Source organism: Sphingobacterium sp. ML3W, assembly GCF_000747525.1.
GTDB lineage: Bacteria > Bacteroidota > Bacteroidia > Sphingobacteriales > Sphingobacteriaceae > Sphingobacterium.
Window position 1 is genome coordinate 4,091,700 of the sequence record NZ_CP009278.1, and the last position, 57,671, is coordinate 4,149,370.

General features: G+C 38.1%; 52 protein-coding genes, 1 tRNA gene and 4 pseudogenes (2 of these 57 cut by a window edge). 16 read left to right on the forward strand and 41 right to left on the reverse strand.

Annotated features, from left to right (window positions below):
- The 10 genes from KO02_RS17525 to KO02_RS17575 form a co-directional block, all read right to left on the reverse strand.
- Positions 1–63: the 5' end (the start) of a serine hydrolase domain-containing protein gene (locus tag KO02_RS17525; RefSeq protein ID WP_038700379.1), read on the reverse strand. 1,158 nt of this gene lie to the left of the window's left edge; the window shows 63 of its 1,221 coding nt (coding positions 1–63); its start codon is at positions 61–63; its stop codon lies beyond the left edge, outside the window.
- 422 nt (positions 64–485) lie between these two features.
- The gene (locus KO02_RS17535) at positions 486–1,292 is read right to left on the reverse strand and encodes a PRTRC system ThiF family protein (protein ID WP_038700383.1); all 807 of its coding nucleotides are present in this window, start codon (positions 1,290–1,292) and stop codon (positions 486–488) included.
- The gene (locus KO02_RS17540) at positions 1,292–2,014 is read right to left on the reverse strand and encodes a PRTRC system protein B (RefSeq protein WP_038700385.1); all 723 of its coding nucleotides are present in this window, start codon (positions 2,012–2,014) and stop codon (positions 1,292–1,294) included. Before KO02_RS17540 ends, KO02_RS17535 begins: the two co-directional genes overlap by 1 nt.
- Complete coding sequence (locus KO02_RS17545) at positions 2,011–3,192, reverse strand: hypothetical protein (RefSeq protein ID WP_235212284.1); 1,182 nt, start codon at positions 3,190–3,192, stop codon at positions 2,011–2,013. The genes KO02_RS17540 and KO02_RS17545 overlap by 4 nt, the downstream gene beginning before the upstream one ends.
- Positions 3,193–3,206: 14 nt before the next feature.
- On the reverse strand, positions 3,207–3,425 hold the full coding sequence (locus tag KO02_RS17550; RefSeq protein ID WP_038700387.1) for a PRTRC system protein C: 219 nt from the start codon (positions 3,423–3,425) through the stop codon (positions 3,207–3,209).
- 17 nt (positions 3,426–3,442) lie between these two features.
- A complete protein-coding gene (locus tag KO02_RS17555) occupies positions 3,443–4,054 on the reverse strand; it encodes a PRTRC system protein E (protein ID WP_038700389.1) in 612 nt (203 codons plus the stop codon).
- Between the two features lie 12 nt (positions 4,055–4,066).
- Entirely contained in the window at positions 4,067–4,261 is a 195-nt protein-coding gene (locus tag KO02_RS17560) for a hypothetical protein (RefSeq protein WP_038700391.1), read from the reverse strand.
- Positions 4,258–4,734, reverse strand: coding sequence for a hypothetical protein (locus tag KO02_RS17565; protein ID WP_038700393.1), 477 nt, complete (start codon positions 4,732–4,734; stop codon positions 4,258–4,260). Before KO02_RS17565 ends, KO02_RS17560 begins: the two co-directional genes overlap by 4 nt.
- 51 nt (positions 4,735–4,785) lie before the next feature.
- A complete protein-coding gene (locus KO02_RS17570) occupies positions 4,786–5,859 on the reverse strand; it encodes a DUF932 domain-containing protein (protein ID WP_038700395.1) in 1,074 nt (357 codons plus the stop codon).
- Between the two features lie 43 nt (positions 5,860–5,902).
- Positions 5,903–6,295 (reverse strand): single-stranded DNA-binding protein, encoded by a 393-nt coding sequence (locus KO02_RS17575; protein ID WP_038700397.1) that lies wholly within the window; start codon positions 6,293–6,295, stop codon positions 5,903–5,905.
- Positions 6,296–7,255: 960 nt separating this feature from the next.
- Here KO02_RS17575 and KO02_RS17580 point away from each other — a divergent pair.
- Positions 7,256–8,746, forward strand: coding sequence for a recombinase family protein (locus KO02_RS17580; protein WP_038700399.1), 1,491 nt, complete (start codon positions 7,256–7,258; stop codon positions 8,744–8,746).
- A gap of 265 nt (positions 8,747–9,011) precedes the next feature.
- A pseudogene (locus tag KO02_RS24155) lies at positions 9,012–9,950 on the forward strand (recombinase family protein); the annotation flags it as partial.
- A 577-nt stretch (positions 9,951–10,527) separates the two neighbouring features.
- On the opposite strand, the gene KO02_RS17585 reads toward KO02_RS24155, so the two are convergent.
- Positions 10,528–10,601: transfer RNA gene (locus KO02_RS17585), tRNA-Pro, on the reverse strand.
- Between the two features lie 341 nt (positions 10,602–10,942).
- Between KO02_RS17585 and rplS the strand changes: the two genes are divergently transcribed.
- From rplS to KO02_RS17620, 7 genes are all read left to right on the forward strand, one after another.
- Entirely contained in the window at positions 10,943–11,290 is a 348-nt protein-coding gene (gene rplS, locus KO02_RS17590; protein ID WP_038700401.1) for a 50S ribosomal protein L19, read from the forward strand.
- A 158-nt stretch (positions 11,291–11,448) separates the two neighbouring features.
- A complete protein-coding gene (locus tag KO02_RS17595) occupies positions 11,449–12,546 on the forward strand; it encodes a carbohydrate-binding family 9-like protein (RefSeq protein WP_144243355.1) in 1,098 nt (365 codons plus the stop codon).
- A gap of 431 nt (positions 12,547–12,977) precedes the next feature.
- Positions 12,978–14,105: an acyltransferase family protein gene (locus KO02_RS17600; protein ID WP_038700403.1), complete on the forward strand. Its 1,128-nt coding sequence runs from the start codon at positions 12,978–12,980 to the stop codon at positions 14,103–14,105.
- 160 nt (positions 14,106–14,265) lie between these two features.
- A complete protein-coding gene (locus KO02_RS17605) occupies positions 14,266–15,900 on the forward strand; it encodes a CTP synthase (RefSeq protein ID WP_038700405.1) in 1,635 nt (544 codons plus the stop codon).
- Between the two features lie 15 nt (positions 15,901–15,915).
- Positions 15,916–17,718, forward strand: coding sequence for a membrane protein insertase YidC (yidC, locus tag KO02_RS17610; RefSeq protein WP_038700408.1), 1,803 nt, complete (start codon positions 15,916–15,918; stop codon positions 17,716–17,718).
- A 127-nt stretch (positions 17,719–17,845) separates the two neighbouring features.
- Positions 17,846–18,637: an META domain-containing protein gene (locus KO02_RS17615; protein WP_038700410.1), complete on the forward strand. Its 792-nt coding sequence runs from the start codon at positions 17,846–17,848 to the stop codon at positions 18,635–18,637.
- A gap of 282 nt (positions 18,638–18,919) precedes the next feature.
- Complete coding sequence (locus KO02_RS17620; protein ID WP_038700412.1) at positions 18,920–19,807, forward strand: helix-turn-helix domain-containing protein; 888 nt, start codon at positions 18,920–18,922, stop codon at positions 19,805–19,807.
- Here the strand turns inward: KO02_RS17620 and KO02_RS17625 are convergent.
- The 23 genes and pseudogenes from KO02_RS17625 to KO02_RS17735 all read right to left on the reverse strand — a co-directional run.
- The gene (locus KO02_RS17625; protein WP_051960019.1) at positions 19,804–20,616 is read right to left on the reverse strand and encodes a DUF2490 domain-containing protein; all 813 of its coding nucleotides are present in this window, start codon (positions 20,614–20,616) and stop codon (positions 19,804–19,806) included. The genes KO02_RS17620 and KO02_RS17625 overlap by 4 nt on opposite strands.
- A 13-nt stretch (positions 20,617–20,629) precedes the next feature.
- Positions 20,630–21,526 carry an urea transporter gene (locus KO02_RS17630; protein WP_038700414.1) on the reverse strand — a complete coding sequence of 299 codons (897 nt, stop codon included), beginning with the start codon at positions 21,524–21,526 and terminating at the stop codon, positions 20,630–20,632.
- A gap of 51 nt (positions 21,527–21,577) precedes the next feature.
- Positions 21,578–22,369, reverse strand: coding sequence for an urease accessory protein UreD (locus KO02_RS17635; protein WP_038700416.1), 792 nt, complete (start codon positions 22,367–22,369; stop codon positions 21,578–21,580).
- Between the two features lies 1 nt (position 22,370).
- The gene (gene ureG / locus KO02_RS17640; RefSeq protein ID WP_038700418.1) at positions 22,371–23,009 is read right to left on the reverse strand and encodes an urease accessory protein UreG; all 639 of its coding nucleotides are present in this window, start codon (positions 23,007–23,009) and stop codon (positions 22,371–22,373) included.
- A 12-nt stretch (positions 23,010–23,021) separates the two neighbouring features.
- Positions 23,022–23,711: an urease accessory protein UreF gene (locus KO02_RS17645; RefSeq protein WP_038700420.1), complete on the reverse strand. Its 690-nt coding sequence runs from the start codon at positions 23,709–23,711 to the stop codon at positions 23,022–23,024.
- Between the two features lie 5 nt (positions 23,712–23,716).
- Positions 23,717–24,217, reverse strand: coding sequence for a hypothetical protein (locus KO02_RS17650; RefSeq protein ID WP_051960020.1), 501 nt, complete (start codon positions 24,215–24,217; stop codon positions 23,717–23,719).
- Between the two features lie 137 nt (positions 24,218–24,354).
- Positions 24,355–26,076: an urease subunit alpha gene (gene ureC / locus KO02_RS17655; protein ID WP_038700422.1), complete on the reverse strand. Its 1,722-nt coding sequence runs from the start codon at positions 26,074–26,076 to the stop codon at positions 24,355–24,357.
- A 65-nt stretch (positions 26,077–26,141) separates the two neighbouring features.
- Positions 26,142–26,447: pseudogene (locus KO02_RS24160) on the reverse strand (urease subunit beta); the annotation flags it as partial.
- 18 nt (positions 26,448–26,465) lie between these two features.
- Entirely contained in the window at positions 26,466–26,768 is a 303-nt protein-coding gene (gene ureA, locus KO02_RS24165; protein ID WP_038700426.1) for an urease subunit gamma, read from the reverse strand.
- Positions 26,769–26,943: 175 nt separating this feature from the next.
- Complete coding sequence (locus KO02_RS17670; protein WP_144243356.1) at positions 26,944–27,339, reverse strand: hypothetical protein; 396 nt, start codon at positions 27,337–27,339, stop codon at positions 26,944–26,946.
- A gap of 115 nt (positions 27,340–27,454) precedes the next feature.
- The gene (locus KO02_RS17675) at positions 27,455–29,893 is read right to left on the reverse strand and encodes a TonB-dependent receptor (RefSeq protein WP_038700430.1); all 2,439 of its coding nucleotides are present in this window, start codon (positions 29,891–29,893) and stop codon (positions 27,455–27,457) included.
- A 128-nt stretch (positions 29,894–30,021) separates the two neighbouring features.
- The gene (locus KO02_RS17680; RefSeq protein WP_051960022.1) at positions 30,022–30,588 is read right to left on the reverse strand and encodes a GNAT family N-acetyltransferase; all 567 of its coding nucleotides are present in this window, start codon (positions 30,586–30,588) and stop codon (positions 30,022–30,024) included.
- Complete coding sequence (locus KO02_RS17685; RefSeq protein ID WP_038700432.1) at positions 30,588–31,367, reverse strand: ABC transporter ATP-binding protein; 780 nt, start codon at positions 31,365–31,367, stop codon at positions 30,588–30,590. The genes KO02_RS17680 and KO02_RS17685 overlap by 1 nt, the downstream gene beginning before the upstream one ends.
- 99 nt (positions 31,368–31,466) lie before the next feature.
- Entirely contained in the window at positions 31,467–32,474 is a 1,008-nt protein-coding gene (locus tag KO02_RS17690; protein WP_144243357.1) for a FecCD family ABC transporter permease, read from the reverse strand.
- Between the two features lie 2 nt (positions 32,475–32,476).
- Positions 32,477–33,478, reverse strand: a complete 1,002-nt coding sequence (locus KO02_RS17695) for an ABC transporter substrate-binding protein (RefSeq protein ID WP_038700434.1) — start codon at positions 33,476–33,478, stop codon at positions 32,477–32,479.
- Positions 33,462–33,944 (reverse strand): hypothetical protein, encoded by a 483-nt coding sequence (locus KO02_RS17700; protein WP_038700436.1) that lies wholly within the window; start codon positions 33,942–33,944, stop codon positions 33,462–33,464. Before KO02_RS17700 ends, KO02_RS17695 begins: the two co-directional genes overlap by 17 nt.
- 5 nt (positions 33,945–33,949) lie before the next feature.
- Positions 33,950–34,678 (reverse strand): hydrogenase nickel incorporation protein HypB, encoded by a 729-nt coding sequence (gene hypB, locus KO02_RS17705; RefSeq protein WP_081918420.1) that lies wholly within the window; start codon positions 34,676–34,678, stop codon positions 33,950–33,952.
- 1 nt (position 34,679) lies between these two features.
- Positions 34,680–35,027 carry a hydrogenase maturation nickel metallochaperone HypA gene (locus tag KO02_RS17710; RefSeq protein WP_038700438.1) on the reverse strand — a complete coding sequence of 116 codons (348 nt, stop codon included), beginning with the start codon at positions 35,025–35,027 and terminating at the stop codon, positions 34,680–34,682.
- 99 nt (positions 35,028–35,126) lie between these two features.
- Entirely contained in the window at positions 35,127–35,516 is a 390-nt protein-coding gene (locus KO02_RS17715) for a hypothetical protein (protein ID WP_038700440.1), read from the reverse strand.
- A gap of 135 nt (positions 35,517–35,651) precedes the next feature.
- Positions 35,652–36,746 (reverse strand): hypothetical protein, encoded by a 1,095-nt coding sequence (locus tag KO02_RS17720; RefSeq protein ID WP_038700442.1) that lies wholly within the window; start codon positions 36,744–36,746, stop codon positions 35,652–35,654.
- A 352-nt stretch (positions 36,747–37,098) separates the two neighbouring features.
- Positions 37,099–37,386, reverse strand: a pseudogene (locus tag KO02_RS17725) (ammonia channel protein); the annotation flags it as partial.
- Between the two features lie 85 nt (positions 37,387–37,471).
- Positions 37,472–38,647, reverse strand: a complete 1,176-nt coding sequence (locus tag KO02_RS17730; RefSeq protein ID WP_038694773.1) for an IS4 family transposase — start codon at positions 38,645–38,647, stop codon at positions 37,472–37,474.
- An 88-nt stretch (positions 38,648–38,735) separates the two neighbouring features.
- A pseudogene (locus KO02_RS17735) lies at positions 38,736–39,761 on the reverse strand (ammonium transporter); the annotation flags it as partial.
- Positions 39,762–40,087: 326 nt separating this feature from the next.
- Between KO02_RS17735 and KO02_RS17740 the strand changes: the two are divergent.
- Positions 40,088–41,128 (forward strand): outer membrane beta-barrel protein, encoded by a 1,041-nt coding sequence (locus KO02_RS17740; protein ID WP_038700446.1) that lies wholly within the window; start codon positions 40,088–40,090, stop codon positions 41,126–41,128.
- 176 nt (positions 41,129–41,304) lie between these two features.
- Positions 41,305–41,778 (forward strand): Cys-tRNA(Pro) deacylase, encoded by a 474-nt coding sequence (ybaK, locus tag KO02_RS17745; protein WP_038700449.1) that lies wholly within the window; start codon positions 41,305–41,307, stop codon positions 41,776–41,778.
- A gap of 93 nt (positions 41,779–41,871) precedes the next feature.
- Here ybaK and KO02_RS17750 read toward each other — a convergent pair whose 3' ends face one another.
- Positions 41,872–42,876, reverse strand: coding sequence for a hypothetical protein (locus KO02_RS17750; RefSeq protein ID WP_038700451.1), 1,005 nt, complete (start codon positions 42,874–42,876; stop codon positions 41,872–41,874).
- A gap of 191 nt (positions 42,877–43,067) precedes the next feature.
- A complete protein-coding gene (locus KO02_RS17755; protein ID WP_038694773.1) occupies positions 43,068–44,243 on the reverse strand; it encodes an IS4 family transposase in 1,176 nt (391 codons plus the stop codon).
- Positions 44,244–44,917: 674 nt separating this feature from the next.
- Here KO02_RS17755 and KO02_RS17760 point away from each other — a divergent pair.
- Positions 44,918–46,111 (forward strand): dicarboxylate/amino acid:cation symporter, encoded by a 1,194-nt coding sequence (locus tag KO02_RS17760; protein WP_038700453.1) that lies wholly within the window; start codon positions 44,918–44,920, stop codon positions 46,109–46,111.
- A 159-nt stretch (positions 46,112–46,270) separates the two neighbouring features.
- Here the strand turns inward: KO02_RS17760 and KO02_RS17765 are convergent, their stop codons facing one another.
- A complete protein-coding gene (locus KO02_RS17765; protein ID WP_038700454.1) occupies positions 46,271–46,930 on the reverse strand; it encodes a metal-dependent transcriptional regulator in 660 nt (219 codons plus the stop codon).
- 185 nt (positions 46,931–47,115) lie between these two features.
- Here KO02_RS17765 and KO02_RS17770 point away from each other — a divergent pair, with 185 nt between their 5' ends.
- Positions 47,116–47,934, forward strand: a complete 819-nt coding sequence (locus tag KO02_RS17770) for a ZIP family metal transporter (protein WP_038700456.1) — start codon at positions 47,116–47,118, stop codon at positions 47,932–47,934.
- A 112-nt stretch (positions 47,935–48,046) separates the two neighbouring features.
- Here KO02_RS17770 and KO02_RS17775 read toward each other — a convergent pair whose 3' ends face one another.
- Positions 48,047–48,520, reverse strand: coding sequence for a hypothetical protein (locus KO02_RS17775; protein WP_038700458.1), 474 nt, complete (start codon positions 48,518–48,520; stop codon positions 48,047–48,049).
- Positions 48,521–48,844: 324 nt separating this feature from the next.
- Here KO02_RS17775 and KO02_RS17780 point away from each other — a divergent pair, with 324 nt between their 5' ends.
- Together KO02_RS17780 and KO02_RS17785 are read left to right on the forward strand one after the other, a co-directional pair.
- Positions 48,845–50,539: a BCCT family transporter gene (locus tag KO02_RS17780; RefSeq protein ID WP_081918421.1), complete on the forward strand. Its 1,695-nt coding sequence runs from the start codon at positions 48,845–48,847 to the stop codon at positions 50,537–50,539.
- A gap of 13 nt (positions 50,540–50,552) precedes the next feature.
- On the forward strand, positions 50,553–51,410 hold the full coding sequence (locus KO02_RS17785) for a universal stress protein (protein ID WP_038700459.1): 858 nt from the start codon (positions 50,553–50,555) through the stop codon (positions 51,408–51,410).
- Positions 51,411–51,601: 191 nt separating this feature from the next.
- Here the strand turns inward: KO02_RS17785 and KO02_RS17790 are convergent, their stop codons facing one another.
- Positions 51,602–51,796 (reverse strand): hypothetical protein, encoded by a 195-nt coding sequence (locus tag KO02_RS17790; protein ID WP_038700461.1) that lies wholly within the window; start codon positions 51,794–51,796, stop codon positions 51,602–51,604.
- Positions 51,797–53,735: 1,939 nt separating this feature from the next.
- Between KO02_RS17790 and KO02_RS17795 the strand changes: the two genes are divergently transcribed.
- A complete protein-coding gene (locus KO02_RS17795; RefSeq protein ID WP_081918422.1) occupies positions 53,736–54,602 on the forward strand; it encodes a tetratricopeptide repeat protein in 867 nt (288 codons plus the stop codon).
- Positions 54,603–54,789: 187 nt separating this feature from the next.
- Here KO02_RS17795 and KO02_RS17800 read toward each other — a convergent pair whose 3' ends face one another.
- Together KO02_RS17800 and KO02_RS17805 are read right to left on the reverse strand one after the other, a co-directional pair.
- The gene (locus tag KO02_RS17800; protein ID WP_038700463.1) at positions 54,790–57,438 is read right to left on the reverse strand and encodes a hypothetical protein; all 2,649 of its coding nucleotides are present in this window, start codon (positions 57,436–57,438) and stop codon (positions 54,790–54,792) included.
- Between the two features lie 21 nt (positions 57,439–57,459).
- Positions 57,460–57,671: the end of a GLPGLI family protein gene (locus tag KO02_RS17805; protein ID WP_038700465.1), read on the reverse strand. Its footprint extends 604 nt past the window's final position; only the last 212 of its 816 coding nucleotides appear in the window; its start codon lies off the right edge, out of view; the stop codon is at positions 57,460–57,462.

Here is a 57,671-nt window from a genome sequence, read left to right on the forward strand (position 1 = left end):
CTGAAGAGTTTTACAAGAAAATAACAGAGTCGAAGAGATAAGAATTAAAAGTATATTTTTCATTTTTTATAATTAAAGACGATAGATTTTTTATTCTGTTACAGCAGTTGCTTTAAGCTTGCAGGTAACATTCAAATACAAACAATTTGAAATTAGAGTTCATTTTTTAAAATGCAAACTTAAGGAATTAGAAGTCACTTTGACGAGCATTCAGGTAAAATCCATCATCAATATTGCGACGTTCTTTTGCTTCTTTTCTTTGGTCGCAGATCTGGAAAGAAAAGAAGTCGATCCAAAATCAAATATTGGGATACTGAATATCCCACGAAAATATCTCACAACCTGTTTGATGAAATGTAAGGAAGGGAATTATGGAGTGGTGCATTTTGGCAAAGGGATTGCACCTATTAAATGCAAAAATGCGTTTCTGATCGAAGTAAGGAATTGCTTTTTTGCCACCCGACCCGATAGTTATCGGGGTTGGGTCAGGCAACTTTTATTGGTTGGGTACTAAAATCTTTCAGATTGTGAAAAAATCCCCTGTATGGGGTCATACCCTTGCGGAATAAGCTCCATAACAATGAGCAACCCATTTGGGTCAAAGAGGAATTAATAAACAAATCCTGTTTTTCCAATGCTTCGGCAAGACTGCAACTTGGTGTGTCGTCTGATTGCTCGGATTGTTTAAGCAATTCGCCAAATTCGACGGTAACAAATGGCAAGCTTGAAACCGTTTCGTATTTCTCTGAATCGGGTTGTTTTATAGCTCCAATGGTAGATAGAAGTACTTGCCCTGTGTGTTGGCTATTTCCAAAGTCCAACCAATATTTGGGTGTATCTCTGTAATTTCTGCTGTTGCTGATTTCTTTTAGTATTTCGGCAACGCCAAACCTCGCTTTTACGTTATCCACACAAGTGATGTAAATTGTTGCCTGTGCATATTCGGGCAGTCTTCTTAAACTGTCCATTTCAAATTTAATGGTTTCCGCTTTCCAATTTGTACCCGAAAAGCGGTTTGCTCGGTTTATGAGCGCAACGGATTTGTACAATCCTGTTTCACACTCTGCAAAACGTTGTCTGCCTAAATTGGCATTGGTTACAATATCATCGTCCCAAAGACGGATTTGCAGACCTGCGTGTCCCAATTCTATTAAACTGTGGTTCATTTCCATTAAGGCGGTCAATACTTTTGAGCCTGTACCACCTGCGCCAATAAGATTTACCGAAATCGGATTGGTGGGACTTATCAGATAATTATCGGTAAAATGTACTTTTAGTTTCTCGGTATTCATCACAATAGATTTTTAAGTGTTTTGTTATTCTTTTTCAATACTTCTTTTGGGAAGGGTTTGCCTGTTTGAATCAGGTCTTTCCAAAGTTTTACACAATTGCCTTTTATAGGGCTGTTTCTTCCCAATAAGTGACTGAAATAACTATTGAAAAAATAGTCTTCCCAAGCCTGTATAAATTCCTCGACCGAAGCGGAGTTTTCAATGTTGATATTGACCGAACCCATACATACTTTTCCATCTTCATAGATGTTGAAAAAAGGAGTAAAATATAAAGAAGTTTTCTCGGTTGGTCGCCTATCGCTTGCCAATGCAAATACCGATAGACTATTTTTGTTGGCATACCAAATCATTGGCGGTACATACGCTAATCCGTTAGGGATGTCAAGACTGTCGACAAAATACAGGTGTCGCCTTTGTGCTTTAGTGTACCATAGTACCGTGCCTTTTTCACTTGGATTAATGTGCAGAATATTTGTCGGAAAAATTCCATTGGATTTTAAAAAGGCTTTATCCTTGTCCTTTTCAGTCTGTAATGCCCTTGCCAATACATTTGCTTCTCGCTGGGTCAAAGGGTGGGCATTGATGGGATTGCCATTTTTATCCATATCAAAATACTCTACATATATATCTGTATTCGCTCCTTTGGTTTCATAGAATACCAAAGCGGATTTAGGGTGGTATAATGTCCCAAAACTTGTGGTTATGTCGTTTGTATTATTCATTTTCTTGATGTTTCGTAGTTATACAATAAGTCACATATATCGTTTAAAAGGGCAAATATTCTGTTCTCAAAATCGAGGCACGTATTGTTTATATTATTTCCGTCAAAGCGTTTGCAAATGGTCGGTTCCTGCATTGCTCCGTACTCGTTAAACTCGTTGTTGATGCTGTCGGAAATGCTCTCGTATAACCATCCTTTAGTGTGCGATATAAAAGAAATGTACTTTTCCATAGCAATGATTTCGTTTTCGTTTTCGTCCTCTTCGTTTTCGGGGTCTTCATTAATCGGTGCATTTCGGAAAATGCTTGCCTGTGGATACTCTGTATATAAATCAAAAGCATTGCTAGCCATCTGCCAACAATCGTGGTCAAACGTATCAAGGCTTTTAAAAGCATTTAAACGCTGTTGAAATACCTTTAAGTTGATACGGTTAAATAGTTTTTGTTCTATGCTATCGCCAATCAATTCCGTTTTTGCAAATTCACGATTGTACACTTCGGTTTCTTCCGTTTCATCGTCCTGTTCCACCCAATCTTTGTGCATTTCGTACATCCAATACAAATAGCTGTCTTCCTGTCTGTAATAGGGAACATCCGCAATGTGGTACAGATAAGAGCAAACGGAAATGAGCAATTGTGCATTCTTTTTCCGCTTGGGGTCGTGTAGCATTTGATAAAGAGATTCAATCGGAATATAATAAAGCGTTGTTCCTGTGTTGTATTTTTCCTCGCTTATAAAGTAGGTTTTCTTACTATCCTGTACCAAACGTATTTCTTCCCAATTCAGCACACGTTGTTTTAGCTTTTCTTCTAAATCCCATAGAGCCAATACCATATTGTAGGGATATTCAAATTCGGAGGTCTGTATTGGGTTTATTTTGTAATGCTCAGCAAGTTGGGAAAGGGACTTGTAAAAATCCCTCTCCGTTTTTGCTGTTTTCTTACAAGCCTGTACCGTCTTGGTTTCTCTCAGTTTGGGCAGGAAAGAAGTTCTTAGAAAACCATTGGCAACATTTCTGTTGGTACAGATTTCCGTTTGTCTTTCCGAATTTCGTTTGCGTCTTTGGCTTTTTGCATCCAATTGGCGAACTCGTTCAACTGTTGGAACAATTGTCTTTGTTGCTTTTTTTCGGGTGGACTGATTGTTCCCGATATGATATGTTTGCGCATAATTCATCATTTTATAATTTTGGTTTAACCTTTCGTACCCATTACGCTCTCAAATTTGTACTCTACTGCATCATCCTTAATCTGCGGTGCAGATATTTTGGCGGTGGTCAGTATTGGGTATGTATTGGCGTAAAAATTCAGTACACTTTCCACGCTCCAACGTGGTTCGGGGTCGGTTAATCGGATTTCCTGTCCTTTATCCATGAGTATAAAAACTCGTTCTAATTGCGTTGCTAATAACATAATTTCCAATTTTTAGATTAATATTCTTGTTCTTCTTGTTCCGTTTCATCTATCGGATAATCAGGCAAACTTTCTTCTTGCGGTTGTTCGGTTTTTTCCTCTTCTGCCATTGCTCCAAAAAGACTTGGTGTACTAAACTTGTTGGACAATGTTGTTTTGCGTTTACGTATCTCGTCCGCCTTTTCGGGAAACTCGGTTATATCGGGTACTTTCATCCACGCTTCACGGAATTTGCCCTCTTTCTCCAATTCGTCCGTTTTTGTCATTCCCTCTTTGAATTTCTTGTCTTTGGCTTCCTGTTCTTTCTTCTGCTTGTCGGCTTTTTCCTTTTCCATTGCCGATTGTTTTTTGGCTTCTTCCAATTGCTTCATAAAGGCTTCCATATCTACCATTAATCCCGAAGCGGTCTGAATGGGTGCGGTTATCTGCTGAAAAAATCCCTCGTCCAATTCTTCTGCCGTTCCCCTTAAATTAAGTGGGGGTATCAGTCGCTTTGCGTTATCTCCGCATTGCTCATTCTGTACAATTAGAGAAACAATAAGATTGTTTTCTGCTCCTTTGGCTATGGTAAGTTGCAGATTACCTGTGAAATCCAACTGTGTTATCTGATTGAAAAAATTCGTGTTCATCGTTCTAAAATTTTAATGGTTGTTTACTCGTTCTTTTATTGCTGTTAACTTCTCGTACATATCCGTCCAATAAGCGTTCTGTCGTTTATCAAAATCTGTATATTTTTTATCCTCGTGCCTAAATTGTGTGTACCGTTTGGTTATACGAATTGCTTCATTGAGGTCAGTTACTTCGATTGGATAACCGTTTAAATCCGTTACTTTCACAGGTTTGCTATTTTACGTTCCAACAGGGTTTCTAAAATCTCACAATCGCTGTCGTAGTCTTTGCCATCAAAATGATAGGTGTCGGTTTCTTCGTCAAACTGATACATTTCGAAATCCTCGTCTTCCAAATAAATATCCGTGAGTAGCCTGTCAGAAAATGTCGCTCTGCCATATACAAGGTTGCTTATTTCTTCATAGTCCTGTACAAAATCCACTTGGTAGTATTCTGCTATCTTTTGGACAATTTCAATATTGGGCGACCATTTTGTTTCGTACTGAAAAATCCCTGCATCGCCCTTATTCCAATAGCTATCGAAGAAATAGCCTCCGTTTTCATCTGTGATAAAATCGGGCAATTGTCCCCTTTCCGTTTGCTCTTCCTTTTCCTTCATTGTTTGGAAAAGCTGTTGTATTTGTTGGATTGCTTCCTCGTTTCCCTCGAAAACAACCGTATTACTACACCAATTGGCCATAATGTTTAGTTTTAATAGGCTACCACCAATTAAGGCGGTAGCCTGTAGTTATTAATTAAGGTTTAGAATTTCCGCACCATCCGTTGTAAAAGATGTACACAAGTCGAATGCTTTCTGTGATTTGAGTTGTGCCGTTCCACCTAGCACAATACTCTGTAACTTGGCTTCATCATCTTTGTAGTTGCGTACATTCTGATAGTAGCCTGTCACGGCATTGTACGCCCCGAACAACGTGCCTTTTGTGGTGTCCATTTGTTGTGTATCGCTTGTCATAGCATAAGCAAAGGCATCATTTACCACATTTTTGAATACGGTGGAAACTTCGTCTTCTGCACCTTTTTTCAATAGATCCAATGTTTCTTTATTTGGACAAAGTGCCAATTGGATGAGCTTTCTTACCTCTAGGTCAGTAACCTTTACCTTAGTCCATCCGTTGAATATGCTTTCTAACTGTGTGCTTAGCGTGTTCGCCAATCCCATTATTTTATGGGCATTTTCAATACGTTGTTTTGCTCCCGAAGTGTGCTTGATACGTACTACATTGGTCATGTTGCGAAGCGAAGCGTTAAGCGTGTTTTGGCAGACAATCCGAACGGGTGTGAATGCGGCTGTAATACTTCCGCTCCCATCGTGCGAAGTCGTGAGGAAGATATATTTCTCGGTTACGTCATCGCCATTGCCTACACGGATATAGTCGGGTAATTTGGCTGTAATAAATATGCGCTCTCCATTGCCCAACGCTCCTGCGGTTTCATAAAGAATACCCTCGCCACCGCCTACAATAGCATCAAAGAAATTAAAGGCTTCACGGTTTTGTACAATGTGGTAATCCTTGCCCACTACGCCCAATACGGCATTGTTGTCAGTGCGTATGTTGGCAAAATAGTTGGGAACCTCTAATTCGTTACTGCCTATTTCGATACCGTTAGCCGTTTCGATAATACCAGAACCTTTGGTAAACAGTGGCGTTTTGATGACTTCATAGTCTAGCCCAGCGTGCTTGATTGCTTCAGCACTGGTTGGGTACTGTTCTACGATTTGCCCCAAACCGTGCCATGCTTTTTCTTTTACGCTAAAAAATGAATAGCGTCCTGTCTGCTTGTTGAAATTAATGTTGTGTGCCATGATAAAATAATTTAAAGGTTGAAAATTAATTGAATACTCGTTGTTAAAATGGGAGGTCGTCCTCTGTTCCTTGTTCTGCTGTCTTGTTGCTTTTGGGTTTTGCAGTAGCCTGTACAGTTTCTGTCCTTCTGCTACCTCCGTGCAGTTTGATTTGCGAAGTATGGAAATTCAGTCCTGCTCTTGGCTCTCCGTCATTTCCTACCCACGCTCTTGTGCTTACTCTGCCTGTGAGTTCTACCAATATGCCTTTTGTGAGTAGCTTGGCAACATTGGGCGTAATCCAATAGGAGCAATCGAAATAGGTTGTTTGCTCGATGCGTTCGCCCTGTTTGTTACGATAGCTGTTGTTGGTCGCTACCGAAAAATTTACTACTTGCTTGTCCTGTGACGTTGTACGTACTTCCGCATCCCTTGTCAGTCTTCCTGTGATGTTCATGATTTCTACTTTTTTGCGTTATTAAATTTGTTCTGATTTGTTTTTTTTTGATTTATTCGGCAATGAGAGGAGGTGCTGAAGTTTCGTTTCACTCTTTTACTATTTCCAATGCTATATTTTTTTATTTCTGATATTTTTTTTATTCGTCTAAAGAGCCGGAGTATGCTTTGTTTCGTTTCACGAGCATAAAAGGTTTGTGTTTAGCAGCAACAAGGTTTTGACAAAAAAATACGACCCGTATGGGTGGAGATTATTTTGCAAACCCGGAGGGCGTGACCTTTTTGCTGCGTCAAGAACACGGAAATACCTTTGCTCTTGAAATGGGACAAAACAGCATACTGGCTCTTAGATAAAAACCAATGTGGAAGCCAATGGAAAAGGCATTTAGGAAATGGTCTGTGTGAGTACAAAATCTGCATCTGTGCAGCAGAATTTCTAAACGAATATTATTTGTAGTATTGTGGCTTTGGAAGCCACTGAAAGGGTGTTGAAAAAATATTGAAGAGGATCGTGCCAGGGCATTTTTTCAATATCCTTGACCAAGCATCCGATCAAAGCTCTTTTATGAGCGTTGGCATTTGCGATGGAAAAATAAATGTGCTTTGAGGATAAAAAATAAGGGCATAAAAAAAGCAGGACTATTTAAATTTTCCCAAATTAGACTTTCAAGTTAGCTCAAGACGATACCTATCTTACCATTTAGCCAACCACATCCTTTTAAAGCCAAGGACTACGAGTAGTTTACCCGTCTAACCTTGATTGGATAACTTTCAAGTCAAGGAATAATCAAGGTAGAATAGGCAATGAAAGAGGTATCGAAAAATATCAGAATGACACCGGAAAGGATAATCAAATTACTCCAGAAGGAGGATATAACATTGAGCGAAGCAGAAGCAACCCAATTATTGATGTTTCTAAGAAAGATAGCGAGAATAACGGTGACCAAATATTTAGAAGGAAATGAATGTTGAAAGAGGTAAGATAGCGGATCTATATGTGCGTGTAAGTACTGATGAACAGGCAGACAAGGGGTACTCGCAACGTAGTCAAGAGGAAATGCTGAGAAAATATTGTGGGAATCACTGCATAGAGATAAGAAACGTGATTTATGAAGACTATTCTGCCAAATCATTCAGCCGACCTGAATGGAAAAAACTACTATCCAATCTAAGAAAGCATAGAAACAAAATAGATCTTATCTTATTTACCAAATGGGACCGATTTAGCCGCAATGCGGGGGATGCTTATCAGATGATAAACGTACTTCGTGATTTAGGTGCAGAACCACAGGCGATGGAGCAACCCCTAGATTTATCCATTCCCGAAAATAAGATGATGCTTGCATTTTACCTAGCTGCTCCCGAGGTAGAGAATGACCGTCGAGCATTAAATGTGTTTTATGGGATGAGAAGGGCGAAAAAAGAAGGGCGCTATATGGGACTGGCTCCGGTGGGGTACAAAAATAAAATTGACGGAAGTGGCAATAAATACATCGCTCTGAAGGAACCTGATGCCACTATTCTCCATTGGGCATTCGAGGAATTATCGAACGGTACTTTCAATACGGAACAGATCTGGAAAAAGGCAAGAGAAAAAGGATTAAAATGCAGTAAAAATGCTTTCTGGCAAATTATTCGAAATCCATTATATTGCGGAAAGATCTTCCTCCCCAAATTTAAGGATGAGGAAAGTTGTTTTGTCCAGGGACAACATCAACCTATTATCTCAGAAGAACTATATGAGAAAGTCCAAGAAATATTGGATGGTAGAGGGAGAACATATCGTTCCAAAATACAAACTCGAAACGATTTCCCTTTGAGGGGCTTTCTGATATGTCCAATATGTGGAAACCTGCTGACTGCAAGTAAATCAAAAGGCAGAAATGGACATTATAGCTATTACCATTGTCGCAAGGGATGTACTTACAGAATCAGGATAGAAAAATTGCATCAAGTTTTTGAATATGAATTACGGAGATATATACCCCGAAAAGAAATTTACGATATTTATCGAAATATAATAGCTGAAACCTATTATGAGCTTACGCAAAGTTCACAGGTTTCGAAGAAACAAATACTACATCAATTAAAAGACTACGAAAACAGGATATCCCATATTCGAAACCTATTGGCGACCCAGAAAATAGATCCATTGGATTACCTCGAAATCAAAAATCAGTATAGCTCAACAATTGATGACCTGAACAAAAAACTAGATACACTTTGCGGTAGTATTCCTTCTATCGAAACATTATTGGAAAAAGATATAAATAGGCTCATGGCCTTTGACAAAATCTTTGCGGCAGGGAATATCGAAGACATTCGTTCTCTTATTCAAACACTATATCCCGAAAAGCTTATGTTTTATGGAACATTAATTGGGAGAGCAGAGAGAAATAAAGTCTTAAAAAGTGCGTATAACTACGATCCAAAGGTTGTGCATAGTATATAATGCACTTTGAAATTGAATCAATTCCATAAACCATTAAAGTAAAGCACTCTACTGAAGAGTGTTTTTTTGTTTTATCCTTTTAAGTAAAACAAAAATTAAAAGTATGTTCCCATTACTACTGTTTTGAAATTAACTTTTAAAGGACACTAAGGTCAAACAAAATCCGTAAATTAGTGTCATTAAAAGCCAAAAGCAGCCAATGCACGACAAGACTTCAGAATACAAGAACTTGTTGGCTGCTCTCTCAATAAAATTAGACAGTATTATGGGGCATATAGCAGACTTATATATTCGCGTTAGCACAGATGAACAGGCAGACAAGGGATACTCTCAACGGAATCAAGAAGAGATGTTGAGAAAATATTGTATTTCCCATCAGATTGAAATTCGTAATGTGATCTATGAAGACCATTCAGCCAAATCATTTAACCGTCCACGGTGGAAGGAATTACTCCAAAGTTTAAAAAAACGAAAGAATAACGTCAACCTAGTCCTGTTCACAAAATGGGATCGTTTCAGTCGAAATGCTGGAGACGCTTATCAAATGATAAATATATTAAGGAAACATGGTGCAGAACCCCAGGCGATAGAACAGCCTTTAGATCTATCTATACCAGAAAATAAAATGATGCTGGCATTTTATTTGGCAGCACCCGAAGTGGAAAATGATCGTAGGGCATTGAACGTGTTCTACGGGATGAGACGCGCAAAGAAAGAAGGACGCTATATGGGACTGGCACCGGTTGCATATGTAAACAAAACAGAAGAAAACGGCAAAAAATATATTGTACCGAAAGAACCTGACGCTTCGATCTTACGATGGAGTTTCGAAGAGATTGCAAAAGGGGGCTTTAATACCGAACAGATATGGAAACAAGCTAAAGCAAAAGGTTTAAAATGCAGTAAGAACGCATTTTGGCAGGTTATCAGAAACCCGCTTTACTGTGGCAAGATTTTCATTCCTCAATTTAAGGATGAGGAAAGCCGCTTTGTTCAAGGACAGCACGAGTCGATAATCTCTGAATCACTTTATTATGAAGTTCAGGATGTTCTAGATGGTAGGGGCAGAAATTACCGCCCGAAAGTTAAAACCCTTGACGAATTTCCTATGAGAGGCTTTTTGATTTGTCCAGATTGTAAAAAATTACTCACGGGAAGTAAATCAAAAGGTAGAAACCGATATTACGCCTACTACCATTGTGTAGGCGGTTGTAAGCACCGAGTAAATGCAGAAAAGGTCAATGATGTGATCAAAGACGATTTGTTGAAATTTATACCCAAAATAGAAAACAAGGAATTCTATCAAGAAACGATTTGTAAAGAATATCTAGAGCAAACCGACCAAATGGACTTAGAACAAAAAGAAATCCTTATTCAGATTAAAGACTTTGAAGATAGGCTTTCGCATATGAGAGACCTTTTGGCCACGCGACAGATTGATGCGGAAGACTACCGTGAGATAAAGTCACAATATAATATGAAAATCTCTGCATTTGAGTCTCAACTGACAACGCTCAACAACGATATGGGCAATGTACAGAGTCTAATAGAGCAAGGGTTATCAAAAATCATGGAGATCAGCCATAACCTTGAAAATGGAAGCTTAATAGAGATCAGAAATGACATTGGTTCGATTTACCCTGAAAAAATGCAATTTGATAATAACGGAGTTCGAACCGCTAGACGGAACGATTTCATTCAACATATCAACCTGATTAACAAAAAGTTAGGAGCAAAAAAAAACGGGACAAAAGTAGATTTTTCTACTTTGTCCCGTCAAGTCGGGGTGGCAGGATTCGAACCTACGACCTCCTGCTCCCAAAGCAGGCGCGATACCGGGCTACGCTACACCCCGAAAAGGTATCCCTTTTGTTTTACTGTGTTGCAAATATACAGCGTTTTTTCAATATGCCAAATGATTTTTTAGCTTTATTCAATAAATGCCTGATTTATTGAGAAATAAAATATTATCAACTCATCCAACAGCAACTCTTAAACAACAAAACAGGGATGTGTAAAACTTTTTAAAATATATCTGAGCACAAGGTCTAATTATTAAAAGGGTTTTTCTATCTTTGCATCAAACTAAGGCAGCTTAAAGCTTTTTGAAAAAAGTATTTCTTAAAGTAAAAAAAAAGCTGTAATATTGCATTCCGATTTTTACAGGCTAATAATCGTATTTAATTACTCAAAATCATGGATTTAGTAAAATTTGTAGAAGAACAAGCGGTAATCATAAATGAAGTTCCCGCATTTAAAGCAGGAGACACCATAAGCGTTCATTATAAAATTCGCGAAGGAAATAAAGAGCGTATCCAAATTTACCAAGGTGTGGTTATCCAATTGAACAGTGAAGGTGTTAATTCAACTTTTACTGTACGCAAAATTTCAAATGGCATTGGTGTGGAACGTATTTTCCCTGTAAATTCGCCAAACATTGAAAAAATTGTAGTAAACAGCTACGGTAAAGTACGTCGCGCTAAATTATTTTATTTACGCGGTCTTACTGGTAAAGCTGCTCGTATTAAGTCTAAAAGAATCTAATTACGACTACGCAAGTATAAAAAAAGGCATTGGATTGAGTTCAAATGCCTTTTTTTATTACCCCTCCCTTCCCCTTTTAGCAACATTTTCTTTACAAGGTAGATTACTGCTTTTATGCTAAATCTTTTTAGTCTATCTTAAGGCCCGAAAAGACTATCATGAACAAACTTATATCTATTCTCGCATTGCTATGCTGTTGTATCAACAGTTATGCCCAAAATTCCATTCAAGAATTTCTAGCGCTACAATCCATTCCAAAAACATATGCCGTTCACAAAATCACTGAACCCATGCAAATTGATGGTAAAGATCTTGAAAACAGCTGGTCTAAAGCAAAGACCATAATTAATTTTGAAGATATCCAAGGAGGTGAATTCAAGAAACCTGCTTATAAAACCGAAGTGAAAATGCTTTGGGATTCGACTAATTTGTACATTTATGCTAAACTTTATGAACCCCACATTTGGGCAGACATTTACAAACATGATGAAATCGTGTACTTGAACAATGATTTTGAAATATTTTTAAAACCCAATCTACATCAAGCAGAATATTACGAAATAGAAGTCAACCCCCTTCATACTATATTCGACCTCATGCTTACCAAGCCGTATCGTTTTGGTGGACAAGCTATCACACACTGGGATGTTAAAAATTTAAAATCTGCGGTACACATAAAAGGGACTCTCAACAATCCTAAAGACACAGATTCATTTTGGTCGGTTGAATTCGCTATCCCTCACCAATCACTCTACGCCTTTGGTAAAGCACCTTTTCCAAAAAATGACGACTATTGGTTATGCAATTTTTCACGCGTACAATGGCAACATGAACTCAGTGATAACCATTATAGCAGAAAAAAAGAAAACAATAAAATATTAGCAGAAGACAATTGGGTCTGGTCACCCATCGGACTAATCAATATGCACTATCCCGAAAGGTGGGGATATCTACAATTTGTACAACAAGCTACAGAGCAAGACCCTGCTTTGCCTGACAGCTATAACGTAACTAAGTTAGCGTGGAATGTCCATTATCTACAACAATTGTTCAAAAAAGAAAACCGTCATTACAGCGAGCAGTTAACAAAACTCTCATTATATAAGGAGTATATCCTTCCCTCTACGAAAGATTTTCAAATCAACATGGATTTAAATAAGGACAAGCAGAGTTATACAATAAAAATTATCGACAAACTTTCAAAAAAAATTCGAGTGTCCTTAGATAACAGAGGCCATTTCGACCTCCATCCTTAATATCGATACATTAACATGCTGGCTATTATAATTTGATTATAATAGCCCTGTTATTCAGCCAAAACAGCAAATCAATCCGAGCAATAATCTTACACATTTCCGCTAGAGCCCCACTCCTGAGTCCAGACGTATAATCTCGCCAGTAGCTTATACCTCCCTAAACAAAAACAAATTCTAAAAGAAAAAATGCAACCTACACAACCCATGCTTTCTGCTACCGCAACGAATTGCATCAGAAGCTATCGCTAACCGCAATGGAAAACCAGAACCGAACAACATATGTATATACAGAATCGTTATCGTGCATACATACTGAACGCTGCTACGGCAATACCATCGAATAATAAAACAGCGGGGATGTTATCCAAACAATTAGCATCAACAAAAAGAATACAAAAAATAAACTAATATTGTTATTTTTACAAACAACAATGTATAAGAATATATCCTTTTTCCCAAATCTCAACGCGTTCCGTTTTTTTGCTGCATTGCTTGTCATATTCCATCATGGCGAAGTCATCCGTGCAAAAAACAGTTTCACTAGCTTTGAACACATCAGTTTTTTTCAAAATGGAAGCACCGCCGTAAAATTTTTCTTTGTTTTGAGCGGCTTCCTCATCAGCTATTTGCTCATAAAAGAAAAAGCTGCGAAAAATACAATATCCATTAAAAACTTCTATTTGAAAAGAGTTATCCGCATATGGCCTTTGTATTTTTTATTAGTTGCCATTGGAATTATAATCTTTCCGTTTCTGTTTAATATCCTACATATAAACTATACCTTTCCTTATCATATAGAACAAGTATGGCTTTTATTTGTATTATTCCTACCCAGTTTAGTTACATTCAAATTTGGCTCCCATCTATTGGAACCCCTGTGGTCCATTGGAGTCGAAGAATGGTTCTACATTATTTGGGCGCCCCTATTTAAATGGATAAACAATAAATTAGCCCTAATCTTAGCGGTATTTTTGATTAAAGTAATATTACTTATTTTCTGCTTCAACAACATCATCACCAATACACTTGCGGTACATCTCATTAAAACCTTTGCTTTCGAGTCAATGGCCATAGGTGCATTGGGAGCCTATTTGCTCTATCATACAAATATCAATGTAAAAGCCTGGTACAAAAAACATGTATTCGTTAATTACCTTTTATTAGCTACATTAATTGGATATTTCTTTTTCCGAAGCACCTGCATTGCTTTACTGGGATTTGATATATTTAGCCATTGGGTATTCTCATACATCATACTTAACATCTTATTTCTTAACCTCATCGTTTATGTAGGTGTTGTTTTAGATACTAGGTCGGTTTTCAACAATAGCTTCTTAGACTATGGCGGTAAGATATCTTACGGTATTTACATGTACCATATGATTGTTATTTTCGTTGTCATCCATCTTGGAAAGAACCATTTACTAAATCTAGATCCCATACTAAGTTTTATCATTTTTTATAGTTTGGTACTAGCTGGCACATTTCTTACAGCACATTTATCTAAGAAATATTTTGAAGATTTTTTTATGAAATATAGGTCAAAACTGAATTCGTAAAGATTAAATTTCGTGCAATCAGGATGTAAAAAAAACAGTTATTTTAAATTAAAGATAAAAAAAAACGTCGTCTTCCACAAATATTCTTATCTTTGTATCCCGTACATAAAGCAGATATTTAGGCCATTTTAGGCCTTATATTTTGAAATCCATTATTGATATGACTAAATATATTTTTGTTACGGGCGGCGTTACTTCGTCGTTAGGGAAGGGCATTGTTGCATCTTCTCTTGCTAAACTTCTCCAAGCACGTGGCTACAAGGTTACGATCCAAAAATTCGACCCTTACATTAACATTGATCCAGGAACACTAAATCCATATGAGCATGGTGAATGTTACGTAACGGAAGACGGAGCTGAAACAGACCTTGATTTAGGTTATTACGAACGCTTCCTTAATGTTCCCACTTCACAAGCGAACAATGTCACGACAGGTCGTATCTATCAATCTGTAATCCAAAAAGAACGTGCAGGCGAATACTTAGGAAAAACAGTTCAAGTTATTCCACATATCACAGATGAAATAAAAAACCGTATGCGCTTATTAGGTGAGACAGGTCAATATGACATTGTGATTACTGAATTAGGGGGTACTGTCGGAGATATCGAATCTTTACCATTCATCGAGGCGGTGCGTCAATTAAGATGGGAATTAGGCACGCATGACTCTGTCGTTATTCACTTAACATTGGTGCCATATTTAGCTGCTGCAGGTGAATTAAAAACAAAACCAACACAACATTCGGTTAAGACCTTATTGGAATATGGTATCCAACCAGATATTTTGGTGTGTCGTACTGAGCATAAATTAACACAAGAAATTCGCAAAAAACTAGCTTTGTTTTGCAATGTGAATATCAATGCTGTAGTTGAATCTATCGATGCCCCTACGATTTATGATGTACCATTAAATATGATGAAGGAGCAATTGGACAAGACTGTTCTTGCTAAATTGAAACTTTCTAACAAAAATGAGCCAGATTTAGAAAGCTGGAAAGCCTTCTTAGGTAAATTAAAAAACCCGACCAATGAAGTTAATATTGGCTTAGTGGGTAAATACGTCGAACTACCTGATGCTTATAAATCTATCGTTGAAAGCTTTATCCACGCAGGTGCTGCCAATGAGTGTAAAGTAAAATTACAATATATTGCTGCAGAAAGTGTCAATGACCAAAACGTCCAAGACAAATTAAATGATATGGATGGTGTTCTTGTTGCACCAGGATTTGGTGAACGCGGATTAGAAGGAAAATTAGCTTCTATTAAATATGTTCGTGAAAATAACATTCCTTTCTTTGGTATTTGTCTAGGCATGCAATGTGCGGTTATCGAATTCGGTCGCAACGTATTGGGGCTTAAAGATGCCAATAGTGCGGAGATGGATCCTGATACACCTAACCCAGTCATCAATTTGATGGAAGATCAAAAAGAAATCATCAATATGGGTGGTACTATGCGTTTAGGTGCCTATGACTGTGATGTCAAAAAAGGTACAAAAGCATACAGTATCTACGGTAAAACAAGAATATCAGAGCGTCACCGTCACCGTTATGAATTCAACAATGCTTATTTAGAGCAATACGAAGCTGCTGGAATGATTGCATCAGGAATGAATCCAACGTCAGGTTTGGTGGAAATTGTTGAGTTGAAAAACCATCCTTTTTTCGTTGCAGGACAATTTCATCCAGAATTAAAGTCAACTGTTGCAAATCCTCACCCACTTTTTGTTAGCTTTGTAACCGCTGCTTTGTCGAATAAGAAAAATAAGATACAAAAGCAGGAAACAATTAAGTAAGTTTAATTTAAAAAAATGGATAGAAATACCCTTATTGGTTTACTTCTGATGTTCGGAATCATAGCCGGTTCATTTTACTTAATGAAACCGTCCGACGTAGAAATAAAAAAAGAACAAGCTCTACAAGATTCGCTAGCTCGCGTTAAACAAGGTTTAGCACCATTAGCAGACTCTACGATAGCTGCTACAGAGATCGCAACAGTACAACCTGTTGATTCTGCTGCTTTAAAACTTCCTTTTGGTGCAGCAAAATTTGGAACTGAGCAAATCATCACTTTAGAAAATGATAAAATCATTGCTAAAATCAGTTCTAAGGGTGGTCGTGTAAAATCTGTAGAATTAAAAGGCGAAACAAATTTTAATGGTAAACCATTAATTTTATTTGAGGGAGACCACAACAGATTTGGATTAAAATTCAATGCATCTGGAGAAAACATCAATACCAATGATCTATACTTTGCAACAGCAGATACAGATGTAAAAATTAGTGGTGAAGATGCTAAGTCAATCAAACTTCAATTGACGTATGGAGTTGATCAGTATATTGAATACGTATACACCTTAAAAGGTGATGGTTACAATATCGGTCTTGATATCAACACCAAAGGTATCCAAAACAAGATTGATCAGAAATCAATTGCTTTAGACTGGGAAACCATTTTACTTCAAAAAGAGCAAAATATTGATTCAGAACGTCAAAAATCAACTGTTTACTACAAAGAAGTAGATAACGTAGATCATTTATCAGAATCGAAAGATGATGAAAAAGAACTGAAAGAAAAAGTAGAATGGATTGCATTCAAGCAACACTACTTCTCCAATATTCTTTCTAGCAAAACTGGATTTTCTACTGCAAATGTAAATGTAAAATCTACGATTGAAGATGAAGTTGTTAAGCTTTATAGCGCTACAGCACAGCTGGATTATGCGACTCAAAAAGATAACAGTTATTCGTTAAGCTTTTTCTTTGGACCAAATCAGTATAAAACATTAAAAGCAGAAGGTCATGATTTTCACAAGATCATCAATATGGGTTGGGGGCCGATGCGTTGGATCAATCAATTCATCACTGTTCCTGTATTTGATTTCTTAGATAATTTTCACCTTAGCTATGGTATCGTTATCCTAATTTTAACCTTATTATTAAAATTAGTATTATCACCATTGACATACAAATCTTACCTATCCATGGCTAAAATGCGTGTGTTGAAACCTCAATTAGATGAGATTAAAGCTAAAGTAGGTGATGACAATGCCGCTTTGTTACAACAAGAACAAATGAAATTGTACAAAACAGCAGGTGTGAATCCATTAGGAGGTTGTCTTCCTTTGGTATTACAGATGCCTTTTACAATTGCCTTTTTCTACTTCTTCCCGAATTTATTCGAGTTGAGAGGTGAAAGCTTCTTGTTTATGAAAGACATGTCTACATATGATACCCTATTCACTTTCTCTCCAATTTTTGGTGTGAATCACGTATCATTAATGTGTGTGTTGATGACATTAACAACTTTATTGACCACATGGTACAACAATGCAACTTCGGGTGCTACAGGACAAATGAAATACATTGGTTACTTTATGCCATTGATTTTCTTCTTTGTCTTAAACAGTTTCCCTGCAGGTTTGAACTATTATTACTTCCTAAGTGCTATCCTAACGTTCTTAACACAGTTAATCATTCGTTCAATGGTTAATGATGACAAGATCTTAGCGAAGTTAGAAGACAATAAAAAGAATCCTAAAGTGCAAAAGAAATCGTCGTTTCAATCTAGAATGGAAGAAGCGATGCGTCAAGCACAACAAAATAAAAAGTAATAATTTTTATTACTGTCTTTAAAGAGGAAGCCCATATGGGCTTCCTCTTTTTTATTTAAAAATGTAGCGTTCTGTTAAACCAAACGTTATTATTATTGTTTAACAAGTATAACAAATCAGATACAAAATGAAATTAAATCAGATTTTAGTGATGGCTACGCTTATTGTAGGATTAAGCAGTTGTTCAGTTTTCAAGAAAAATACAGATCACAAAAATGTCTCCACTACAGAAACTATGCAATTAACGGGAAACAAATGGCAATTGATAGAAGTCGATGGTAAGGCTGTCGCTGAAAAAGTAAATGGTCGTACACCATACATTGCATTTATGGATAGCACCTACAGTGCAAATGCTGGTTGTAATATGTTAAATGGTGGGGTAACACTTTTGGATAATAATAAGATTAAATTCTCTCAAGGAATTTCAACCATGATGGCTTGTCCTGAGTTTGAAATCGAACAAGCTTTATCAAAAGTGATTATCAATGCGGATAACTACAAATTAGATGGAACATTATTCATGCTAAATCAGGGAAATAAGACAGTCGCCAAGTTCAGATTGATACCTGCAGAAACTACAGAGCAATCTTTATCAGGCACTTGGGAATTGGATTATATCTCAGGACCCCGTATTGCATTTGCAGGTTTATACCCAAACACAAAACCTACGATCACGTTTGATATCGATACTAAGAAAGTTTCAGGAAACGGAAGCTGTAACGCATACAATGGCACTTTCAAGACCGAGAACAATCACATCAGCTTCGGTCCAGTAGCATCGACAAAAATGGCTTGTGAAGGTTCAGGTGAAGACGTATATTTTAATACATTAGGTAAAATCAATACATACAGTGTTTCAGGAAATACATTGACTCTTATTGTTGGAGACATCTCCATGATGAGATTCCATAAAAAATAGTAACACGATAAATAGAAAAAGCGCTAAAATATTTGGAGCTTTTTCTATTTCATCAAACCAACGGCCTATCCAATATACCTCCTATAAAAACAATACAGGGTCAATGTAACATCAATATCTTTATGTTACAAAAAATTCATACTGAAATACAGTCTTACTACGCGATAGCTCTTTTATATGTAACACTTTATGTTGTATATGCATGACAATTTATCTATGTTTGCTTATATATAAGCACGTTCATAAATCGGTTCATGAGCAGATTATTTAATATATAGGACTATGAAATCATCGATTAAGATTATCAACAATTACGAGTACAAAAAACTCTTTTTGCCAGATGTAACTGACCATAATCTATTCAATGAAAGCAAAATACAAGTTTATCGCATTGAAAATTATCTCAGAAGCATTCTCATGCCTGTGATTCCTTATCGTACCACATTCAACTTTCTTATTTTTGTTACCAAAGGAACACTCTCACAGCATTTAGAATCTGGATCCTACACCTTAGCTGAAAATGAAGTTATCAATGTTAAACAAGGAAATATCACCGCTACTTTATCAATTTCAGATGATGCCGAAGGTTTTTTTATTGTTTATGAAAACGAAATCGTAACCGATATTGAACTTGGAATAAATGACATTCGTTTTTTCAATTCTCATCCCTTTACCCCACTTTCAGAACATGTATCCACCTGGATTCAAAAAATGCTCACCTTATTGGAAGAAGAGCTTTTTACTGAAGGTAAAGTAATGGAAATATGCATTTCCATGCTACAATGTATCCTATTAAAAATCATTAAAACAGATTACGAAGTCAAAGCTCCTATGAGCAGACAACTGGATATTGCCTTTCGGTTTAGAGAATTTGTACAGAAATTCCATATCGACCATAAAAATGTATTATTTTATGCCAATCTCCTGCATATATCGGAAAACTATCTCAATAAATGTGTGAAAGAAGCCACCAATAAGCCTCCGAAACAATGGATCAATGAAATCAGTATTTTACATAGCCAGATTTTATTACAAGATGCAACAAGAGATATCGCAGGAATTGCATTTGAGTTGAAATTTCAATCACCCTCCTATTTCACGCGCTTATTCAGAAAAACCACTGGGTATTCACCCAGTGATTATCGCAAGCATAAATTTTTATCCGATTAATGCTTCTGTTTATAGGGCAGATTCCAGATAAGGTCCATTGCCATGTAATGCACTCCAAAATCCACTTGATCATAACCTTTAATCAAATCGTTCATATATCCTACATCGAGATGCAAAGGACTATTAGGAATATCCGTCATATAATAAAGCCCTAAGCGCGCTTCCTTATAGGCAAATTTTGACCAAGAAGCAGTTGGCTTATTCAGCTTACTAATCGCAAATAATCCTTCTGCACTCAATGCCAGCTCTTGGTTGTTCTTATCGGACAACTTCAGATTCAACTGCGATTTAAGACGCGTTCTGAATTGAAAATTCTCTTCGGCCTTCTGAAAATCATCAGTAAAGAATTTTCGAAACTCCTGTCTAACCGTATTTTTCCATTTCCAGCGATCCGCAAATTTAAACGTATAAGCATAGCGACCATATAGCCTAAATTCTTGCTCTACACCTTCATGGTGGTAAGGTACATCTGCATCATACACATCTTGGCGACGATAGCTCAATGCATAGCTATATTGTTGGTTCTTCGCAAATTTATGCGTTACCTCATGATTTAACACCCATATAGCCTGTTTGTGAAATGGATTAGAATCATCCGGAGTACTTTTTGTACCCAAGCCAATATAAGTAAGGGCTTCTTTTGTCCCAGTGCTATCCAATTGACGTTTTAGACCCAGTACCGACCAGGAAGCTGTCTTAGCCTTTCCCAATCCTGGAGGACTTACCTGAGCTTGCGAAAAAGTAATCTGACATGCCATTAAAAATAGCAAGGGTATTATTTTTTTAAATTTGTTTTTCAAAATTCTCATTGCATTTTTTCAATTAATAGCGTTTAAAACTGAAAGTCTCATTAAACTTATCGACCATCCTTTTATCAAAACGCTTGATGGGTTCCATTGCCCACATGGCTACTACAAATGGAAAGGTCAGTGTCGTCCAGCCAGCATGTACTAAGAAATGATCAAAATAAGTTGCTATAAAAACTGCTACAAGTACATACAACCCATCTCGAACACGAGGTCCGCTTAATGCGATTCCGCAAAGCAGTGCATTGAAACTAAATGTCCCATTATTGACCATAGCCCTCGATTCATGCCCATGATTTGATAAGTAGACACTGATTACCACAGCAGCAACACTATATAGAGCTGCCATGGGGTTACTCATAAACACCCCCAGAAAAAAGATCAGTCCTGCAATGACACTCCCTTGGAAAATAACTTGACCAAATGCGTGTCCCTCAATGAGGAAATCATCTATTTCTTTAATATCCACAAAGTGATGCGGAACAGTATTCATGGATAATTGAGGAATACTCAGTAGGTACAAGGCGATCCAGGTCACCATGACAAAAGGGAAAGTAAAGGCTGGTAAATTTTTCTTGAGGGCAAAACCCATCATTAAAGTACTCAAGACTGAGCCGAGGACCAGTGTGGTCCAGATCCAAATATTTGTTTCAAAATAGAAGACCAAAGCGATTCCAAACAAGGTTGCGTTGAAACCGAATAAACCATTTTCAATATCCTCTTCCTCATACTTCATGATTTTCGCTGTCACAAATCCCACAAGATTTGCGATTATGCCAGCGACTCCCATTTCGATCGAGTCATATAAAATGGCGCCTATAAATAATATTCCTGTCCAAGCATTACCTTGCAACATGATCTGTCCGAATCCTCTTAAAAAAGCTCTTATAAAAGCTAAAATTTTGTATCTCATTTTGAGATGATTTACTTTTTAAGACTATCAAATATAGTCTCAAAAAAATGATTAAATAAGGAGTTCAGCATCCCATAATTCTTGCTGAACTTCCTGAAAAATATCGAATAACTGTTCAGCGCCATTACCCAAAACCCGAATCATAAAACCCGTTTGTTGTAATGCACTGATACCAAACTGTATATCTGCAATCGATTCATATTGCTCATGAAATTTCTCAATCCACTCCTGCACAGGTTTCCCCGCACTATTGATATAGAAAAATGTTCCTTGATGCGTAAAACCTTCCAATAAACCAATATCTTGTATCGGCATCTTGTCTGGCTGCAACAACACATTATCTTTCAATACCAAACGGCCATCAATATAGCATTGGGTCAAGTTTTGGAAATGGTGATATTCAAAAACTTCTCCAGACAACTTACGCCCACATGTCACGATATCACTCAAAATAACATGACAATTCTTTTGCATATGAATAATGTTATGGCTTAAAAAATGAGAGGAATTTTGAGGAACAATTGGATGAGGAACAAAAGAGAAGACAGCGCCTTCACCCAGATTCACTTCCATTTTTTGCACCGATTTTCCTTTCATATGAAAAAGACGCTGATAAGCCTGCGTTTTTAATTGCAACTTTGCGCCAGGATCAACTGCTATCTGGATGCGATGGTCATCACCATCCAACAATCCTGGCGATGAACTCATGATCATTAAGTATGCTGCCTTATCCCTACGATATTGACCTACAGGTACAATTCTAAAAGGCTGGGTCACATACGCATCTTTAAGATAAGATTTACCTTCACGATGCGCCACATTAATATCTAATGAACAAATCATATTAGCGCAATAAATTAGGTTCTTCTACATCTTGCAACAGTGCATATTTTTTGATCCATCCAATGATTTCATCCACTCCTTCACCTGTTTTCAAATTGGAGAATAAGAAAGGTAAACCTTTTCTCATTTTCCGGCTATCATGCTCCATCACTTCCAAACTAGCACCAACATAAGGTGCCAAATCCATTTTATTGATTAATAAGAGATCCGATCTTGTGATTGCCGGTCCACCTTTACGAGGCATTTTCTCTCCCTCCGCCACATCAATCACAAAAATGGTGATATCAGCTAAATCTGGGCTATATGTTGACGTTAAATTATCACCACCACTTTCAATCAAAATCAGTTCAAGATTAGGAAAGCGCTCTGCCAACTCTTCAACAGCTTCCAAATTCATACTAGCATCTTCTCGAATAGCCGTATGCGGACAGCCACCTGTTTCTACACCAATGATACGTTCAGGAGGCAATAAGCTATTTTTAGCCATATACTCAGCATCCTCTTTCGTATAAATATCATTGGTGATAACAGCCAAATCCAATTCATGGATCAAGCGTCTGCTCAGGCACTCCAATAGGGCAGTTTTTCCTGATCCAACCGGACCACCTACGCCTATTTTAACATATTTTCTATTTTCCATTTGTTCCAATTATTAAGAAATATAAACTCTCGAATATAATCGCTCATGTTGCATACAGCGAATATCAAATCCAATATTACAAAGACCTATAAGATCACGATCCACTTCCAGGGTTTCATTGCACAAAGTTATCAGGTCATCGTGTAGATAAAACAAGATATCTTGACCATCCAATTGTCCTAAGGGTACCAATTTCACTGCATTGGTTACCATCGTAATGGCAGCATTATAATAATAGCCATGCAATGCCTCTCGTATTGGAATTTCCAAAAGTGCTGCCAACATACCGTATACCAAGCAATAATGGCTATCTACTTTCTTATCCTTAATCAGTTCTCCCCATCTTTTGAAAATCGGTTGATTTTGATATCTAGAAAAAATTTTATAAAGTCTCACCCCCAATTTTTTACTGGCCTCTCGAATTTCCTTCGGACTTTTCAGAGCCGAGCACTCTTCATCCAAAGAACAGAGCAGGTCCATGTCGCCATTACAGGTCGCATCATAAGCCAATCGCATTAAAGCAGCATCGTTGTACTTCAAATTGTACCACAGATTGTGTCTGACGTAAGACTCTGCTGTTACTTTATTGTGAACAATCTCCTTTTGAACGTAAGTTTCCAAACCATTTGAGTGGGTAAATCCACCAATAGGTAAAGTAGGGTCAGATAAATGAAGAAGCTTACCAAGAAATTTATTTTCCATATATTTTATACTTTAATAAACAAAGGGATATGCTTTGTTGAAAATTTTAGTTGCCGATGATGATTAGCATCCACATTGGCGTTGAACCGATAGAGGAGCTTGCGCTGCATCAGCGTATAAGTCAGATTTTGTTTATCCAGCCAAGCCTGCATCGTCCGTTCATAAGGGATCAACAATTCGTTACCTGCTGTAAATAAGGGCAAGTGCTTGTTCCCAATTTCGTAACTGACAAAAGCTATTTTCAAATAATCAACCGTTCCTATACAGATAGTCTCACAAGGGCGAATGGCTACGATCACTACTTTTTCAGCATCCTCATACAAGATATCCCCATCATGTAACTGACTCGTATTGCCAATCAATTTGACCGCTATTTCCATCCCCTCTTGGGTCAGGAGACGCTGGATACGCTTATCCGCCTGATACCACTCTATCCAGAGCAGATCCTGTCTTTTCAGCGTAGATTCCCTACTTAAGTTCCTCGTGATTTCTGTGATGATGATCATGTATGCTTTTAAAAATAATTTTATATAGATTCCAATTCGTACTGCTGCATTAATTAGTCCAGCTTACCTGTATGTGCAAATGGTATCCTTTTTATCAAATATGGCACGTATATCCCCGTGCCATAATAGCATTTTGCCTAAAACAAGAAGTATAGTTGGCCCAATGCCACCGTGTCGATAGGTTCACATTTTATAATTTCACCATCCACACTTACCTCATAATTTTCTGGGTTAACCTTAATATCAGGTGTTGCGTCATTATGTATCATATCTTTTTTGGAGATATTTCTACAATTCTCAACAGGCAACAACGTTTTCTCCAAGCCATACTCCTCTTTGATTCCTTTTTCAATTGAAATTTGAGATACAAAGTTGAAACATGTTGAGGTCAACGCTTTACCATAACCGCCATACATTGTTCGCAAAACAATCGGTTGCGGAGTAGGTATAGATGCATTTGCATCGCCCATTTTTGAAGCGATAATCATTCCTCCTTTAATAATCATTTCTGGTTTAGCACCAAATAAAGCTGGGCGCCAGATGACCATATCCGCTATTTTACCAGGTTCGATTGAACCTACATATTTAGAGATACCGTGTGCTATAGCCGGGTTTATTGTATACTTAGCGATATATCGTCTCGCTCTGAAATTATCATTATTATTTTCGATGTCCTCAGGAAGCGGGCCGGTCTGTTTTTTCATTTTATCAGCCGTTTGCCAAGTTCTCATGATCACCTCTCCTACACGACCCATAGCCTGCGAGTCTGAGCTCATAATACTAAAAACACCTCGATCTTGTAAAACATCCTCTGCAGCAATCGTTTCCGGACGAATGCGTGAATCGGCAAAAGCCACATCTTCAGGAATATCCTTACTTAAATGATGACATACCATCAACATGTCCAAGTGTTCGTCAATTGTGTTTTTAGTGAAAGGACGAGTCGGATTAGTCGATGCCGGCAATACATTTGGATACATAGCCGATTTAATTATATCAGGAGCATGACCACCTCCAGCACCTTCTGTATGGAAAGTGTGGATGACACGACCATTGATCGCATTCATTGTATCTTCCAAGAAACCAGATTCATTCAAGGTATCGGTATGAATAGCTACCTGCACATCATATTTATCGGCAACAGAAAGGGCACGATCGATCGTTGCAGGAGTAGCTCCCCAATCTTCGTGAATTTTCACTCCCAATGCACCAGCTTCGATCTGCTCAATAATCGGTTGTTCCGTACCTACGTTTCCTTTACCGAAAAACCCAAAATTCATAGGTAATGCTTCTACTGCCTGCATCATCTTACGTAGATTCCATTTTCCTGGCGTTACCGTTGTGGCATTACTACCATCCGCAGGACCTGTTCCTCCACCTATCATGGTGGTTATACCACTATACAAAGCAGTCTCCGTTTGTGTCGGGCTGATGTAGTGAATATGCGTATCAATACCTCCAGGCGTAACTATGAATCCAGAACCACCATGTACCTCTGTTGAAGCACCGATAATCATATTTGGCGTGATGTTATCCATCGTATCCGGATTACCAGCACGCCCGATACCGACTATTTTACCATCCTTGATTCCAATGTCTCCTTTTACAATACCCCAATGATCAATGATAATTGCATCCGTAATAACCAAATCCAAAGTACCTTCATCACGGGTATGCACAGATGATTGGCACATACCATCACGGATTGTTTTACCTCCGCCGAATTTAGCCTCATCCCCATAGTAAGAATAATCTTTCTCTACTTCTATTATGATTTCGGTATCACCCAAGCGCACTTTATCGCCTCCTGTTGGGCCAAATATTGCTGCATAATTTAATCTACTAACTTTTAAGCTCATGATTTTTTGTTTTTAAAGCCTTTTGCATCCGCTTTTTTCAAAGCGTTCATTTTTGCCACCTCTGTTTCAGTATCGCCATTGACTAAATCATTATGGCCATACACTCTTCTTGCCCCAGCATACGGAACTAATTGTACTACTTTAGATTCCCCTGGTTCAAAACGAACCGCTGTACTTGCTATAATATTCAATCGTTTTCCAAAAGCTAAACCACGATCGAATTCCATCATTTTATTGACTTCAAAAAAATGATAATGAGAACCCACTTGAATTGGTCGGTCTCCCGTATTGACGACTGTCAATGTTGTTACTTCTCTACCCTCATTGCAGATGATATCGCCATCTTGAATGAAATATTCTCCAGGTATCATAATTAAATATTTTTTAAATTAACGAATAGGATTATGTACGGTCACTAACTTGGTTCCATCAGGAAAAGTAGCTTCGATCTGTACATCATGAATCATCTCAGGAACCCCTGGCATAACATCTTCACGTTTCAATAAAGTGGCGCCATACTGCATCAGTTCAGCAACAGTTCTACCATCGCGCGCACCTTCCATCAATTCACTACTGATGTATGCAATGGACTCTGGGTAATTTAATTTAACGCCTCTGGCCATACGCTTCTTAGCGAGTTCACCAGCAAAATGAAGCAATAGCTTCTCTGTTTCTCTAGGTAATAAATGCATATAATTACTTTTTTATATTAACTTATATAAGGTATATTTACTTTTTATTGCACAGCAAAGTGCTCATTTGATGTTTGTTAAAAACAAAAAAAACTTACGTGCGAGCGCTACAAGCTACATGAAAAGGCCTTAGCACGATTCATGACTTATAGCAGGAGAAAAATTTTAGTTTAGACTAGATGGGTATTTTGATACACCTGAATAATATGTATCGTGGATTACGGATTACTCCCGTTGGTTCAGTTGGAAATTTAAAATTCTGTCTCTCATCTACAGATATGTTCATCGCAGATAACCAAACAGGGATAATGGTATAGTACAACAAAAGACTAACTTCATTGACATCTTGAAAGTCCTTACATTCCCATACATCCAGCATATCCGAAAAGAGTAACGCATGATGTTCATTAGAACTCAATTCCGGCAAATGTCCAAATGCATAATTTGTCGATAAAAGTCTAATCTGATGCACAGCTTTCACATCTTCATGCAAATGCGTACTTCCTTTGGTCGAAACCAAAGCAAACAGCATGACAAAAAGTGTTAAAACACAACGAAAAATCGACTTCATCTCCATATTAATTTCCAATACAAAAGTACCAACTAAAACAAACCATTAATAGCACAAATCTTGAATTAAATAGTCCATATTATGTCTCAAACTAAGATTTAACTGTTTTTTTTCATTAAAATGCATATCCCAGAGAAACCATTATATTTCGAGGGGCTCCCGGAAATGCTCGGGTGTAATCAAAGCCACCCAAAAAATAGTATTTATCGAATACATTATTCATATTCACGGCCATCTTCAATGCGCCGATATGGTAATAAACTGCTGCATTCATTGTCGTATAAGATGGCCAATAACCCCATAGCGCATTACCTTCACTATCTTGACCTATCGTATTATCCATCCGGCGACTATCCACATAATAAACACCAGTGCCGAAACCTAAACCTTTCAACATATTTTGTGAAAAGACATATTTCAACCAAGCACTAGCCATATTTTTAGGAGCACCCGGTAGTGATTCTCCCAATTCCGAAGCGATTGACGAAGCTTTTACATCCGTATGGTTGTAGGTATAATTTGCCATAATTTGAAATTCCTTGGTCAACTGCCCTCTTAAATCCAACTCAATACCTTCTGATAACACTTTTCCAGACTGTCTATACTCAGAAAAACCCGAATTCAGAATTGCACCAGTTGCAATCAACATATTACTACGTTCAATATGGAATAAGGAAAGATCCACCTGTAGTTGATTTTTTAAAAAACCCGTTTTGAAACCTGTTTCAAGCTGAAAACTACGCTCAGGTTCAAAAGGTTTATCAGCACCATAGTTTTGATATTGGTGAATAAAACTAGCGCCAACAGGAACAAAACCCTGTGAGTAACTAGCGAAATAATTTATCTGTTTATTCAGTTCATAGGTCAATCCCGCTCGCGGCAACCAAGCATTTTGAGCAGCTTGAGTGCGCTTTTGTCCATCTATCGTCTCCGACACATAATGCTCGTGACGTAAACCCAATATTACTTTTAACTTATCTGCAATCGCCAGCTGATCCTGTATATATATTCCCGTGGTCTTATAAGGACTTAAAAAAGGATATGCTACATTTTCACGCCACACGTAAGACGTTAGGTCATGTGTTGTATACATCGGATTATTTAAATCAAATATCAAAGGTACAACCTGCCCGTTAACAGTCTGTTGTCTTGCCTCGCGCAATTGATTTTCCTTATCTCCCCTATATTCCGCAAAATCAACACCAGCTACAATATGATGATCTATGATATCCCCCTCACGGTCCCATTTGAGATAACCGACCACATTGTCCGTATAATCTTTTCCATGACGATCAAAGAACCGCATATTCATAATCGTATTTTTAGGTGCATCTGCAAAAGTATTTAAAGTCCGATGTTCGTTGACATCCTCTTCATATACCGATTTCATATAACTTAGGTGCAGACTCAAATTGTCTGCAAGTTTCTGAGATAACCTTCCGCTTAGGGAAAATGTTTTAGAATTATAAAAATCAGAAGGCTGACTCAAGGTAAACGAACGCGGTAAGGCATAGAAGTCATTTGCTTTGATACCCATTCCACGATCAAGATAACCATCAAACTGACTATAAGCTACATCTACATCCACTTGCGTACCTGTCGCTGGTTTAAATGTAAAAGAAGGTGCTATCATGATACGTTTTTGTCGATTGACATCACGAAATGTTTTGGTGTCTTCGTATCCAGCATTGAATCGATATAGAATACGTTTTGCACTATCCAAAGGACCACCCAAATCAAGTGTTGTACGCATCGTCTGAAAACTACCTGAGGTAAATCCAATATTTCCTTTAAATGACTCCAAAGGTTTCTTGGTAGTCATGTTGATCGTTCCACCGGGTACGACATCACCAAACAAAGAAGCCCCCGGCCCTTTCAACACTTCTATGCTTTCCAGATTAAGGGTCAACGGCGTATTGTAATAACTATTACCATAACCATATCCCGAACGCAAACCATTTACTAAACGTACGCCGGTCTCATACCCACTTTTAAAACCACGAATGATAACATCATCATAAGAAGAAGCTTCGGTCACACCAGCCAAATCTTGAAATAGAGCACCTGTCGTAAATGCTTGCTTATCTTCTATAAACTCATGACTTAACACCGCTACAGATTGTGGTAGATCCTTAAGTTTTCCAGAAAACTTGCCTCCTAATTCCAAATTATTAGTCAGGTACGAATTATTACGTCTTCCAGTTATCAACACTTCCTCCAACATACGGTCATTTGGAGTCAATCTGATTTTCAGCCCAGTTTGCGTATTCCAATTCGTCGTCGTCAGATTTATCTTTTCACTTCCGTAACCAATAGCCGTAACATCCAAGTCCATCGGAAGCAAAACAGCCTGAGGGAAAACAAACTTGCCATCCACATCTGAAGTTGTCGCTTGCAACGAATTGCCCAATGATAGGGTTACTCCAGATAAGGGGCGCCCTGATTCATTAAAAATCATACCATAAACTGCTGTGCTATTTTGTGCATGAACAGGCATTGAAAAACAAACACTTATTGCCACTGTAAAAACCAACGACTTAAACTTATACTTCATTGTAATATTTTCTATGTTTTTGAAACTATCATACGCTTATAGCCTTCAGACATACACGACTATTAGTTTCGTTCTTGAGCTCACGAGCTCGGTATATTATTATATTAATCTGCGAATACAACATGACCTTAAGGCATCAAAAACAGTTCTTTAGACAAGATGTTATCTTGTAATTGATTGATTACCGGAAGTTCACTCACCATCAACTCCATATGCATCGTTGGAAAACCCGATTCGTCACAATAATCCAGTAAGCGGAATCCCTGCTTTAACCAGAACTCATAAGCACCGGTTAAAAATGGGTGGGTATGTAGATAAAGCCGCTCTATCTGCTTTTGCTTGGCAATCTGCATGAGTTGCTCAAACAATAAGCTCCCCAATCCCGTTCTTCGGTAGTCAGGATCAACAAACAGACGTGCTACTTCCACTGTCTGCTGCACGTCTATATTCAAATGAGGAAATCGGTAATCATATTCCATCATACCAATTACTCCAACCAAAGCGCCTTCTTCATTTCTAGCCTGTAAAAAAGTACCTGTATGATTATGTAAGAAAACAGCCTCAAAATCTTGTAAATCTTGAGGTATCTTATTTGGGTCCAACATCGGAAACAATAGCCGCCTAAAGGCTAACACATAGGGCAACACTTCTGCTACATCCAACTCGCTAACGTTATAAATTGAAATATTTTCCATTAATGATTTTCATTAAGCTTTGGAACAAACATCCATTTGCCCTGATTTTCCAAACTCAACAAGGACAATTCATAAGTTTCTTCCAACAGATTCTTCACTTCTTCCTGTTCCATTCCATTGATATCGAACAAGCTATTATCACGCATCAAATAAAATTGATCTCCAAACATAAAAGCCAGATTAGGGTCATGCATCACACATAAAACTGTTGTTCCTTCATTGACCAATTCTTTAGCCGTCCGCAATACTGCCATTTGATAATTGAGATCCAGGTGATTTGTCGGCTCATCGAGCATCAATATATCCGGTTCTTGTACCAAGACCCGACATAATAGAATCAACTGTCTTTCACCACCAGACAATTCGGTATAAGGTTTGTTTTTCAAATGCTCCAGACTAAACTTCTTCAATATGGCATCAACCGCTTCATAATCCTCAATACTCGGTGAAAAACGTGAAAAAGAAGCGCGACCAGTCAATACGACATCCGACACTTTAAAAGGAAAGGTCGTTTGATGAAACTGATTTAAAAAACCCAAACGCAATTGAACTCTGTTGCCTACTTTAATTTTTTTCCGATCCACATTACCGATCAAAACCTGACCCTCATAACGTTTCTCCAAGCCAGCAATCACATTGAATAGGGTTGATTTTCCACTACCGTTACGTCCCAAAATGATGGACAACTTTCCTTTCGGAAAACGCACATTCACATCACGCAGTACAGGTTCATCACCATAGGAAAAAGATAATTGTTGTATAGCAATCGAAGTATTCATCTAATCAGTTAATTATGAGCATTCCAGCTCCGTTTGTTTTAAATTTTATCAAGGTCTTTTTGGCAACCTTTCGATCTAATTGAGCATTGTGCAATTAAATCATGAATTCCAATTCATCGCGTTGCGACGCATCAAGTAAATAAATAAAGGCGCTCCGATAATCATAGTAAATACCCCAATTGGAATTTCAAATGGCATGACCGCTCGTGAAAAATCATCAATTAAGAGTAGAAAGGTTCCTCCGATGCTGATGTTGGCCCATACTGAAATATTGTTATTAGGACCAAAGATCATACGACTGATATGTGGTACAATTAATCCAAATAGACTGATTACCCCTACAGCTGCCACCGAAGCTGCTGTAATCATGGTAGCAACAGCAATTAGCACCAGTTTAATAATTTTTGGATTGACTCCAACAGCAAGTGCTTCCTGATCACCCAGAGACAATAGATTCAATTTCCAACGGTACAACACAATCACAAATAGGCCTATTGCAATAGGCCCTATGGCAGTATATACCTTAGACCAAGAAGCCGTATGTAAATTACCCATGGTCCACTGTATAATAGCCTGCAATTTATAAGGATCACTCATATATTGCAGCAAAGTCAATAAGGCCGTAAATACCCCCGATATCACCATACCGGCCAACACCATCCCTACAATAGAAGTTCTAACCCCCGAATACGAGACCAAATAGGTCAGCCCCACTGCACACACACCAAAAATAAAAGCAGAAAGATTAACCGACATGATTGGAAACAACATAGCTAAGGCTGCACCAAAAGCAGACCCTGAAGAAATCCCGAGTGTAAAGGGATCGACAATAGGATTTCTAAAGATAGATTGAAGCACCCCACCTGAAGATGCCAAAGCAGCACCAACCAGAAATGTCAACAACACCCGAGGCAGTCTTACTTGCCATAAAATAGTACTCAAACTACCATCTTGAAGGGTCGGATCCTGTAAAAACCCCAGCTGTATCGCCATTCTTTGAAACAATTCGATTACGCTTATATTTTGGGTAGAGCCGATAGTAAGCGATAGCACAAAAAGAAGAACAGGCACAATGACCAACAGGACAATGATTTTCAACCTTCCCATAATTATAGCAATCCTTCTTTACCGTACATGATTTCAAAAGCCTCTTCTGTCTCTTGATTTAACTGCTCCTCAGTATAAACTGGAAAACACCAATGTCTCACCTGTTTTGCAAACAATAGAAATTTAACGGTATGCGGATCAAATGGAAATGAAGGCGACATCACATATACCTGTTTATTTTTCACAGCAGGAAGATCAGCCAATTCTTTCAAGTCATATACATCAGACAATTTGGAGTTCCACAATATAATGAGATCCGGATTCCATTTGTACATCGTTTCCGCACTGATGTTTGGCGCTTCCATAGACAAAGGGCATGCATTTTCAGCTCCTGATAAACGAATGGCCATATCAATCAGACTTCCTTTGCCAGAAGTAGACATCACACGACCTTTAGACCAAGCGTAGTAAACAGACTTAGCATCGTCTATCTCAGGCACGCGCATGCGTTCTACTTCAGCTTCCACGTAGGTCACGATTTCCTGTGCACGTTCTTTTTTTCCTACTAATATCCCCATTCCGAGCAATTCTGCCAAAATACGCTCATCATCCGCAGAGGAGCAGCTGTAAACCGGAATACCCAAATCTTCCAACTGCTGTATATTATCTTGATCTGTATTGAAAGTAATTACCAAATCAGGTTGCAATGCTACTATGCTCTCTACATTATTAGACTGACCACCATAAGTGGGCGTCGCTATGGTCTTTTCAGCTATCCTTTTATCAAGTTTTGACAAAAAAGCATAAGTATCTTCCATTTGATATACCTGTTGAGGAATCCCCACGATACAATCACCGGCCTGCAACATGTACAATTCGTCCAACAGCGAAGGAAATAGCACCACCACCCTTTTAGCTTCCTGCGGGAGACTAATGACCTTTCCACGACTATCAATAGCGCTGAAAGATTGTAAAAGCTCCTTGTTACTAGCATGGTTACAAGCTTGCAAAACACCTATAAAAAACAAAGCTGCTACCCCAAATAATTTATGATTTACTTTCATTCCTTAAATTTTTAATAAGCTGACGCACAAGATTTTCCGACAGCAGTGTTTCCTCCTCCAGTTGGACCTGTGATTGGAATTTTGCGAACAACTGTTCATACAATCGTCCATCATATGGCACCCGATAGGTATCTTTATTGATACCAAAAAATAAAGGCAAATGCCTATTACCGATATAATAACAGAAGTCTGCAGCCTGTACTAAATCAATCGGTTCAAAGCAGATGGTCAAAGTTGGCTTGATTGTGATCGTAGCCATCAATTGGCCAGCATGGAATAACCCATCCCCCGAACGCCACTCTTTACCACGCTCCAATTGCAGAAGTATGGTTTGTCCTGCAGTCGTCACTCTGGTCAATTTTCTTTTATGCACTTCAAACCATTCCAGTTGAAGTTGTGCCATCACTACATCAGTAAAATCCTCCCTTGGCACCACTGCATCAATTTCTACAGGCTGTACTTCCATATCACTTATTTAACCTCAGCTTGAAGTCTCGCTTCTTTTTTTTGTTTCACTTTATCTTTTAACCAGTTGCACCACTCATCGATACCTTCGCCATTAGTCGTACTTATTGTCATAATTTCGATATTTGGATTTACCTCACGTGCATCTTTGGTTACTGCCTCTACAGTAAACGGTACATAAGGAAGCAAGTCAGATTTTGATACCAACATCAATTCACTCGTCAAAAACATACGTGGATATTTTTTAGGCTTATCGTCCCCTTCTGTCGTTGCCAATAAAGTCACACGGTAATCTTCACCGAGATCAAAAGCTGAAGGGCAGAGCAGATTACCTACATTTTCAATAAACAACAGATCGGTACCGGTTAAATCAATGTGATCTAGGGCTTGCAAAATCATCTGTGCTTCGATGTGACATACACCACCGGTCACGATTTGCAAGGCATTGATACCCACTTCACGCATTCTGATTGCATCACGTTCTGTTTCGGGGTCGCCCACTAAAACCGAAATATGAATATCACCCGCAAGTCGCTTACCTGTTTCTTGCATTAAAGTTGTCTTCCCAGACCCTGGTGAGGAGCAAACGTTGATAATGCAAACATCCTTCAGTCGCTCGCGGATTGCATTGGCCACATAATCATTGGCTTTTAATAAATGTAAGGTTGTATTATCGCACTGTACCGAACCCACGCGGTTTCCAGCACTTTTTGGATTAGATGTGTTAGTAGACATATTATTGTTTTTGTTTAAAAATTACTTTTGAAATATACAATTCGTTCCCTTGAACGATTGTTGACGAAGGCTGCCCACAAGGGCATACAAACCGATGGTATAAAACCGGAAAATCTTTATCACAAGACTCACAATGAGCTATTATCTCATTGACGAGAACCTCCAGCTCCATTTCCGCATAGGAATTGTTATCGGCTATGAACGCATCAAAAGCGTTCTGGATCAAAACAGGTTGTACATTTGAAAGTAGCCCTGCAGTGACTTGAATCTTTTGGATATCTTCCACTTTAGACCCATAATGGCCCTCCAATGTATCGAAGATATCCTTGACAATACTAAGCTCATGCATAATAGTATATAATCTAAGAAATATGAAAAAGTTTTGTGACAGTAGCAATCAATCGAACATCGACCCTACTTTACGTATAGAATATATTTGGCCGGCAGGCTAAAAAGGAATCTTTATCTGTTCAAAAAGCAGAAATTTGTCCGTTTCGACAGGCAGATAATGGAGAAATCTGTAATCGTCCTCAAAAAGGTTTTCATTGGAATAGAGCAAATTCATGGCCAAATCATATACCACGAGCACTTTATCCAAGTTAAGATCTTTGTCTAGGTCAAAGTCTAAATCCCAAAAATATGTTTGTTGAAAAGGAGTGCTTTTATTGACCGATAAATGCGAAGTGCAATAGTCCACGTCTTGACCTCCAAGATCAAATATTCTTTGGAAAGTGGATGAACAAGCAATATCTTGAACACTAACATGAGTTGTTGACCCTAACGATTGAAAGGGAAACAACCAAACTGAAAGCACAAAAATAACTAACCTGAACATCATTTATAACAAATTATTAACTTGCTGTTTTTAACCTAACAAAGTTAATACGAATAGTAGCAATTAGACTAGCACAAATCAGGAATTTCGTTTCACTAAATAGGATAAACTGCTCGTATAAATGATAATCGTACTTAATTATTGCTCCAACATACCATTATAATAATCCAATTTCTGTAGGAGTTCATCATATTTGGTTAATGAAATTTGCACGTCAAACTCCTGTACACCAAATAATTTAACATAGCCCATATCATTACTCTTCTTATAATTCATAAAAGATAACCAATTAATGAGCTGCCGCCCCTCATCAACTTCAAGTAACAGATGTGGAAACAGACCCTTTATCACAGGTAAATCACGTTCTTCCAAAACATGGGTATTTCCATTCATCAACCTCACCTTTAGTACTTTTTGGCAAATATAGATTCGTTGCACCTGCGTGATTGATACCTCTCTCCATCCGTAATCATCGATTACTCTGATTTTCTTGACCAACTCCGCCACTATATCCTCAAAATGCTGTTGCCGGGTGCAAAGTGCTTGATAACGACTTTCCATTCGTTCGATTGTTTGTTGATAATCAAGCATCTGGATTGCCAACTGATCTGAAAAATCTAAAACCAAACGATCACGCTGCAATTGAGCTTCCATTCTTTGTATTCGTAATGTTTCTTCATTATTGGCAATAAGGTCCTTTTTCATCTCCTCATACGCCCATTTATGTTCCGCAATAGCATATTGATGAGCCGTTTCCTGAACATGATTGTTTCTTTTATATTCTCGTTTAGCTACTTCATCGGCACGCACCTTGAAATAAACCAAGAGCGCAGACATAGTCAACAAGACCAAAAGGAGATCCCGTTCGATAAAATTATACTTGCTCACATCGTGTATAAATTGGTAACGGAACAAACTATAAAAATAAACTTTAAAACCAAAAGCTGCAATAAACAGGGTCATGCCCTTAAATATCCAGCGAACCAGTTTCTTCTTTTTTAAATAAGGATCATGATCATAATAATAGAGTAGAAAGGATAAGATGTAGACTAGGGTAACAAAAAAGATAAAACTGTAGGTATAATTGATCAAATAAACATCTTTTCCAATAGCATCAATGATATTTACATTTGTAAATAAAAATACAACGATTAGCGTGATAATCCCGGCGAGCAAAATATTTGCCACTATATTGGAATACCAAGACTTCAAATAGAGATCTATGCTTTTCATAATTAGTTAATATTATAGAACTAATATAAAAAAATATCATCATAAAATAATAAAAAAATAAATATTTAACTTCACATCTATATTAAAACAATGATAATAATCGAAAAACAATAAAAAAATAAACCTATTATCATACTCAAAATATTCTTTATCGGTAAAAAGAATAACTCTCATTAACTTGCAATCAGATAATAACCTTTTCACTTCCAATCACTCGTCTTTAATTTGCAATACTCATGCAAAAAAAATTGGTCAGACCAAAAGAGAGAACTCCTTCAGTCTAACCATATCCCAACGTTTAATTTAGATTAACCTGTAAGTTAAAAAGAGGATAACGCTAATATGCCATTCATTACAATTCTTCATCATGCTGCGTACGATCAAGACCAAGTTCTTCTTCGTTTTCAAAGACACGCAATGGAGTAATCATATCTGTCACCTTAATCAACAGTAAGGATCCGAAAAATGCAAAAACCGAAACGGCTATCAGTGCGACAATATGTGCTACAAATAAACCTGTCTCACCAAAATACAAGCCATTTGTAGTCACTGCACTATTCACGTTGCTATTGGCAAACACCCCCGTCAGAACCATCCCCACCATACCGCCTACGCCATGACAAGGAAATACATCCAAAGTCACTTCCGTCCTAAATAAATTTTAGGCGCGTGTTTCCCTTGAAACAGTATCTATTTTTAGATAATTTCAATTTTGACCCTATTTTTTAGTCTGAGAATATCTGTAGCTGTCCATTTTTACCCTTAACTGGTGGCCTGATAAAAGGATCATCTATCCATTGCCATATATTTATTTTCACGAATATATTCATCCTGATAAACCCGACCAAGTTAGACAGATTCCAATCGTATTTAGCCTTCTTCTGAAGGTATTTGAGCAGTAATATTCCAATCAACGAAGTCCATATTTGGATCATGACCGCATTTTCAGAAGTACCCACAAAAGATGATATTTTTAAGCGTTGCTTCAGATGCTTGAAGAAAATCTCGATCTGCCATCGCTGTTTATAAATGTTAGCTACTAGTGATGCCTTCCATTGGATATTATTTGTCAGAAAGTGGTACTGGTTGTCTGTGCTGCTGTCCCAAAAGTGAATCAAGCGTAATGGTTTAGAGTTGTATCTATCTGCTGATGGACCAGAAAGCTCAATGATCTCATCTTTAATGATTCCCTTTTCAAGGAGTGCTTCACTCTGGTATGACTTGATAACGTTGTACTTCATGTTAGTTTTACTCCTGGTAACAAAATAACAACCTCTGCTGTCCAAATCCCCGAGCCAGTTGTAATCCACATAACCTCTATCCACCACTACAACGCTTCCTTTGGAAAAACTATAGCTACCCGCACGCTGGCTTTCATGAACTTTCCCGTCTGTAATCTGCATGAAAACAGGAAGACATCCATCATAATCCAGCACAGTGTGCAGTTTTACAGCACCTTTGGTGCTTCTAAATTTAGCCCAGTCAAATACAGATAAACATAAAGGGATGATACTGGCATCCATCAGATAAACCTTGCGCTTTAATTGCGTTAGATCTTTGCGCAAATGGGTATCCTTTTGCCATAGCTTATCTAATAGCGAAAAGTACAGATCTTTAAAGAGTTCATGGGTGCGGTGCTTGTTGATATAGGAAATATTGGACTTGCTGGGTGCTCTACCAACACCTAAATGGTTCAAATTACCAGTCGTACTACGTAAGCCATTACTGATATCACGAACTGAATCTGCAGAAGAAAAATGGCAAAACAACATGCTAGCAAGATGCGTCCAGCTGTTGATCCCTTTACAATGTTTGTCACTCTTGTGCTTAGCAACCAAAACCTTGAATAATTCGCGGTCGATAAGTGATAAAATCTGACTAAAAACGTTTAAATTTACCATGGCGGTGTGTTAAAATTTGACGATTTAAATATAGCAACTTTGCTATAGCAAAACACCGCCACTTTTTTCAACGTTTAGGACGCTACTGATCCAAAGTATCATCGATACGGGTCTTACTCCGTAAAAAAACAACAAGATTACTGACCAAGGCAGCCACTAAACCGATGACAAGCGAATGTGGGATACTGACAAACCCAGCTGCAGGTGTAATGGCTACCAAACCAACAACCGCACCAATACAAGCACCCATAGCTGAAGGCTTTTTCCCCCTAATGATATCGACAAAAATCCAAGCGATAGCAGCAACAGCTGAAGCTGTGGTCGTCGTGGCAAAGGCGTATGCAGCCAAACTATTTGCACCCCCAGCAGATCCTGCATTGAAACCAAACCAACCAAACCAAAGCAGTGCCGTACCCAAAATCACATAACTAATACGAGCAGGTGAGTGTGTCGGCGTTATACGTCCTTTCAAATAGATGGCAGATGCTAAGGCTGCCCATCCAGCGGACATATGCACGACAGTCCCCCCTGCAAAGTCCAAGACCCCGTACTTTGCTAAAATCCCTTCCGAATGCCAAGTAGCATGAGCTAAAGGCATATAGATGAACACACTGAATAACAAGATGAATACCATAAAGGAGTTGAAGCGCACCCTTTCCGCAAAAGCCCCTGTGATCAGTGCAGGTGTGATAATGGCAAATTTCAATTGAAACATAGCGAAAAGTACAAGTGGAATTGTTGGCAAAGCTGGCCAGGTCGCATTGCCCAACATCCCTTTCATCATATAAAAAGTTCTTGGATCTCCAATGATACCACCTATATCATCTCCAAAGGCCAAACTAAATCCAAAAATAACCCAAAGTACCGAAATTAGGCACATACAGATAAAACTTTGCATCATGGTAGAAATGACATTCTTTTTGCTGACCATCCCACCATAAAAGAAAGCCAAACCTGGGGTCATAATCAATACCAAAGCAGATGATGCCAGTAGCCAAGCCGTATCTCCAGTGTCCATCTGTACTCCCCCAGTATCAACAACATCTAAAGATGGGGTCAATAAGCCAATAAAAGCCAAAAAGACCAAAACAAAAAGCGGGACGAATTTTTTCATAAGATTCTACATTTTTTATTTAACATTTCAATATTAAAATCCATTATTTCATATAAAAACAATAAACATTAACTATAATAACTAATTATATGACAAATATAATGGCAAATAATTGAAAAATCAATAAAAAATAAAATAAAATTATATATTTACATAATAATTTCACCAAAACAAACAAAAAACACAAAAATTACTAGTATTAAATGCTAAAAACAAGTATAAATAAGATAAAACTCTAATATTTAATGGAAAAACAGTAAAAAACTAGAAGTTTTTAGTGTTTTTAAATGAAAAAATGACATAAACACATTTAAAAACAAGTAAAAATGAGAAAATTAACCCTAACCCAACTGCTTTTAGCACTTATGACTACAGCATCCTACGCACAATCTCAAGAAAGTAACCTCTTAGGCTTGGAAATTTCAGGATCAGTGGACACCTATTGGAAATATGATTTCCAGAAACAATCAAATATTCAGACCTCATTTACAGAAGAAAATAATTCGGTATCAATTGGAATGATCGACCTTGCATTGAAAAAAAAATCCGGAAGAGCATCTTTTGTTGGTGAATTATCATTTGGACCAAGGGGACAATACCGCTCCATCTTAAATGCTAGTGACCAAAATAGTTTTCACATTCAAAACTTATTCATTTCTTATGCCTTAACGGAGAGACTGACCATGACAGCTGGATTCATGAGCACGTTTATTGGTTATGAAGTCATTTGTCCTTCTTACAATTTTCATTATTCTACTTCTTATCTATTTGGAGCCGGACCTTTTCAAGATGGTGGTATCAAAGCACAGTATGTCTTCTCTGATCAGGTAAGTCTCATGGTCGGACTCTTTAATGACTGGAATGTATACCAAGATCTCAATGGAGTTTCCCATTTCGGATCACAATTATCCATAACGCCAAATGAAAGATCCAATTTCAATCTAAATTTCTTAACAGGTTCATCACAAGGTGGAGCTAGCAATTACAGTTCGGGCACATTGATTGATTTCGTCGGTAATTATGCTTTCACACCTTTATTCTCATTGGGTGCCAATGCTACCGACTACGACCAGAAAGGAGGAGGTGGGTACTCCGGAATTGCCCTTTACCCAATGGTCAATATTAATAAAAATATAGGTATAGGCTTGCGTGGTGAATATTTCAAACTAAAAGATGCCCCTATCTTAGAAGCAGTAGGTAATGAAATATTCTCTACAACATTGACGGCCAACTTCAAACACAATGGCTTTCATTTTATCCCCGAAATCAGATTAGACAATAGTAGCGAGCAAATATTTGTCAAACAGAATCTTACGCCCACCAAGAATGCAGGACAGTTTTCCTTGGCATTAGTTTACGATTTTTAATCAAACACACCTGAATCCATTACTTTTTATGACATGTTCCCTCTTCAGCCTTGTCACATACAATAAGTACAATGATATTTTATAATCAGAAAAATAAAAAAGTATTTAGCATTTTCACGTATTTATTCTATTTTTAACTGGGCCATAAGAATAGTCGGAAACAACGAATAATAACAATGAAAACCAATGCAGCTCGGATTTTAGATCATCTACAGATTACTTATACAATAAAGGAATATGAAATCAATGATAGGCATCAAAGTGCAACAGATGTTGCTGAAATTTTAAAAATACGACCAGAAAGCATATACAAAACACTTGTGCTAACTGGACAAAAAGATCAGTACCTCGTTGCAATTATACCAGGGAATGCGCAAGTTAATCTGAAAAAATTAGCCTTTATTTCTGGCAATAAAAAATGTGAAATGCTAGCTATGAAGGACCTACAACAGGTGACTGGCTATATCCGAGGTGGCTGCTCCCCTATCGGCATGAAGAAAGCATTCCCAACCTATATCGAAGAAATTGCTACTTTAGAAGACAAGATCATCATCAGTGCAGGAAAAAAAGGTTATCAGATCATGCTTAAACCTGATGACCTGAGCAAAGCCACAAAGGGTATATTTGCAGATATATCCGACAGCCTATAGCATGAAAACAAAGCACACATAAAAAAGCCACTTCCTAGGAAGTGGCTCATAAAGTCTTATCGGTTATTTAATATAATATCATTTGCAAACGCGCTATACGATATCGCTTTGACGATAATGCGTATGCGTTTTATTACGCCCCACCAAACTACCACCTATAGCACTGGCGGCACCAACTAAAAGTGCAAAGAATCCAAAAATAGCAGCTTTACCAAGGGCATCACTAACCTCTTCGCCTACTTTTTTAGATTTTTCAGCAGCTTCAGCAGACAATTCTTTTATTTTCTGTTTTGCTTCTTCAGCTGTATTGATCCAGTTATCAACAATCTGTTCTGATTCTACTTTTGATTTACCCGTACGCTCTGCTACAACATTTACTAAAGCATCTTTATCAACATCCGACATGACGCTATCTTTTAGATTATACAATTTACTGAGTAACGATTTAGAAACATCATCGGCATTATCGGGATTCTCCCCAATTTGACGACCTGCTTTTTTTGCTTCCCCAACAGCATTTTCTGCTTTTTTCTCTAAATTACCAGGCTGTAGTTCCTTCTTCCCCGTTTGCTTCAACAAAGTAGTAGCCTCATCTTTCAGTTTTTTCAAATCGCTATGTCCCAAGCCCAAGTTATCACCAACCATAGCAGATACATCTGGCAGATTATCTTTAAGCGCACCACCAGCAGAAGACAGTCCCTTTCCTAAGACATTGCCTATACCACCGACCAGACTTCCCAGTGAAGTTGTAAATAAGTACAAACTAAACAATGCAAATACACTCCACGTAAGCACCCCATGTAATATACGATCCACCTTACATGTTGTAGAAGACAGCCATCCACTCACCCATCCTCCGGCAAAAAGAGAGATTAAAGTTGTTAAGATCCACCAGACCATTAATCCTGTCCCCATCCCACTGAATGGGGTATTATCTGAAGTAGGCGTAAAACTGACAAAACCAATACCTACCCCCAATAAGGTCAATAATAATTGCACGATTATCGTCACTATTACTCCCGCGATTACCGCTCCCCAAGAGATTCGTTTAAAATAACGCGGAAAATTTTTATTGTCATTCGTGTAACTCGTTTCCATAAGAATAAATTTAAATTTTTTAAAATAATTCACTAAACTTCACCTAGACTTTTAAACTACAGTTAACTTATCAACAGTCCATTAACCCTTTTGTTTTAGAAAAACTCACTTCCGTCCTAAATAAATTTTAGGCGCGTGTTTCCCTTGAAACAGTATCTATTTTTAGATAATTTCAATTTTGACCCTATTTTTTAGTCTGAGAATATCTGTAGCTGTCCATTTTTACCCTTAACTGGTGGCCTGATAAAAGGATCATCTATCCATTGCCATATATTTATTTTCACGAATATATTCATCCTGATAAACCCGACCAAGTTAGACAGATTCCAATCGTATTTAGCCTTCTTCTGAAGGTATTTGAGCAGTAATATTCCAATCAACGAAGTCCATATTTGGATCATGACCGCATTTTCAGAAGTACCCACAAAAGATGATATTTTTAAGCGTTGCTTCAGATGCTTGAAGAAAATCTCGATCTGCCATCGCTGTTTATAAATGTTAGCTACTAGTGATGCCTTCCATTGGATATTATTTGTCAGAAAGTGGTACTGGTTGTCTGTGCTGCTGTCCCAAAAGTGAATCAAGCGTAATGGTTTAGAGTTGTATCTATCTGCTGATGGACCAGAAAGCTCAATGATCTCATCTTTAATGATTCCCTTTTCAAGGAGTGCTTCACTCTGGTATGACTTGATAACGTTGTACTTCATGTTAGTTTTACTCCTGGTAACAAAATAACAACCTCTGCTGTCCAAATCCCCGAGCCAGTTGTAATCCACATAACCTCTATCCACCACTACAACGCTTCCTTTGGAAAAACTATAGCTACCCGCACGCTGGCTTTCATGAACTTTCCCGTCTGTAATCTGCATGAAAACAGGAAGACATCCATCATAATCCAGCACAGTGTGCAGTTTTACAGCACCTTTGGTGCTTCTAAATTTAGCCCAGTCAAATACAGATAAACATAAAGGGATGATACTGGCATCCATCAGATAAACCTTGCGCTTTAATTGCGTTAGATCTTTGCGCAAATGGGTATCCTTTTGCCATAGCTTATCTAATAGCGAAAAGTACAGATCTTTAAAGAGTTCATGGGTGCGGTGCTTGTTGATATAGGAAATATTGGACTTGCTGGGTGCTCTACCAACACCTAAATGGTTCAAATTACCAGTCGTACTACGTAAGCCATTACTGATATCACGAACTGAATCTGCAGAAGAAAAATGGCAAAACAACATGCTAGCAAGATGCGTCCAGCTGTTGATCCCTTTACAATGTTTGTCACTCTTGTGCTTAGCAACCAAAACCTTGAATAATTCGCGGTCGATAAGTGATAAAATCTGACTAAAAACGTTTAAATTTACCATGGCGGTGTGTTAAAATTTGACGATTTAAATATAGCAACTTTGCTATAGCAAAACACCGCCACTTTTTTCAACGTTTAGGACGCTACTGAGAAAAACTGATTAAATAGAACAAAAAAATAGGTGAATCAAATAAATCACCTATTCAAAATTAATTTATAATCATCAGTAGAATTAAATTATAGTAGTAGTTTTTACAAACTTAAATACTCGAATTATATACGAAATCATAATGTCCTATCAAAATTTAATCTATTGGATAAAAATAAATTGCATCTGATTTTTTTCAGATCGATTGAAACACAACAAATGAAAGAAACATCAAGAACAGCGATCATAAAATCAATTATTAATTCCTATTTTCGCAGGATAATCAATCGTGAGTTGATCAATTTAATGAACAGTTTTATAAGTTCAACCCGATTAAATTACCGGATATATAAAAGCAGGCTCTGCTCATGATTGATGCATCGCCATGAATAAAAACTCAATACGAATGAAACATCATGAGCTTAAATCAGTATACCAACATCAAAAATAAACGCTCGTGATCGTTTTATTACTATTGGACTTAGCGGAACAATTTAATTGATTGTAAAACAGATAATAAATCAATAAACCGAGTGAAACGAGCACCTAATTAAAGCTAACACTCATTATTAAAACAATTTATACGAATGAAAAAAATTACTGAAAATCTTCTTTTTAAAGTAATAATTGCCATCATTTCCGGCATTGTGCTGGGGCTTTATCTGCCTGAATCATTGGGACGCATATTGACCACCTACAACTTCCTTTTTGATCAGTTTTTAAAATTTTTGATACCCTTGATTATCGTGGGATTGATTATTCCATCTATTGCACAACTGGGCAAAACCGCCGGGAAATTATTATTGACAACAGTACTGATAGCTTATGGATCCACTTTATTTGCTGGACTTTTTTCATACACGGTCAGCATGAGTATCTTTCCAACGCTACTCCAAAATCAAATCAATACAGATTTGGTTACTGCTACCACTAAAACCCTGACTCCTTATTTCACGATTGAATTTCCACCACTTTTTGATGTCATGTCAGCACTGGTGCTCGCTTTCTGTATTGGTATCGGTCTCTCAAAATTGGAAAACTCAGCCTTAGAAAAGGTATTTATAGATTTTGAAAAAGTGATTAGCTTTTTAATCGAAAAAATGATCATTCCTTTGCTACCCTTTTTCATTCTCGGCATTTTCTATGATATGACGTACACAGGCAAAGTGTTCACTATACTACATGTATTCATCAAGATTATCGGCATTATCTTTATCATCCATATCCTATTATTGGTCATTCAATTTATTATTGCAGGAGTTATATCCAAACAAAATCCGTTCAAACTATTGATAGGCATGTTACCCGCATATTTCACAGCATTGGGTACGCAATCTTCGGCAGCCACTATTCCCGTTACGCTCAATCAGGCAAAGAAATTAGGCGTGGATGAGGATATTGCCAACTTCAGTATCCCCTTATGTGCCACCATCCATCTAGCAGGCAGTACACTCAAGATCGTCGCTTGCGTATTGGCACTTATGATGATGCAGGGTATCGCAATAGACTTTTTCCAGATGATGGGTTTCATCTGTATGCTTGGGGTTACCATGATTGCAGCGCCAGGTGTACCCGGGGGAGCTATAATGGCAGCCATTGGTATCATAGGCAGTATGCTCGGTTTCAATGCCGAAAATCAAGCGCTTATGATTGCATTATATATCGCGATGGACAGTTTTGGCACTGCTTGTAATGTAACAGGAGATGGCGCTATTGCCATCGTATTAAATGCTATTTTCAAGAAAAGAAAACAAGAGGAACCAGTAGAAGTTACTGCATAAAAGTAAATAGAACGACTCATAAAACATCAAGGGGTCGAAAAGGGACACAATATACCACTACTCGTTCGAAATATAGAGATACAAGAAGGGCTGATTAACAATTTAATCAGCCCTTCTTGTATTTGCAACTTATTGTCATCCAAGACATATTAAAAATGTTTATTTCTTAATCCTTACCAATAGACTTTCACATGCCTTATTGCTCAGCACCTCATGCCTTCCATTCGCGTAACTGATTGTAATGCTGTTATCAAAAGCCTCGATAGCATCTATCGTAATTACAGCCCCCAAAGCCAACATCCGACTTGTTAAAAACTTAAGCAACTCTTCCGAAGAATGACTAACAGCCTTAAAGACGACCACGTCACCAAGTTTACAGTCACTCAATTTACTGTATTTCTCCGCCACCATCTTGCCCTCTGTGTCCGGTATAGGAGAGCCATGTGGATCCACAGTCGGATACCCCAATAACTTGTCCATCTTGTCGAAAAACTTAGGCGATTGTATATGTTCAATCTGTTCTGCGATATCATGTACTTCTTCCCATCCAAAACCCATCATATTGACGAGGTACATTTCAGTTAAACGATGTTTCCGTATGATCAAAGCAGCCTCCTTTTTCCCTTTTTCCGTCAGTTTCAAAGGTTTATAACTTTCATAAACGACAAAACCTTTTTCAGAAAGGCGCTTCATCATGCTATTTACAGTAGGCATCCTGATTTCCAATTGCTTGCTCAGTTCATTCATACTTGCCTCACCTTTCACGCTGGTCAATGCAAACAGGGCTTTTAGATAATTCTCTTCTGTCTGTGAAATCATCCTACAAAACTATGAATTATTAGCACAGTCTAACAATAATGTTAGAAAAAATTTGTTAGTCCAATCTAACTTATTACTTTTGCACACATAAGTTTACAATTAGCCTCATAAAAGACCTGTATGGGAGTTTATCAATTCGGCTAATAAAACTGTACATCTTAAGAGATTAACCTAATAACATTTATATGATTGATTCTATTATCACCTACCTAGAAAGCATTGACCCCATATTGGCCGCATTGTATGCGACTTTATTCACCTGGGCTGTAACCGCTTTGGGAGCCTCCTTTGTATTTCTATTCAAGAAGATGAATAAAAACATCATGGATGGCATGTTGGGTTTTACAGGTGGTGTCATGGTCGCAGCAAGTGTCTGGAGTCTACTTATCCCAGCAATAAACATGAGTGAAGGTACCGGCTTTGTGCAGGTCGTGCCTGCAGTGGTGGGTTTTTTGATCGGCGCAGCATTCCTTTTTAGCATCGATAAGGTATTACCTCATCTGCACATCAATTTCAAAAAAGTCGAAGGTGTCAAGACTCCTTGGCAAAAGACAACTTTGATGATTTTAGCCATTACTCTCCACAATATTCCCGAAGGACTTGCCGTAGGAGTACTTTTTGGAAGTGTTGCTGCAGGGGTTCCAGAAGCCACAATTGCGGGCGCTGTAATTTTAGCGATAGGTATAGGTTTGCAAAATTTCCCTGAGGGTATCGCAGTAGCCATGCCTTTAAGAAGAATGGGCATGAGCAGACGCAAAAGTTTTTTCTATGGCCAAGCATCCGCTATTGTGGAACCAATTGCAGGTGTATTAGGAGCCATGGCAGTTGTTACATTTACACCGATACTACCCTATGCACTAGCATTTGCTGCTGGAGCGATGATATTCGTGGTTGTCGAAGAAGTGATTCCCGAAGCACAGCAGAACAAGAATTCAGACATTGCCACCATTGGCTTCATTGGTGGATTTATCTTAATGATGACGCTAGATGTAGCACTAGGTTAAGCAACAATAATAAACGATATCGAAATAACCCATTGTCATTTCGATATCGAATATCACCCCAAGCATAAAATCTAGCGTACAGCTTTCACTTCTAGTATAAAAGTCTTGTCCTTTATTTCGACAACCTGTTGTCGATCCATATTTTACTATGTGTCTTCAGTACATCAGCAGGCTCTATCGTATTTAAGATAAAACCATCATCATCGAACAAATACATCGCGACATCTTCATCATCAGCAATTGTCACGACACTAAATATTGCATCTTGATCGGTATAGTTGATATCCGACCTTAAGATGCGGACATTATTTTCCTTCATCCATATACGTGCTTCCTCATTGCTATATTGCTTAATCGATTGACGGTCGATATCAAACCGCTCCGACTCCTTTATAACCTGTTCCGGAAAAAAATCATCCAAATATCTCACATAGGTGGCTTTGTCCTTATTTCTAAGGGCATAATTTCTTACGATAAGCCGCTGCGGATTATTATCAAAATCGAATGCTTTAGGGTTCTCCAAGAATCCATAATGAGCATTATAGAGATTGATTCGCGTATCTTTATTAATGATTTCATTTTCCATACCAATGCATTTTGAATATGGAAATAACAGTTGAGTGCGATGATTTGTTTACTTGTAATTTCATTTTCCCTGTATCATGGTTGTCCCTTACATATAAAAACTGTACCTTCGTGATTCAATTATCATATTGTGCCTCAGGCATATCATATTATGTTTAGTTCTTGGTTGATCTAAACATCCTGTAATCCGAGACTAATTGCTGTTTTGTCGACACACTTTTTCACTGTCAGTATACACTGGCGGGCAGCATCTTTTTTGAGATCAATTTTTCTTAATTAGCTCGGTTCGTCTGTATGCCGGGGCTTTAAGAAAAAGAAGGAGATTATGTCAGAAAACAAACTACCGAGTAGTAACAGATTTGGATTAGTGATCCATAAACCCGTATTTATACCCACATTGATTATCGTGGTGGTCAGTGTTGTGCTTGCCTTATTATTCCACAAAGAATCGCAGTTAATCTTTCAACAGGTTCAAGATGTCGTATCCGAAAAAGGCGGTTGGATATACACCCTTTCGGTCAATGCATTTATTGTATTTTGTCTTTATTTGGCCTTTGGAAAATACGGCAGCGTCCGCATAGGAGGGCCTGATGCCAAACCTGAGTTTAAAGTCTCCGCCTGGTTTGCCATGCTATTCAGTGCAGGGATTGGTAATGGCCTTGTACTTTTCAGTATTGCCGACCCCGTCAGAGATTTTGTAACACCTCCCCGGCTCCCCGCCGGCACCGACCCATCAGTCATCGCACAAGAAGCTATCAATTTTTCATTCTTACATCACGGTATTCACGGCTGGGCCATCTATTCCGTCATTGGACTCGCACTTGCTTATTTTACCTACAACCGTAAGATGCCTCTAACCATACGTTCAGCTTTCTACCCAATCCTTGGTGACCGCATCTATGGTTGGATAGGTGACACCATTGACGTTGTTGCAGTCGTTGCTACCTTATTCGGTCTTGCCACCACCCTAGGATTTGGTGTGGGACAGATAAATGCAGGCCTCACCCATGTTTTTGGTATACCATCCAGCATCTTTATCCAATACGGTGTCATACTCGGTATTACACTCATCGCCACCCTATCCGTAATATCTGGAGTAAATAAAGGTGTCAAATTTTTGAGTGAGCTCAATATAGGTATTGCCGTCATCCTATTCCTACTGGTATTGATTTTGGGTCCTACCGCTTTTATATTAAAAGGATATGTTCAAAACATTGGTAGCTATCTACACAATTTTGTAGATTTGGCAACATGGTCAGGCAACTATGGCGATAGCGGTTGGCATAATAATGTCACCTTGATGTACTGGGGCTGGTGGGCTTCATGGTCGCCTTTTGTCGGGACATTTATCGCGCGAGTATCACGTGGACGTACCATTAAACAATTTATACTAGGCGTATTGTTACTACCAGCATTAGTTACCTTTCTTTGGTTCTCGGCATTCGGAGGCACCACCATGTTAGGTCTGCTCGAAGGGGATTTTGCGTTGGTAGATGCCGTGAAAGACAATATCTCGACGGCGCTATTCGTATTTTTTGAGAAATTCCCTTTTTCCATCATCTTCAAGATACTCGGCATGTTACTGATCTGTAGCTTTATCATTACCTCTGCCGACTCTGGTGCGTTAGTTGTCGATAGCATTACTTCTGGAGGGCAGCGCCGTACACCTGCTATGCAGCGGATCCTATGGGCTTCGTTATCAGGTATCATTGCCGCAGCACTACTAACCGGAGGAGGCTTAGACACTTTACAAGCAGCCGTTACGATCTCAGGCTTACCCTTTGCCATCTTATTAGTTATCATGTGCGTATCGTTATTCATCGGTATACGTGAGGATTTCAATATGGATCTGCGACGTACAAAAATGAAAGAAACCGAATCCTATAAATCATCCATCGCTAAAATATTGGATGAAGAAAGACAAGCCTTACAGCTGGGTCATGAGGATGTGGAATCAACAAATGCTAAGCCGACCGGGCCTATAGAGGTAAAAACAGACGAGAATAAATCTAGTCAATAAAAAATAAGACAACATGAACAAATCAATCATAGTAGCGCTAGATCTTACGGATCATGATCTCACGCTTATCAAGTTTGCACAACAGGTCCAATCTACTTATCAGATTGCTAAAGTACATTTTGTACACAACATCAAAATATCAGAGTTGGACGAAATCCTGAGCGATATGATGGAGGATAGACAGATAGGTCCCATGATCTCAAAAAATCTTGAAAACAAAATCAAGAGTATTTTCAAAGAGTCTGACAGTTACGATTTGACCTTACTGGAAGGAGACAATACCGAGTTTGGCATCAGCGAATGGGTAAAAAAGATGAACAAACCGACCACAGCATTGTTGGGTTGGAAAACAGTGGAAAACGGCACAGGTGCCATGGCGCAAAAGCTTATCCGCATATTTCAGGGCGATGTCCTATTGATACCACGAGATACATCGTTCAAAATGCAGTCCATCCTGATTCCAACAGATTTAAGCAGCAATTTTTCAAAAGTAAAGAACAAAGTAGAAGATTTGTTGCCTACAGGCAGCCCTTTCCAAGTATCAATAATCAAATCTTTTAATATACCGAGCGTATTCTTTCCATTTATCGACGATCAGGAAACCAAAGTAAAAGCCGAAAAACTGATTATGGTCCAATATGAAGCTTTAAAGAAAAAATTAAAGATATCCGATACTTGGAGTTTCAAAGCCGTATATCAAAATGGAAAAAGTATTTCGGACATCATCCTACGCGAAAACAAAAACTGTAGAGCAGATATGCTTGTCATGGCTGCCAAAGGAGCCAGTACGATCGCTACTATATTTCTTGGAAGCACGACCAATGAGATCATCAATAGAGATCCCTTCCAAGTGTTATATATTGTCAAATAGTAAAATTATAAAAAAACACTCCAGCAATGCTGGGGTATTTTTTTATATCACATTAAGCTCTAAAAAGACCCTTCATCAATTATGCCATCAACCAATCCGCCAACAACTCATTCTTTTGCTCCACATAAGGTTCTCCTACTCCAAGATTCGATGGCCAAGTACGAGACTCTGCTATTTTAGTACCGGCTATTTTATATTCCTTTTTTAAGTATGTGCTGATAAGCGAGCATCAACTTAGTCTGTACGTAATAGCGGTGCCCTTCCGTTGCACCTTCAAAAGGTAGGATTTCGATTGATTCTAATGCTTTATCTGCTTGGATATATTCAGATATTATTAAACCAGTGTTCGAGCCTGCTTCGCCCCTTCTTCGCAGCGGTTCTACCATTTCCCTACTCTACACCTACCTGCCTCCTACTGTATCTGTAGGGAAACGGTAGAGCAACTGTAGGTAAACAGTATACATTTCCCGAAGCCTTCCCGAATAAAGGGCGAATAAAAGGCGAATATGGGATAAGTATAGGGCAATGGTGGAGTTATAAAACAAAACAGATGGAGTAAAAAAGTAGACCCACCGTTACCATCTTTTTGAACGAAAATCGAGTCGAAAAATCTATAAAATAATTTGCCTCTATGTCCAGCAGAATCTCTTACTAATAACAGCACAAATTAAAGTCGAAAGGTAAAGCTCTGGATACTACCGTGCCCTACAGTACATAGTTTTGCTTGCATTCAACTTGGCCAGATACTGTTCCGATGTAAGCAGCAATTAAAATCGCTAATCTTGCCGCAACAAACAAAACGCACAATACGATTATTCCTAATAAGCACACCTGTTCCTCACGTCAAGTTTAAGCTACTTTTTAAGGAGGCTGAGCAATCATCATGCTCAATGTGGGTAAATACTTGATGTGAAAAAACAAGCGCCCGTAAGAGATTGTGTAAGGTAACCGCAGTGGCATCCAATACCGAATTATTTACCATCCCATAAAGCAGCAACCCGAATGTACTAATCTCTGTACCTCTCCAGTAGCTTTTTAGTACACTCCTCGTGAATTAACAATACATTGTTAATAAAGGATTCGTACTTGCTTCTAACCTGCTTCGGACCTCGCCCATCCTTTGCACACCGCTGGCACATCTCCTGACCAACGGCTACCCAGTAAAAGGTAATTGGAAGGTAATTAAACGGTAAATTGGAGCTAGTATAAGTTCCGAAGCTGGTACGAATACAGTACGAAGCTGACCCGAATGTGGCAACAACTTATTCACTAACTCCAGAAGAAAAGCAGAATATCTTTCTTCCTCTGCTATTTGTTCAAACTCTGCTCGAGTATTCTTCGACACTTGTTCGACTGCTGTTCGACACTTGTTCGAGACCGCTTCGACACTTGTTCGGGTGTTGTTCGACTCCGCTTCGACTGGGCTTCGGGAAATTGCCGAACAGCAGTCGAAGAACTACCAAAGGAATGGCGTCCCAATCTCGATTGAGGTACAAAGCTGTCCCTAATGTTCTTCGGACTATCATCAATGACTTATTCTTCTGAAGTAATTCCTTTTTTATGTCCCTAAATTTTTATTCAAAAGGTAACTAGGCTCTATTTTTATTGAGTATGTCGTAAGAGAGCTTTGTGTAAAATTACGTGGTCAAGAATATCTCGTCATCACAACTTTATACCAAGCTTGGTGATAGGTTAAGATGTAAAATGGTTTTATGAAAAGGTGTTTATTATAGATAGCATTGCAGATACTTGTCTCTAAGAGAGGAGCTATTATGTAAGAAAAACGATTACTGCAATTAGAATTGGCTTTAGGTATTAAGGTCCATATAGGTTTCTATTTTCACAAACTAATTACTTATCCCAGATAAAAAGCAACCTTATTAACATATAATAGTGACCTCCCGCAAACTGTATCTAGCAAAAGCAATAAGGTGTTCCTACTAAAGCGTCGATATCTTAAGATCAAGGGGCAATTATTGCAACAACTAAGCATGCTAACTGTTATGAATCGAAGTTTTCACCATTCCATGAATCCGTAAGTATGAGAAATTCTCCACCTACATTTTCAATCATTTCTTTAGCATTCGATTCTTGACCACACATTATCAAAAAACACATTTACGTTATTACATTCGTTTTTTTAGGGCGTGATTTGTTTTTGATTAAGAATGTATTTACCTTCCCTTCTGGTCGGATTACGGCCTTGTTAATCAACTATATCAATTTCATATCATTCAATGTTCACAAAATATTGGAAGTAAACATCCACAATGCAATTGTGTAATTTATATCAACTATTATATTAAATACCTAATTTATAAAAGAATGCACTGTTTAAGCACCTATCATCATACCTATTTATTAAAGCATTTTATAGGGCTTTTCTTTTTGGCACTATCTATAATCAGTTGCCGCAATACGAGCACACAACAAGTTACACTTGAAATTGATAAAGCTAAGCAACAAGCTATTGTAAACAAATACCTCATAGACAGTGCACAGCAATATAGCTACTATTCAAAGGAATGGCAAAAATATATAGATATGGGTTTAAAAGAAGACTCTACCATAGCTTATCTATGGCAACAAAAAGCAATGCCTCTATTTAAACAAGGGAAATATGAATTGGGTATGAAATACCTTGATAAAGCTGTTCTTTACGACAAAGACAATTACCTCAACTATAGGGGATTTATCAAGTGCATCTTTGCTAAAACCTATCGAGAAGCAATAGTCGACTTTGAAGAAGCCATTAGCCGTCATGGGGACAGTCATGTAATGGATCACTCCTATCGGTTTTACATTGCATTGAGTCTATTGCAGCTAAATGAATTTGAAAAGGCAGAGGCTATTTTAAAAGAAGTGGTTGATAAAATGTTGCAAGAACGTGGTGAAGAATGGGTGCATCACCTAGAGTTGTTCTATTATGGCATCTCGCAATATGAACAAGGGAAATATGAAGCGGCAGTGATCACCTTTGATCGTGCGCTAAAAAGATACGAACAGTTTTCTGATGTAAAATACTATAAAGCGATTTCGATGGCTCATCTTGGTAAACTCGAAGATGCCACTGCTTTACTTGAAGAAGCGAGGGTAAACAGAGAAAAAGGATATACAATCAATGAAGATAATGTCATTTATGAACGTTATCCTTATCAAATCAGATTTGATAAGAATAGCCTATTTCAGTAACAAAAATACCGTATCTTAAAAAGTTTGTCTTCCTAATGGCATAAAGCATGTTGAGACCTTACTTGTCAATGAAAAATGGCAACAGCAATAATAACAGCAAATATCTTAATCATAAATGACTTATAATTACAATTCATATTAAAAATATCCTGTCAGATCACCAACTACAGTCAATTGGGTACCAACACTAAATTTTAAATCTCATGGATATCAAAAACTGCCTTGGTCTGAGTTCGAAATAACTTTGCACAAGTTCATAATCCGAAGAAAACTGCTGCAGGTAATTTTTATTATTCAAGAGATTGGTTCCCGTCAGCTCTAAATCTGTACGCCAATGCGTTAGCCTAAACCGATAAGTCGCATCCATAAAATATTGACTCTTTTGTGCCTTGACATTATTCCCATACAAAGAATTGGACATCGTAATCAAATGTCGATCATGGGGAGCAAATACCAGGTTGAAAAAATGATTGTTATACAACAGCTCATTGCTCAGTCCACCTGCCAATTGATTATGGGTGCGCCCCATAGAAACTCTATAATCTCCAGAAATCATAGATGAGGATGAATTGATCAACTCAAACGTGAATGACTGACTGTTAACATGTTGTTTGACCAACTGCTCATTGAGCAAATAGTCTGAAACACGCCAATTTAGGCTTCCGTTCAACTTGGCTATGGTTTTGATACCAATAAAAAACTTGGAAAGTCCTCCTCTTATCCCTTGATGGAGGCTCTGCGCATCTTGATTATTAATACTGGTCGTACTCCGCCCCAAGCTATCCAATACTGTACTAAACATATAATCGCGCCAGCTCTTTGTGTAATGATAACCCAGATTGGCAAAATTCGCCTTCAAAGTGTTTTTATACTCATAATGTATTCCTGTACTGAGGTCTTCATTCTTGAGCAAGCGCACATCATACTTTTGGATACTACGATACTGACTGATGATATAACCATTATAGAAATTGTCGAGTCCACCAAAGTTCCTACCTCCACTCAGGTTTGTACCGACACTATTTTTACCGTTAAGCACATAGGTTACCGAAGCAGATGGATTCCAACTGCTCCGGAATTCATTTTTCATACGCTGTATGCCTTGCTGTTTGACATTATAGTAATATTGACTAAATGGCAGATTGAAACTGTACCTAAACTTACGTACTTCTTTTCCAATTTGGAGCGCCAAGCGCAGCTGTAACTGTTCGTTGTTCATATCATTGAAATAGCCGGTATCCAAAACTCGAATATCATCTTGATCCTGTACCTCGATATGACTGTTCAGCTTACTGTTGTTATAATTCAGGTTAACGCTGGGAGAAAAGGTCCATCTTTTGATCTTGCGTGATAGACTCAATCCGTTTTCAAAATTGAAACTCTTAAATCGGACAATTTGCCCCATCCGATCATATGGCTTCCCGGCATTGATCAACGATTCAAATTGACCGGGATTGACCGAAAGACGTTGGGGTGTATTGTGCCACTCTATAGTGGAGGTGTCATTGACCAACTGTTTTCCTATAAAACGGGCGAGTGAAAAAGCATTGAGGAAGGCTTCATCTGAAAAGTTCTTGTCCTGATGCATAGGGGTATCTTCATTAAAAAGGATATTCCCGACACTGTTGTTCCAATGTTTACGATAATTGGTACTGTTGCGGAGATAAACGTTTGATTCATTTTTCTCGACCAATACCCCAATATTCAGTTCGTCGACACCATAACTATTGTCTACCACTTCTTGGTTGCGAATCACTTCATCGCTTGTAAAATACTGTGTCATGGTCGTACCTTGGCGCTTTCGATTATCATGGAAATAAGAAAAATTACCTTTAACTTCAAGACCGTTCTTCAACTTTTGAATCATATTACTACTCACTAAAAAGATCTGATTATCCAACCATTTTTTCTGATCGAAACCAGGAGTGGCCACCTCTCGAATGGAGAGATAGCTCGGGCCATCAGAAAATCTTGATCGGGCTGCAAAATAACCAGTACCTGAATAGAATGGTTTTAACTGTTGTGACACATCATCACCAACATTGTTCGTCTGAAACGAATTGAGAGTTTGAAAGGTCTTTGCAAAGGACATCGGCGTTATATTGGCATCCCAAAGTGCGGGAGTTGCACCCAGACCAATTTTTCCTGTACCTGTTGTAGTAAATTTCTTGAGCTGAAGATTAAGTGTGGCGCGATTGGAAAAAACCAACTTATCCAACATTTTAATCGGCTGATGATTTTCAAGTATCTGTACTTTCAAAACCGCATCTGCTGGAAGATTTTGATTGATAAGACCGTAACGACCCCCCATCATATCCAGTCCATTGACACGATATTGTTGGATAGGTTTGCCTTGATACAAAATCTGACCTCCACGCATCTCGATGCCCGGAAGCTTTTTGATGATATCGGCAATAACACGATCTTGCTTACCCGTAAAGGAGGCAACATCATAATTGATCGTATCTTTTCGATTGTAAACGGGTACATCAGCCACCTTCACTTCTTGGATTTTTCTCACCTCCGCCTTTAAAATATACGCATAGCTCGCGGCAGCATTGACAACATTGACACTACGCTTGGCATAGCTGAGGTGATTGAAATCCAATTGTACCGAGTCTACATCGGTGACTTTGACCGTAAGTTTGAAGATTCCAGCTCCATCACTTTTTGAAAAACCTAACAGCGCTACCGAACCGATCTTTTTATAGGATACCGTAACATTAGCGATCGGTTTTTGATCTTCAGTGAGTAATTTCCCTGTAATAAGAATCTGGGCAAACGAATGGACACCAATCAGTATAAAAATGACTGTAAAAAAGAGTTTAACTTTCATGGGAATCTTTTGCACATCAAATTAATGCCGTTCGATATGGTTATTATCTGTTTTCATTTCTGCACGAATATTTACTTTACTTTCTTCAGATAATCTGGCTCCAGTTAATAGCGCATATTCGGTCATATTGTTTCTTAATTTTTTCCTTTCCTTAAAAAAATTATCTTTTGTTGTCTTTTGGAGAACAAGGTCTGGGCGTAGTTGATCTAAAGTGACTGATACCCCATTTACTT

Coding starts and splice junctions, on each gene's coding strand:
- KO02_RS17535 (WP_038700383.1), bottom strand. CDS start 1,292: ATGAATACCGAGAAACTAAAAGTACATTTTACCGATAATTATCTGATA.
- KO02_RS17540 (WP_038700385.1), bottom strand. CDS start 2,014: ATGAATAATACAAACGACATAACCACAAGTTTTGGGACATTATACCAC.
- KO02_RS17545 (WP_235212284.1), bottom strand. CDS start 3,192: ATGATGAATTATGCGCAAACATATCATATCGGGAACAATCAGTCCACC.
- KO02_RS17550 (WP_038700387.1), bottom strand. CDS start 3,425: ATGTTATTAGCAACGCAATTAGAACGAGTTTTTATACTCATGGATAAA.
- KO02_RS17555 (WP_038700389.1), bottom strand. CDS start 4,054: ATGAACACGAATTTTTTCAATCAGATAACACAGTTGGATTTCACAGGT.
- KO02_RS17565 (WP_038700393.1), bottom strand. CDS start 4,734: ATGGCCAATTGGTGTAGTAATACGGTTGTTTTCGAGGGAAACGAGGAA.
- KO02_RS17570 (WP_038700395.1), bottom strand. CDS start 5,859: ATGGCACACAACATTAATTTCAACAAGCAGACAGGACGCTATTCATTT.
- KO02_RS17575 (WP_038700397.1), bottom strand. CDS start 6,295: ATGAACATCACAGGAAGACTGACAAGGGATGCGGAAGTACGTACAACG.
- KO02_RS17580 (WP_038700399.1), top strand. CDS start 7,256: ATGAATGTTGAAAGAGGTAAGATAGCGGATCTATATGTGCGTGTAAGT.
- rplS (WP_038700401.1), top strand. CDS start 10,943: ATGGATTTAGTAAAATTTGTAGAAGAACAAGCGGTAATCATAAATGAA.
- KO02_RS17595 (WP_144243355.1), top strand. CDS start 11,449: ATGAACAAACTTATATCTATTCTCGCATTGCTATGCTGTTGTATCAAC.
- KO02_RS17600 (WP_038700403.1), top strand. CDS start 12,978: ATGTATAAGAATATATCCTTTTTCCCAAATCTCAACGCGTTCCGTTTT.
- KO02_RS17605 (WP_038700405.1), top strand. CDS start 14,266: ATGACTAAATATATTTTTGTTACGGGCGGCGTTACTTCGTCGTTAGGG.
- yidC (WP_038700408.1), top strand. CDS start 15,916: ATGGATAGAAATACCCTTATTGGTTTACTTCTGATGTTCGGAATCATA.
- KO02_RS17615 (WP_038700410.1), top strand. CDS start 17,846: ATGAAATTAAATCAGATTTTAGTGATGGCTACGCTTATTGTAGGATTA.
- KO02_RS17620 (WP_038700412.1), top strand. CDS start 18,920: ATGAAATCATCGATTAAGATTATCAACAATTACGAGTACAAAAAACTC.
- KO02_RS17625 (WP_051960019.1), bottom strand. CDS start 20,616: ATGAGAATTTTGAAAAACAAATTTAAAAAAATAATACCCTTGCTATTT.
- KO02_RS17630 (WP_038700414.1), bottom strand. CDS start 21,526: ATGAGATACAAAATTTTAGCTTTTATAAGAGCTTTTTTAAGAGGATTC.
- KO02_RS17635 (WP_038700416.1), bottom strand. CDS start 22,369: ATGATTTGTTCATTAGATATTAATGTGGCGCATCGTGAAGGTAAATCT.
- ureG (WP_038700418.1), bottom strand. CDS start 23,009: ATGGAAAATAGAAAATATGTTAAAATAGGCGTAGGTGGTCCGGTTGGA.
- KO02_RS17645 (WP_038700420.1), bottom strand. CDS start 23,711: ATGGAAAATAAATTTCTTGGTAAGCTTCTTCATTTATCTGACCCTACT.
- KO02_RS17650 (WP_051960020.1), bottom strand. CDS start 24,217: ATGATCATCATCACAGAAATCACGAGGAACTTAAGTAGGGAATCTACG.
- ureC (WP_038700422.1), bottom strand. CDS start 26,076: ATGAGCTTAAAAGTTAGTAGATTAAATTATGCAGCAATATTTGGCCCA.
- ureA (WP_038700426.1), bottom strand. CDS start 26,768: ATGCATTTATTACCTAGAGAAACAGAGAAGCTATTGCTTCATTTTGCT.
- KO02_RS17670 (WP_144243356.1), bottom strand. CDS start 27,339: ATGAAGTCGATTTTTCGTTGTGTTTTAACACTTTTTGTCATGCTGTTT.
- KO02_RS17675 (WP_038700430.1), bottom strand. CDS start 29,893: ATGAAGTATAAGTTTAAGTCGTTGGTTTTTACAGTGGCAATAAGTGTT.
- KO02_RS17680 (WP_051960022.1), bottom strand. CDS start 30,588: ATGGAAAATATTTCAATTTATAACGTTAGCGAGTTGGATGTAGCAGAA.
- KO02_RS17685 (WP_038700432.1), bottom strand. CDS start 31,367: ATGAATACTTCGATTGCTATACAACAATTATCTTTTTCCTATGGTGAT.
- KO02_RS17690 (WP_144243357.1), bottom strand. CDS start 32,474: ATGGGAAGGTTGAAAATCATTGTCCTGTTGGTCATTGTGCCTGTTCTT.
- KO02_RS17695 (WP_038700434.1), bottom strand. CDS start 33,478: ATGAAAGTAAATCATAAATTATTTGGGGTAGCAGCTTTGTTTTTTATA.
- KO02_RS17700 (WP_038700436.1), bottom strand. CDS start 33,944: ATGGAAGTACAGCCTGTAGAAATTGATGCAGTGGTGCCAAGGGAGGAT.
- hypB (WP_081918420.1), bottom strand. CDS start 34,678: ATGTCTACTAACACATCTAATCCAAAAAGTGCTGGAAACCGCGTGGGT.
- KO02_RS17710 (WP_038700438.1), bottom strand. CDS start 35,027: ATGCATGAGCTTAGTATTGTCAAGGATATCTTCGATACATTGGAGGGC.
- KO02_RS17715 (WP_038700440.1), bottom strand. CDS start 35,516: ATGATGTTCAGGTTAGTTATTTTTGTGCTTTCAGTTTGGTTGTTTCCC.
- KO02_RS17720 (WP_038700442.1), bottom strand. CDS start 36,746: ATGAAAAGCATAGATCTCTATTTGAAGTCTTGGTATTCCAATATAGTG.
- KO02_RS17730 (WP_038694773.1), bottom strand. CDS start 38,647: ATGGTAAATTTAAACGTTTTTAGTCAGATTTTATCACTTATCGACCGC.
- KO02_RS17740 (WP_038700446.1), top strand. CDS start 40,088: ATGAGAAAATTAACCCTAACCCAACTGCTTTTAGCACTTATGACTACA.
- ybaK (WP_038700449.1), top strand. CDS start 41,305: ATGAAAACCAATGCAGCTCGGATTTTAGATCATCTACAGATTACTTAT.
- KO02_RS17750 (WP_038700451.1), bottom strand. CDS start 42,876: ATGGAAACGAGTTACACGAATGACAATAAAAATTTTCCGCGTTATTTT.
- KO02_RS17755 (WP_038694773.1), bottom strand. CDS start 44,243: ATGGTAAATTTAAACGTTTTTAGTCAGATTTTATCACTTATCGACCGC.
- KO02_RS17760 (WP_038700453.1), top strand. CDS start 44,918: ATGAAAAAAATTACTGAAAATCTTCTTTTTAAAGTAATAATTGCCATC.
- KO02_RS17765 (WP_038700454.1), bottom strand. CDS start 46,930: ATGATTTCACAGACAGAAGAGAATTATCTAAAAGCCCTGTTTGCATTG.
- KO02_RS17770 (WP_038700456.1), top strand. CDS start 47,116: ATGATTGATTCTATTATCACCTACCTAGAAAGCATTGACCCCATATTG.
- KO02_RS17775 (WP_038700458.1), bottom strand. CDS start 48,520: ATGGAAAATGAAATCATTAATAAAGATACGCGAATCAATCTCTATAAT.
- KO02_RS17780 (WP_081918421.1), top strand. CDS start 48,845: ATGTCAGAAAACAAACTACCGAGTAGTAACAGATTTGGATTAGTGATC.
- KO02_RS17785 (WP_038700459.1), top strand. CDS start 50,553: ATGAACAAATCAATCATAGTAGCGCTAGATCTTACGGATCATGATCTC.
- KO02_RS17790 (WP_038700461.1), bottom strand. CDS start 51,796: ATGGTAGAACCGCTGCGAAGAAGGGGCGAAGCAGGCTCGAACACTGGT.
- KO02_RS17795 (WP_081918422.1), top strand. CDS start 53,736: ATGCACTGTTTAAGCACCTATCATCATACCTATTTATTAAAGCATTTT.
- KO02_RS17800 (WP_038700463.1), bottom strand. CDS start 57,438: ATGAAAGTTAAACTCTTTTTTACAGTCATTTTTATACTGATTGGTGTC.